Consider the following 56,651-nt stretch of genomic DNA (forward strand, 5'->3'; position numbering starts at 1 on the left):
GGCGTCACACCACCGGGTCGACGGCGCCCCGCAGCCGCCGCACTCCAGTGGCAGGATCACGTCGAGCACGGCAACAGTGTCGCGCACCGGGCCGACAGCTCCGACCACAATTCAGCCCGGCAGCACCGGCGTTGCTCCGGGGACCGTCAACCCCGGCACCTCCGACCAGCCCTGTTGGCCTTCGCCAACCGATGCCGAATACTGCAACACCCCTTGGGGTCCGGCGACGTACACCGTCGACGGGTTGGCCGCGACCGTCATCACCGGAAGCTGCAGACCACGGGCAGGCGCGTCGGAGTTCACCCCGTCGAGGTTCACGTAGGACACCGGATGACCGGCGTCGGTGCGGGTGACCACGATGTCATCACCGGTCCGCCAGGACAACGACACCACCGAGGTGCCCAGCCCGAAACCCAGCCGACGCGGGTAGGTCAGCGCGTACTGGCCGGCCTGAGTCTGCTCGACGCCGGCCAGGATCACCTGGCCGCCGATCACCATCGCGGCGCGGGTGCCGTCCCGGGACAGCTGCAGGTCGGTGATCGGTCCCGGAAAATGGCTCGCGACAGCCGCGGAATCCACCGGAATGCGTGCGGGCTGCCCGGACGCAGGTTCCTGGATGGCGCGCAGCACGTTGTTGCCGTCCACGACCACCCAGACCGCGTCGTCGAGCGACCAACTGGGCCGCGAGAGGGTGTGCCCGTCGGCGGACTGGACCGCCTCGGCACCGAGGTCCCCGATCCACAGCGACGCCTCCTGGTCCGGGGCGCCGCCGCGCAGCGTCACGACGGAGGCGACCTGCCGCCCGTTGCGCGACAGCGCGGCCCCGGTCTGGTCCGGCATCCGCCCGAAGGCCCCGGGCACTGTCGTGGTGTGCTGGCCGTCCAGGCCCACCAGCGCGCCGTTGACCAGCGCATGCAGGCCCGCTCCGGCACCGTCGGCCACGCCCGGGTCGGTGGCGGCGACGTCGGAGGTGGTCCACCCCTCGGCGAAGCGGTCGTCCAGCGGTGCGCCGTCGGCGTTGATCACGTACGGCCCGCGGATGTCCGCCCTGGCCAGCGTCCAGATGATCTGCGCGGCGAGCAGTTGCCTGCTGTGCGGATCGGTGGTGGACAGCTTTTCCAGGTCGATGCGCGCGCCGCCGTAACCGCGACCGATCCCGTTCTTGCCGCCGTCGGCGCGGGTGACCGGCCCACGCAGCCGCAACGGCGGGGCGAGCAGGTTGCGAACCGTGTGGGCCATCTCGGGGCGAGGTCCGGCGATCAGCTTGGAGATCAGCTCGGTGGCCAGCTGGTCGTGATCGGGCACCGCGACGTAGCGGGGGTCGGGAACCATCGTCTTACCGGTCGGGTCGGCGAAGTAGAGCGTGTTGCGCTTGTAGGTCGCCTGGAACTGCTGCCAGTCCAAAAAGACTCCGTTGGGCAGGCGGTCGATCCGCCAGCCGCCCGACGTCTTGACCAGCTCGATCGGCCCCGGGTCGGGCAGCACGCCCTCGGCGGTCTCGAACACACCCATATCGGACAGCGAACCCAGGATGTCAGCCCGCATGGTCGCCGAAACACGTTCAGCAGCACGGGTTTCCACGAAAACGACATGGTCGATCAGCAACGCGCTGCCGGCATCGTCCCACGCGTTGGACGCGGACTGGGTGAGGAACTGCCGCGCGGCCAGATGCCGGTTCGCCGGGTCCGCCGTGGCCTTGAGGAATTCCCGCAGTAACACGTCGGGATCCATTCCCGGGGTCGGCTTGGGCAGGTTGGAGGGGGCCGGCCGCTCGACGGTGCCGATGGCCTGCGGCGCCGACGTGCTGGGCACCCCCGCGCAGCCGCCGAGCAGCGCCGCCGCGAACAGCAGGCCCAGCAGGCGGCGCATCAGCCGCTCCTCTCCGCTGGCTCACGCTGGCGCTGAAGGTCATTGCGGTGTTGCGGGCCGGTGCCGTCGACCTGCGGCATCGGCTGCGAATTCGCGTGCGGGACCGGTTTGATCGGCAGCGGGCTGGTGGTGACCTTGTGGCCGCGCACCAGGGGCAGCGTCAGTCTGAAGCACGAGCCCTCGCCGGGCTCGCCCCACGCTTCCAGCCGGCCCTGGTGCAGTCGCGCGTCCTCGATGCTGATCGCCAGGCCCAGCCCGGTGCCGCCGGAGCGCCGCACCCGCGACGGGTCCGCCCGCCAGAACCGACTGAACACCAGCTTCTCCTCACCGGGGCGCAACCCGACCCCGTGGTCGCGCACGGTGACGGCGACGGTGTCCTCGTCGGCGACCATCCGGATCTCCACGGGCTTGTGCTCGGCGTGGTCGATCGCATTGGCGATCAGGTTGCGCAGGATGCGCTCCACCCGGCGGGTGTCCACCTCGGCGATCACCTCGTGGGGCGGCAGGTCCACCTGCAGGTCGACGCCCGCGTCTTCGGCCAGGTGACCCACGTTGCTCAGCGCGCTGCGCACGGTGGCGCGCAGATCCACCGCGTCCACGGACAACTCGGCCACACCCGCGTCGTGCCGAGAGATCTCCAGCAAGTCGTTGAGCAGGGTCTCGAACCGGTCCAGTTCGCTGACCATCAGCTCGGTGGAGCGCGCCAGCGTGGGATCGAGGTCGGAACTGTGGTCATAGATCAGGTCCGCCGCCATCCGCACCGTGGTCAGTGGGGTACGCAATTCGTGGCTGACGTCGGAGGTGAAACGGCGCTGCAGGTTGCCGAACTCCTCGAGCTGGGTGATCTGCCGGGACAGGCTCTCGGCCATGTCGTTGAACGACATGGCCAGTCGGGCCATGTCGTCCTCCCCGCGCACCGGCATCCGCTCGGACAGGTGACCCTCGGCGAACCGCTCGGCGATCCGCGACGCCTGCCGCACCGGGACCACCACCTGGCGGGACACCAGCACCGCGATCCCGGCCAGCAGCACCAGCAGCACCGCGCCACCGGTGATCATCGTGCCGCGCACCAGCATGATCGTGGCCTGCTCGTTTTTCAGCGGGAAGATCAGGTAGAGCTCGAGGTTGGCCACCTGCGACGAGGCCGGCGAACCGATGACCAGGGCCGGCCCGGAGAATCCGTCTGTGCGCACCGTGGCGTACTGGTAGGCCGCCTGCCCGGCCTTGACGAAACCGCGAAGGGTGTCCGGCACCTGGTTGACGGGCCCGGCCGTGGTGGCGGCGCGGGGGCCGTCACCGGGAACCATCAGCACCACGTCGAACACGCCGGCGAGCCCCGCGCCCGAGGCGGGCTCGGTCTTGGACGTCAGCGTGTTGCGGGCCAGCTGCAGGCTGCTGTCCAGCGAGCGAGTCTCCTCGCCGCTGACGATCCCGCCGACCGTCGTGCGCGCCCGCTCGATCTGCTCGGTGGCGGCCCGGACCTTGACGTCGAGCACCCGATTGGTCAGCTGGCTGGTCAGCACGAAACCGAGCGCCAGGATCACTCCCAGCGACAACCCGAGCGTCAGTGTCACAACGCGCAGCTGCAGCGACCGGCGCCACGCGACGGACACCGCCCGGCTCACCGCGCCCATGCCGCGCGGAAGGGGACCCGAGCGGCCCCAACGACTACGAGTGCGTCGGCGTGAGCCGAAGATCACCTGCGCCGCTCCTCACCGCCGCCGCGCTCGGCGCGGATCATGGAGGTCCGGCCTTGTATCCCACTCCTCGAACGGTCAACACCACGGTCGGGTTCTCAGGATCCTTCTCGACCTTGGCCCGCAGGCGCTGGACGTGCACGTTTACCAGGCGGGTGTCCGCCGGGTGCCGGTATCCCCACACCTTTTCGAGCAGCACATCACGAGTAAACACCTGCCGCGGCTTGCGTGCCAGCGCGACCAGCAGGTCGAACTCCAGCGGAGTCAGAGAGATCTGCTCGCCGTTGCGGGTGACCTTGTGCGCCGGCACGTCGATGTCGATGTCGGCGATGGAGAGCATCTCGGCCGGTTCGTCGTCGTTGCGCCGCAACCGGGCCCGCACCCGCGCAACCAGCTCCTTGGGCTTGAACGGCTTCATGATGTAGTCGTCGGCGCCGGACTCCAAGCCCAGCACCACGTCCACGGTGTCGGTCTTGGCGGTCAGCATGACGATGGGAATACCGGAGTCGGCACGCAGCACCCGGCACACGTCGATGCCGTTCATGCCGGGCAGCATCAGGTCGAGCAGCACCAGGTCGGGCCGCAGCTCGCGCACCGCGGCCAGGGCCTGGGTACCGTCGCCGATGACCGCGGTGTCGAAGCCCTCCCCGCGCAACACGATGGTGAGCATCTCGGCCAGCGAAGCGTCGTCGTCGACGACGAGAATCCTTTGCCTCATGGACTCCATGGTGTCACCAGATCGGGACAAAACAGGGGCGCCACACGGGCGTTTCTCGCCCGAGAAGGCCAATTGGCGACAAATCACGTCGAAATGTGCGCGTCGCGGTGCCTAGCGGCCCTGCACAACGGCCCCGGGGACGCCCCCGGACCCCGTCAGTGTCGCGGCGAGCCGCACCGGATCGACCTCGGCGTCCACCACCAGCCATCGCCCACCCCAGGCGGTGGCGGCGAGCTCGGCGAACACCGTACTGGTGCGCTGCTGCAGCCCGACGTCGCGCTCGTAACTGTCTCGGGCGCGGCCCGGCTCGGCGGCGGCCCGGGCCCGTGCCCGCCGCCCGGCGAGTTCTGCGGGCACGGCAAGCAGCACCTGCCAGTCAGGCGCGGGCAGCCGCAACCGCTGGAATTCGAGCCGGTATACCCAAGCCACGGCCTCTCCGGCCACGCCCTGATGCAGGCGGGCGGCGCTGTAGGCCGCGTTGGAGGCCACGTAGCGGTCCAGGATCACCACGTCGTGGTCGCCGCGCAGCCGATCGATCTCCCCGACCGCCCCCGCGCGGTCGAGCGCGAACAGCGTCGCCATCGCGTACACCGATTCCGCGAGGTCACCGTGCTGGCCGTGCAACGACTCCGCGGCGAGGTCGGCGGTCACCGATCTGCCGTAGCGCGGGAAGTCCAGCGTGGCCACCGAAAGGCCGGCGGCCTGAAATGCCTTACCCAGCCCGTCGGTCAGCGTCCGCTTGCCCGCGCCATCGACTCCTTCGACCGCAATCAGCACGGCGCTGACCCGAGCGCGCGGCTCAATGCCCGAACGTGAAGCTGGCCGCACACTCGGCGCAAGCGTCTCAGTAGCGGTAGTGGTCGGGCTTGTAGGGGCCCTCGACGTCGATGCCGAGGTACTCGGCCTGATCCTTGGTCAGCTTGGTCAGCCGGCCGCCGAGTGCCTCGACGTGGATACGGGCCACCTTCTCGTCGAGGTGCTTGGGCAGCCGGTACACCTCGTTGTCGTACTCGTCGTTCTTCGTCCACAGCTCGATCTGGGCGATCACCTGGTTGGAGAAGCTGTTGCTCATCACGAACGACGGGTGGCCGGTGGCGTTACCCAGGTTCAGCAGCCGGCCCTCGGAGAGAAGAATGATCGACTTGCCGCTGTCGGGGAACGTCCACACGTCGACCTGCGGCCGGATGTTCACCTTGGTGGCGCCGGAGCGCTCCAGTTGGGCGACCTGGATCTCGTTGTCGAAGTGCCCGATGTTGCCCAGCACGGCGTGGTCCTTCATCGCCTTCATGTGCTCCAGGGTGATGATGTCCTTGTTGCCGGTGGCGGTGACGACGATGTCGGCCTGGCCGATCGCCTCGTCGACCGTCACCACGTCGTACCCCTCCATCAACGCCTGCAGCGCGTTGATCGGGTCGATCTCGGTGACGACGACGCGGGCGCCCTGGCCCTTCACCGATTCCGCGCAGCCCTTGCCCACGTCGCCGTAGCCGCAGACCAGCACCTTCTTGCCGCCGATCAGCACGTCGGTGCCGCGGTTGATCCCGTCGATCAGGGAGTGCCGGCAACCGTACTTGTTGTCGAACTTGGATTTGGTCACCGAGTCGTTGACGTTGATCGCCGGGAACGCCAGGTCCCCGGCCGCGGCGAACTGGTAGAGACGCAGCACCCCGGTGGTGGTCTCCTCGGTGACGCCCTTGACCGACGCGGCGACCTTGGTCCACTTGTCCTTGTCGGTCTCGAAGCGGTTGCGCAGCAGGTTCAGGAAGATCTTCCACTCGGTGGGGTCGTCGTCCTCGGCGGGCGGCACCACGCCGGCCTTCTCGTACTGGGCACCGCGCAGCACCAGCATGGTGGCGTCACCGCCGTCGTCGAGGATCATGTTGGCCGGCTGGTCAGGCCACGTCAGCATCTGCTCGGCGGCCCACCAGTACTCCTCCAACGTCTCGCCCTTCCAGGCGAACACCGGAACGCCCCTGGGCTCCTCGGGGGTGCCGTACGGGCCGACGACGACGGCCGCGGCCGCGTGGTCCTGCGTGGAGAAGATGTTGCACGACGCCCAACGCACCTCGGCGCCCAGCGAGACGAGGGTCTCGATGAGGACCGCGGTCTGCACCGTCATGTGCAGCGAGCCCGAGATCCGCGCGCCCTTGAGCGGCTGCACCTCGGCGTATTCGCGGCGCAGCGACATCAGGCCCGGCATCTCCTGCTCGGAGAGCTCGATGTCGCGACGCCCGTAATCCGCCAGCGACAGATCGGCAACCTTGAAGTCGATGCCGTTCCGGACGTCGGCATTCAGGGATTTTTCGGTCGTCGTCATAGCGTCTCTCATCCTTACTCGTGGCTCACCGGCACTAGCGGTACTTAGCTTCAGTATGTTCTTGCGCCACTGTAGTAGGACGACCTCACGGCCCCTCGATCAGGGAGAGTCGGACCGAGGTCGGCCCTGCTTTCAGGGCCGGATCTCAGGGCCGGATCTCAGGACCGGCTTTCAGGGCCGGATCTCAGGGCCGGTGGGCGACGCCGTGCCGCTCCGCGAACGGCGTCATCAACCGGGCCAGGTCCGCCGCGACATCATGGTTCGCCTCGGGTGGCATGGACACGTAACTCAGCGCCAGCCGCACGATGGCGCGGGCCAGCACGCCGGCATCCTCGTCGCTGGCGGCCACCCAACTCTGGGTCAGAGCCGTCGTCAGGCTCGTCGATGCGCGGGTGATGATCGGGGCGCTGTCGGTGGTGATGATCTGCAGCAGGTCGGGCTTGGCCACCCCCGTCAGCAACGAAATCACCAGCGGGTCGGCCGCCGACTCGGCGAAGAATTCGCGGAATCCATACAGGAACGCCTCGTAGACGTCGCCGACGTGGGCGTCGAGGGCGGCGTGCACAGTGTCGACGAGCCGGTCGGCCAGGCGCAGGGCGTAACCCTGCGCCAGTCCCTGACGCGAGCCGAACTCGTTGTAGATGGTCTGCCGGCTGACGCCGGCGGCGCGGGCCACGTCGGACAGCGTGATGGCGGACCAGTCGCGGGCCAACAGCAGGTCCCGCATCGCGTCGAGAACCGAGTCCCGCAGCAGCATCCGCGACGCCTCGGCGTATGGCATCCGCTTCACCGGCTCGGCGGCATCTGCTTTCATGGCATCTGTTTTGAGGGCGTCGTTCGCGGCGGCGGTCGTGGCGATCACGACCGCGCCACCTCCACCATCTCGAAGTCTGCTTTCGCCGCACCGCAATCCGGGCAGCTCCAGTCCTCGGGGATGTCGTCCCAGCGGGTGCCGGGGGCGATGCCATCCTCGGGCCAGCCAAGCGCCTCGTCATACTCGAAGCCGCACTGCAGGCAACGGAATCGTTTGTAGTCGCTCACGTGTTCGCTCCCATCTGTATGAAGTCGACCTTCTCGCGCACCGCGCAGTCCGGGCAGCACCACTCTTCGGGGATCCGATCCCACGCCGTGCCGGCCGGAAAGCCCTCCCGCGCATTCCCCTGGGCCTCGTCGTAGACGTAGCCGCAGCCCGGGCACCGGTAGGCGGTCATGCTGCCCGCTCCTGGTCGGAAGCGCCGTACCTGGCCAGCACCTTGGCCCGTAGGCGCGGCTGCACGTTGACCTTGGTGATGTCGCCGCCGTAGTGCTCGAGCACCCGATGGTCCATCACCTTGCGCCACAGCGGCGGGAAGTAGGTCAGCGAGATCATCGACGCATACCCGCTGGGCAGGTTGGGGGCGCCGTCCATGCTGCGCAGCGTCTGGTAGCGGCGGGTGGGGTTGGCGTGATGGTCGCTGTGCCGCTGCAGGTGGTACAGGAACAGGTTGGTGACGATGTGGTCGGAGTTCCAGCTGTGCACCGGGGCGCAGCGCTCGTAGCGGCTTTGTCCGGAAGCGGTGACGGTCTGCTGGCGCAGCAGGCCATAGTGCTCGAGGTAGTTGACGCCCTCCAGCAGGGAGAAGCCGAAAACGGCCTGAATGAGCACGAACGGGATGAGCGCCGGGCCGAAGACCGCGATCAGCGCGCCCCACAGCACCACCGACATCAGCCATGCGTTGAGCACGTCGTTGGATAAGTAGGTCCTAGGGTCCCAGGGGCTTTTGCCGAGCCGGCGCAGTCGCTGGGCTTCCAGCCGCAGCGCCGAACGCAGGCTGCCGAACACGCTACGCGGCAGGAACTCCCAGAACGTCTCGCCAAAACGGGCCGAGGCCGGGTCCTCGGGGGTGGCGACCCGCACGTGGTGGCCGCGGTTGTGCTCGATGTAAAAGTGCCCGTAGCAGGTCTGGGCCAAGGTGATCTTGGACAGCCAGCGCTCCAGCGATTCCTTCTTGTGGCCCATCTCGTGGGCGGTGTTGATGCCGACACCGCCCAGCACACCGACCGACAGCGCCAAGCCCAGCTTGCCGGCCCAGCCCAGCCCGCCGGCATAGCCCAGCCAGCTCAGGTCGGAGGCGGTGAACAGGTAGGCGCCCAGTACCACGCTCAGGTACTGGAACGGGACGTAGAGGTAGGTGCAGTAGCGGTAGTACCTGTCTTTGTCCAGCTGTTCCATCACCTCGTCGGGCGGGTTCTGCCCGTCCGGCCCGAAACGCAGGTCCAGGATCGGCACCAGGACGTAGACCAGGATCGGTCCGACCCACAGCAGCGCCTGCGAGCCCGACTGCCACCCGAGACGGTTGAGCGCCCAGATCAAGGGCAGCACCACGAACAGCGCCGTCGGGACGATGAGCCCCATCAGCCACAGCCGGCGCTTCCTGTCTCGCCAGACGGGCACCTCGACTCGATCGACGTGCTGGTCGGTCGCCCGGTTCACCGGGGGCCTCCGTGTGGACATGTGCCAAACCTCCTCGTGATTCACGTGACAGCGATTTAGACAATACGACCACTTCCGTCTCGTGTCTAGACATTTGATGGTGTTTTGTAAACTTCGTGTCAGGTCCGGGTCGGTTCAGTCCTCGGCTGCGGGGTGGCCCGCTCCGACTCGCGCCGACCCTGCACCGAGTGCCGGTAGCCGTAGCCGAGATAGATGGCGATTCCCACCAGCAGCCAGACCCCGAAGCGGATCCAGGTCAGCGCGGTGAGGTTCAACATCAGCCACACGCAGGCGCAGATCGAGGCGATCGGCAGTAGCGGCACCCACGGAGCCCGGAAACCACGCTCGAGGTCGGGACGCGTCCGGCGCAGCACCATGACGCCGGCGGAGACCAGGACGAACGCGAACAACGTCCCGACGTTGACCATCTCCTCGAGCTTGGCGATCGGGAACACCGAGGCCGTCATGGCCACCAACACCGCGACCAGCACGGTGATACGCACGGGCGTCCCCCGCGCCCCGGTCTTGGCCAGCGAACGCGGCAGCAGCCCGTCGCGTGCCATCGCGAACAAGATTCGGCACTGACCGAGAAGCAGCACCATCACCACGGTGGTCAGCCCGGCCAGCGCCCCGAGGGCGATGACCTTGCTGGCCCAGTGCACGCCGTTCACGGTGAACGCCGTGGCGAGGTTGGCCTGACCCCGGCCCGGAACGGTTTTGAGCTCGGTGTAGGGCACCATGCCCGACAACACGACCGCCACCGCGACGTAGAGGACCGTGACGATCGCCAGCGACACCAGAATGCCTCTGGGTACGTCGCGCTGGGGCCGCTTGGTCTCCTCGGCCATGGTGGCCACGATGTCGAACCCGATGAACGCGAAGAACACGATCGACGCCCCTGCCAGCACGCCGTACCAGCCGTAGTGGCTGCCGGGTGCCCCGGTCAGCAGCGACAGCACCGACTGGTTGATGCCTGTCGCCTCGCGTCCCGCCTCGGGCGCCGGGACGAACGGCGAGTAGTTCGAGCCCTTGACGTAGAAGGCGCCGACCACCACGACCAGCACCACGACCGCCACCTTGACGCCGGTGACCAACGCCGAGAACCGCGACGACAACTTCGTGCCCAGCGCGATCAGGGTCGCCACCACCGCGACGATCAGCACCGCGGCCCAGTCGAGCCGGACCGCTCCGAGCTGCAACCGGCTGCCGGCGAAGCCGGCCACCGTCCCCAGATAGGTCGACCACCCCTTGGACACCACGGCGGCGCCGATGGCCAGTTCCAGCAGCAGGTTCCACCCGATGATCCAGGCGAGGAACTCGCCGAAGGTTGCATAGGAGAAGGTGTAGGCGCTGCCCGCCACCGGTAGCGTCGACGCGAACTCGGCGTAGCACAGCGCCGCCAGCGCGCAGGTGACCGCGGCGATCACGAACGACACCCAGATGGCCGGGCCGGTGATGTCACCGGCGGTCGAGGCGGTCACCGTGAAGATGCCTGCACCGATCACCACCGCGACACCGAACACCACCAGGTCCCACCAGTTGAGGTCCTTGCGCAGCCGGGTGTCCGGCTCATCGGTGTCGGCGATCGATTGCTCCACGGACTTCATGCGCCACCGATTCGCCATCCACCCTCCCGTTGGTCACCTCTTGGACGGCACAGTACTGGGTGGCCCCGTACTGGACGGCCCCGTACTGGACGGCCCCGCACTGGGTGGCCCCGTACTGGACGGCCCCGGAAGGCGTCCGGGGGCGAACGAGCAGTCGCCGGGGCTGGACAGGCTGTGCCACCAGGACGGGACCCGGGCGCTCACCGCCTTGGGGAGGACCGGCGGGGCGTCACAGCCCGACGGTCACCCTGAACAGCGTGGCGGACTCGCGCGCGACGAGCCGGATCGGGCCGTCGTCGGCGGCCACCCAGGCGGCCATCCCGCGCCGCAAGGTGAGTGAGCCGGACTTGCCGTGCACCGTCGTGGACCCCTCGGTGCACAGTAGGACCTGCGGTCCCTCGTGGCTGCACGGCGCGTCGACCTCGTGCCCCAGGTATTCGCCTTCCAGCGTCAGCAGTGCAACCGCGAACTCCTCGGCGGGGGTCTCGTACACCATCCCGAGCCCCTCGCGGCGGACATGCGAGCGCAGGCATTCCTCGGCGGTGGGGCGAAAGTCCAGCACCCGCAGCAGTTCAGGCACGTCGACATGCTTGGGAGTCAGGCCGCCGCGCAGCACGTTGTCGGAGTTGGCCATCACCTCGACGGCGAAACCCCGCAGATAGGTGTGCAGGTTGCCGGCCGGCACGAAGATCGCCTCACCCGGTGCCAGGCTGATGCGGTTCAACAGCAGCGACGCCAGCACCCCGGCGTCGCCCGGATAGCGTTCGCCGAGCTCGAGCACCGTCTTGATCTCCTCCGCGAACTCGGTCGCGCCGGAACTCACGTAGGCGATCGCGCCGTCCAGCACGGCCGCGACCAGCGCGTCGAGGTCGGGCTGGGGCGCAGTGATCCAGGTCGTGAACAGGGCACGCAGGCCGTCGGCGTCGGACTGGTCGTTGAGCAGCTCGATGTAAGGGTCCAGCTCGGCGGTCGCCAGCGCCCGCAGCAGCTCCGCGGTGCGCGCGGCCCGACGGAACCCGGCCAGCGCCTCGAAAGGCTGCAGCGCGACCAACAACTCGGGCTTGTGGGAGGTGTCGCGGTAGTTGCGGACCGGGGAGTTGACCGGGATGCCCTGTCGCTCCTCGCGCAGGTAACCCTCGACCGCCTGCTCGGCACTGGGATGGGCCTGGAGCGACAGCGGCTCGTCGGCCGCCAGCACCTTCACCAAAAACGGCAGCACATCACCGAACCGGGCGCGCGAGCCGGGCCCGAGCTGCCCGTCCGGATCGGCGACCAGCGCGTCCAGCAACGAGACCTCGCCGTCCTCGGTTTCCAGCCAGGCCGGATCGCCGGGGTGCGCGCCGAACCAGAGCTCGGCCTCTGGGTGGGCCGCCGGCACCGTCCGGCCGGTGAACTCGGCGATGGTGGTACGCGACCCCCATGCGTACGTCCTCAAAGCCCCGCGTAGCAGTTCCACGTGTGTATCTATCCCCGCACCAGTCGCAGGTAAACCGCGGCCATCTCCAGCCGGACGGCTAATACTGCCAGTTGCTGCCAGTCGCTCCCAGCGCCGGCCGACTTGCGCTCACCACCGGCGGCGCCGCCTGGTGCGGCCTGGGTGCCGGGCGCATCCGGCACGTCCTCGGCGCAGACCAGGTGGACGTCCCCGCCAACGGCGACGCGCGCCGCCACCACCGTGCGTTCGGCGGCCAGGGTGAGCGCGAGCACCCGGAGCCGCTCGGGCAGCGGGCCGTCGATCTGTTCGTCGTGAAAGAGCGCGTCCACCGGGGGGTGGGCGCCACCGAAACGGTCGGAGCCTTGGCCGCTGGGGGCGCGCAGCGCCGTCACAGCGTCGGCGAGCCCGGCGGCGGCGACCACCTCGTGCGCGATCCGCAACAGGATCGAACTGCCGTGTCGCGCCACGGCGAGCGTGGCGGCGCAGTCACCGGCCAACGCGACCCGGTGACCGGATATCCGCGCGGCGATGGTCTTGGCCGGGTTGGTGAACAGGTCGCGACCGGCGCTGTTTCGCAGGGCCTCGGCGTCCAGTTCGTCGGCGAGCCGCCCCAGCTGGATACCGGCTCTGGGGTCCACGGTGCGCAGCGCGGCCAGGCCGGCGGCCAGATAGCGGCACAGCCCGAACTCGTCGGGAACCCGCAGGCGCGGGGCGAGCACGGCGACCCGCCCGGCGGTGGAGTCGCGCAGCGGACCCTCGTACGGTGCCGCCACGGCGACCCGCGCCCCGCGGCGCACCCCGATCGCCGCGGACGTGACCAGCGCCGGGTCGCCGGGATCGTCACCGGCGACGATGAGCACGTCAAGCGGACCGACCCACGGCGGCGCCTCGCCGACAACCGCGATCGGGGCGCAGACCTGCCCGCCCAGCGTCGCGGCCAGGATCGCTCCGGCGGTCTCGGCGGCCCCGCGGCCGGCCACCCAGATCACGCTGCGCGGAGGGTGGTCGACGCGCAGCGGGTCCAGCGCGCCCTCCTCGGCGGCGGCGTCGATGGCACGCACCTGCGCGCCGGCCGACGACGCGGCACGCAGCAGGCCGTCCCGGTCGGCGGTCAGCAGACCCTCGGCGTCTTCGAGATCAATCGCCCGGGTCGCGCTCACGGTCCGGCGCCTCCCGGTACCGCCGCGATCACCGCGTCGATCTCCGCCCGGACCTGATCGACGACGGCGGCCACATCCTCGACGCTGCGGGCCTCGACGTTGAGCCGCAGCAGCGGCTCGGTGTTCGAACTGCGCAGGTTGAACCAGCTGCCGTCGCCCAAGTCGACCGTCACCCCGTCGAGGTGATCGAGAGAGTGGATCCGGGGGCCGAACGACTTCAGCACGGCCTCCACGCACCGCGGCGCGTCGGCCACCGTGAAGTTGATCTCGCCGGAGGACTCGTAGCGCCGGTAGTCGGCGGTCAGCTCCGACAGCGGCCGCTCCTGCTCGCCGAGGGCGGTCAGCACGTACAGCGCGGCCAGCATCCCCGAGTCGGCACCCCAGAAGTCGCGGAAGTAGTAGTGGGCCGAGTGCTCGCCGCCGAAGATCGCGCCGGTGTCGGCCATCAGCGCCTTGATGTAGGAGTGGCCGACCCGCGAGCGCAGCGGTGTGCCGCCCCGTTCGGTGACCAGTTCGGGCACCGCGCGCGAGGTGATCACGTTGTGGATGACGGTCGCGCCGATCTCCCGCTTCAGCTCGCGCGCGGCCACCAGGCCGGTCACCGTCGACGGCGCCACCGGCTCGCCGCGCTCGTCGACCACGAAGCAGCGGTCGGCGTCTCCGTCGAATGCCAGCCCGATATCGGCGCCGGTGTCGCGTACATACGCCTGCAGGTCCACCAGGTTGGCGGGGTCGAGTGGGTTGGCCTCGTGATGGGGGAACGAGCCGTCGAGTTCGAAGTACAACGGCAACAACGTGATCGACTCGACCGCCCCGAACACCGCGGGCGCGGTGTGGCCGGCCATCCCGTTGCCGGCGTCCACGGCCACCCGCAGCGGTCGCAGCCCGGAGGTGTTCACCAGGGAACGCAGGTAGGCGCCATAGTCGGCGAGGACGTCGCGATCGGCGACTGAGCCCGGGCTCCCACCATGGGCTGCGACCCCGGCGATCACCTCGGCGCCGATGACGTCCAGCCCGGTGTCGGCGCCGACGGGTTTCGCCCCGGCGCGGCACAGCTTGATGCCGTTGTAGGCCGCGGGGTTGTGGCTGGCGGTGAACATCGCGCCGGGACAGTCCAGCAGCCCCGAGGCGAAATACAGCTGGTCGGTGGATGCCAAACCGATACGGACCACGTCCAGGCCCTGCCCGGTGGCGCCGCCGGCGAACGCCGCCGCCAGCGCCGGTGAGCTCTCCCGCATGTCGTGGCCGATCACCACCTGGTGCGCGCCCTCAGCACGCACCAGCCTGGCGAACGCCGCCCCCAGGTCGGTGACCAGTGGTTCGTCGAGTTCATCACCGACCAGCCCACGCACGTCGTAGGCCTTGACGACACGGTGAACAGTCGCGGCGGGCCGAGACATGCCGGGCCTCCTGACGCCATGGATTGCTTCGCCTCTTGGCCGTCAGCCTATAACCCCCCGGGGACAAGGGCTGCCACGGTGCACGGGCCCCGACGCCACCCGCAGACGCGGCCGGTGCGCCTAGTCGGTGGGATCGGGCAGCACGCGCAGGTGCCCGCGGCGGCGCCCGGACCGGTGCTCGGGAGGGGCCAGCACACCGCCACTGGGCGCGGTGGCGTGGACACCGGCGTGATGGACCTGGGGCTCGGAGAAGCCGCGCTGCGGAACACCGGGCAGGCATGCCTGGCCGGGCCCACCCTCACGCACCGCGTCGGCCAGGGCGACCAGGTCGTCCTCCTCGGGATGGGTGGGCTCGGCAGACAGGGGTCCGGCGTGGCGCACCAGATCCCACCCGCGGGGAGCGGTGATCCGGCCGGCGTGGCCGACGCACAGATCCCACGAATGCGGCTCCCGCGCGGTGGCGAGTGGACCCACCACGGCCGTGGAATCCGAATAGACGAACGTCAGAGTCGCCACGGCGTAGTGCGGACACCCGGGCCGGCAACAGCGACGGGGAACGTTCACGCCGAAAGGTTATCGTGGACAAACGCCGCCGAAGCGCCGGACACGCGCAACCGTTCGGCCCGCGATGTCCAACCGTTACCATCTGCCCGATGAGTGATTCCCGCGGCGACCCGCGCAGCTTCGGCCGCAACGACCGGTCGAGGAACCGGGCCGGTGCAACCCGGGCCTCTCGGCGGGGCCGGGACATGCGCGGGCCGCTGCTGCCGCCGACGGTGCCGGGGTGGCGCAGCCGGGCCGAGCGGTTCGACATGACGGTCCTGGAAACCTACGAGCCCATCGAACGGCGCTGGCAGGACCGGCTGACCGACCTCGACGTCGCCGTCGACGAAATCCCCCGCATCGCGGCCAAGGATCCGCAGAGCGTGCAGTGGCCGCCCGAAGTCGTCGCCGACGGCCCGATCGCACTGGCCCGCTTGATCCCGGCCGGGGTGGACGTCCGGGGCAACGCCACACGGGCACGAATTGTGTTGTTCCGCAAGCCGATCGAGCGACGGGCAAAAGACACCGTCGAACTCACCGAGTTGCTGCACGAGATCCTGGTGGCTCAGGTGGCCGTCTATCTTGACGTCGAGCCCTCGGTCATCGACCCCATGATCGATGACGGCTGACCGCGAATTGCGCTGGCCGCGAATTGCACTGCGCTTCAGATGACGCCGCGCTTGAGGCGGCGACGCTCCCGTTCGGAGAGACCGCCCCAGATACCGAAACGCTCGTCGTGCGCCAGCGCGTAGTCGAGGCACTCGCTACGCACCTCGCAGCCCAGGCAGATCTTCTTGGCCTCACGGGTGGAGCCCCCCTTCTCGGGGAAGAACGCCTCGGGATCGGTCTGCGCACACAGCGCCCGGTCCTGCCATTGGTCCGGCGTCAGCGGCACGGACTCGGTTTCGAATGCGATCGGCGCATCGGAAACCGGAGCATCAGGAACCACAGTCAGGTGTGGCCGCACGAGAACCGCCGGAGCCGAACCGAACGTGGTGTGCGGTGTGCTTGCCATAACGCCCCGAAGGTGTTCGTAGGACATGCGTTTCCGCCTCCTCAGGCTGATTGACCTTAACGTGATCGATAAGGGTGAAGGTTTCCCACTGTTCTGATGTACAGACTGTTCTGATGTACAGAGTGTCCTGATGTACAGACAATTCGAACATTCGAACAAGTGATCGAATCTCGGTCTGCGACACCGGGAACGGCCGGCCAACCGGGAAATGACACTGTTGTGATTAGACACGGGTTGATGTGCCCGGTCAAGCGTTGGACGGCGTTTCCATATCATCTCGTGACGAAATTTCGGCGTTTCTGTTGCCTTGGGCTCTCGGCGTGTCGATCACAACTGTCGCAACCGTTTCCGAACTCCGGTTCCCGGAGGCCCTCATGGGCCCGCCACGTGGGCCCATGAGGGCCCGCAACCGTGCCGTGGACGGCCGGTACTGTCGTGCCCTGTGAAGATCAAGTGAAGCTCACCGTTCTGGTCGGCGGGGTCGGCGGCGCTCGCTTTCTGCTGGGGGCCCGGCAGCTGCTGGGGCTGGGCCGTTCCGAGGCGCAGGGGGAGTCGGCGGCCGACCACGAACTGACCGCAGTCGTCAACATCGGCGACGACGCCTGGATCCACGGGGTGCGCGTGTGCCCGGATCTGGACACCTGCATGTACACCTTAGGCGGTGGTGTGGACCCGGAGCGCGGGTGGGGTCACCGCGACGAAACCTGGCACGCCAAAGAGGAATTGGCACGCTACGGCGTGCAGCCGGACTGGTTCATGCTGGGCGACCGCGACCTGGGCACCCATTTGGTGCGCACCCAGATGCTCAACGCCGGCTACCCACTGACGCAGATCACCACGGCGCTGTGCGATCGCTGGCAACCGGGCGCTCGGCTGCTGCCGGCCAGCAACGACCGGTGCGAGACTCACGTCGTGATCACCGACCCGGCCGACGAGAGCCGGCGCGCAATCCACTTCCAGGAGTGGTGGGTGCGCTACCGGGCCCAGGTGCCCACGCACAGCTTCGCGTTCGTCGGCGCCGAAAAGGCCAGCGCCACAGATGAAGCCGTGGCGGCCATCACCGAAGCCGACGTCATCCTGCTGGCTCCGTCCAACCCGGTGGTCAGCGTCGGCGCCATCCTGGCGGTCCCCGGCATCCGGGGTGCGCTGCGCGCCGCCACCGCCCCGGTCGTCGGCTACTCGCCGATCATCGGCGGAAAGCCGCTGCGCGGCATGGCCGATACCTGCCTGTCCGTGCTGGGGGTCGAATCCACCGCGGAGGCCGTCGGCCGCCACTACGGGGCGCGTTCGGGCACCGGGATCCTGGACGGCTGGCTGGTGCACGAGGGTGACGTGGCCGACTTCAAGGCCGACATCGAGGGCGTGACGGTGCGTTCGGCTCCGCTGTTGATGACCGACCCACAGGCCACGGCCGACATGGTCGCCGCCGGGCTCGACCTCGCGGGCGTCAGCACGTGACCGGCCCGGGCTCGACAGCGCCCCGGTCCGGCGAGCACGGCACCGCGGCGGCGGTCGAGATCCTTCCGGTGACCGGGCTCCCCGAGTTCCGGCCCGGCGACGACCTGACCGCGGCCGTCGCCACGGCCGCACCCTGGTTGCGCGATGGCGACGTCGTGGTGGTGACCAGCAAGGCGGTGTCCAAGTGTGAGGGTCGGCTGGTGGCGGCACCGCAGGACGCCGAGGAGCGGGACCGACTGCGGCGCCGGCTGGTCAATGACGAAGCGGTGCGCGTGCTGGCGCGCAAGGGCCGCACCCTGATCACCGAGAGCCGGCTGGGCCTGGTCCAGGCCGCCGCAGGCGTGGACGGATCCAATGTCGGCCGCAACGAGCTGGCGCTGCTGCCCATCGACCCCGACGCCAGCGCGGCGGCCCTGCGCGCGGGGCTGCGGCGGGGCCTGGGCGTCGATGTCGCGGTGGTCATCACCGACACGATGGGGCGGGCCTGGCGCAACGGCCAGACCGACGCGGCGATCGGCGCCGCCGGCCTGGCCGTGCTGCACAACTATTCGGGGGCAGTCGACCGGCACGGCAACGAGCTGGTGGTCACTGAGGTCGCGGTCGCCGACGAGATCGCGGCCGCCGCCGACCTGGTCAAAGGCAAACTGACCGCGATGCCGGTGGCCGTCGTGCGCGGCCTGCACGTCACCGACGACGGCTCGACAGCCCGGCGGCTGCTGCGGCCGGGCACCGAAGATCTGTTCTGGCTGGGTACCGCCGAGGCCCTCGACATGGGCCGCCGGCAGGCCCAGCTGGTGCGCCGGTCGGTGCGCCGATTCGACGATCGGGCGGTGCCGCCCGACCTCGTCGAGTCCGCCGTCGCCGAGGCCCTCACCGCGCCCGCCCCCCACCACACGCGGCCGGTGCGGTTCGTGTGGCTGTGTGCCCCGGCCATCCGGCTGCGGCTGCTGGACCGGATGAAGGACCGCTGGCGCACCGACCTCGCCCGTGACGGCAGGCCCGCCGACGCCATAGAGCGTCGGGTGGCGCGCGGCCAGATCCTCTACGACGCACCGGAAGTCGTCATCCCGTTCCTGGTTCCCGACGGCGCCCACACCTATCCCGACGCCGCCCGCACCGACGCCGAGCACACCATGTTCACGGTCGCGGCCGGGGCGGCCGTGCAGGCTCTGCTGGTGGCGCTGGCGGTGCGGGGCCTGGGCAGCTGCTGGATCGGCTCCACGATCTTCGCCCCCGGCCTGGTCCGCGCCGAGCTCGACCTGCCCGGCGACTGGGAGCCGCTGGGCGCGGTCGCGATCGGCTACGCCGAGCAGCCTGCCTCCCCGCGCGAGCCGGGCCCGGTCGCGGACCTGCTGATCAGGAAATGACCCCGATGACCGGGTTCGCGGACAAGCCGGCGGCGGTCGACGACGTTGGCGGCGGCTACCCCGTGGCGGAAGCGGTGGCGCGGTCGGCGGCCCGCGCGCCGTGGTCGGCGCTGCGCGATCGGCGGAGGAGGCGGGTGTCGAGGTGAGCGTTCGCGACTCGGCGATCTCGGTGCTCGCCGACTGGGCCGCGCCCGACCCGGCCCAGGATTCGCTGCGGCACGCCGTCCTGGCCTTCCTGCACGCGCGCCCCGACGCCTGCCGCCGCGACTGCGAGCCCGGCCACGTGACCGCGTCGGCGCTGGTACTCGACGACACCGGCGGCCGGGTGCTGCTGACACTGCACCACCGACTGCGCCGCTGGGTGCAGATGGGCGGGCACTGCGACGAGGGGAAAGACGGAGACCCCGACGTCGTCGCCGCGGCACTGCGAGAGGCCACTGAGGAATCCGGCATCGCCGGCCTGCGCATCGAGCCGGAGCTGGCCGCCGTGCACGTCCACCCGGTCACCTGCTCGTTGGGTGTGCCGACCCGACACCTCGACCTGCAGTTCGTGGCGCACGCGCCGCCCGGCGCGCAGATCGCCATCAGCGAGGAATCGCTGGACCTTCGGTGGTTCCCGGCCGGAGAGCTACCCGAGGGCACCGATCACGCGCTGGCCTACTTGGTGGCTCGAGCGCTGGGCCGCCAGGCCGAGACTCACACGTCCGAGGAGTAGCGGATCCCGCCGTCGGGAATGGCCACGCCGGGCCACACTCGGGCACCGCGCAGCAGCTCGCAGCGCGCGCCGATGTCGGCGCCGTCGCCGATCACCCCGTCGCGGATCAGCGCCCGCGGACCGATGCGCACCCCGAAGCCGACGATCGACCGTTCGATCACGCTTCCTGCCTCGACCTTGACGCCGTCGAAGATCACCGCGCCGTCCAGCCGCACCCCCGGGCCGATCTCGGCGCCTCTCCCGACGACCGTGCCGCCGATGAGTACGGCGCCGGGCGACACCGCAGCGCCGTCGTGCACCAACTGCTCGCCGCGGTGGCCGTGCAGCGCCGGCGACGGGGCGATGCCGCGCACCAGATCCGCCGACCCGCGCACGAAGTCCTCCGGAGTGCCCATGTCGCGCCAGTAGGTGGCGTCGACGTAACCGCAGACCTTGAGGTCGTCGTCGAGCAATGCCGGGAACACCTCACGTTCCACCGACACCTCGCGGCCACGGGGAATACGGTCGATCACCTCACGCCGGAAGACGTAGCAGCCTGCGTTGATCTGGTCGGTGGGTGGGTCCTCCGTCTTCTCCAGGAACGCCGCGACGCGGTCATCCTCGTCGGTGGGCACACACCCGAACGCCCGCGGGTCACCGACCCGCACCAGGTGCAGCGTGACGTCGGCCTGCTTGGTGTGGTGGAACTCGAGCAGCTCGCCCAGGTCGGCGCCGGACAGCACGTCGCCGTTGAACACCATCACGGTGTCGTGGCGCAGCCTCGGCGCGACGTTGGCGATCCCGCCGCCGGTCCCCAGCGGGTTCGACTCGGCCACGTACTCGATCTGCAGGCCCAGCTTGGACCCGTCGCCGAACTCGGCCTCGAACACCTCGGCCCGGTACGACGTGCCCAGGATCACGTGCTCGATCCCGGCCGCGGCGATCCGCGACAGCAGATGGGTGAGGAAGGGCAGCCCGGCGGTCGGCAGCATCGGCTTGGGCGCCGACAGGGTCAGCGGCCGCAGCCGAGTGCCCTTGCCGCCCACCAGGATCACCGCGTCAACCGAGCGTTGTGCCACCTCTAGCGCCTTTCCAGGTCACGTCTTCTGCGGCGCAGGGAGTTGCGCACCATCAGGCGGGCGCGCACCTCCAGCGACCCGCGCAGCGTCCAGCGCAGCGGCGCCTGCCACCATCCGGGATGCCGGTCGGCCAGGAAGATGTAGGTGCTCTTGTGATGAGCGCTCAGGTGGCGCGCCGGGTCGTGCCCGGTGGAGTGGCCCCGGTGGTGGAGCACCTCGGCCGAGGGCACGTAGACGCTGCACCAGCCGGCCCGGCCCAGGCGGTCCCCGAGGTCGACGTCCTCCATGTACATGAAGTAGCGCTCGTCGAACCCCCCGACCTGACGAAACGCCGACCGGCGCAGCAGCAGACACGACCCCGACAGCCAGCCCACCGGCCGCTCGCTGGGCTCGAGCCGGTCCTGGCGGTAGGCCGCCGTCCAGGGGTTGCGCTTCCAGAAGGGTCCCACCACGGCGTGCATCCCGCCGCGGACCAGGCTGGGCAGATGACGTGCCGACGGGTACACCGACCCGTCGGGATCCCGGATCAGTGGGCCCAGCGCGCCCGCCCGTGGCCACCGGTTGGCGGCATCGAGCAGTGCGTCGATGCTGCCCGGACCCCACTGCACGTCCGGGTTGGCCACGATCACCCAGTCGTCGGCCGCCCCGTTCTCCCCCAGCCGGTCGACGGCGAGGTTGACCGCGCTGCCGTACCCGAGGTTGGCCCCCGTCTCGATCAGCCGCGCGTTCGGGTAGCGCTCGAGCGCCGCCTGTGGCGTCCCGTCGACCGACCCGTTGTCGGCCAGCAGGACTTCGACGGGACGCTCGGTGGCCAGCGCCAACGACGCCAGGAAGCGCTCCAGGTGCGGGCCCGGCGAATAGGTCACCGTGACCACGGGCACGACGTCAGTCACGCGTCGAGGGTAACGGTCGGTCGCCCGCGGCGACGCCGGCCGCCGACAGCGCCGCGATCAGCGCCTCGCGCCAGGGTCGCAGCGGCCGCAGGCCCGCCGCCCGGGACTGCTCGGCGCCGAGCGCGGAATAGACCGGCCGCGGCGCCGGCCGCGGAAACTGCGCGGTGCTGACCGGGCGCACCCGCGACGGGTCGGCGCCGCACTGCTCGAATACGGCCCGGGCCTGCCCGAACCGGGACACCGCTCCCTCGTTGGCGGCGTGCAGGACCGGGCCGGGCACGCCGTCGTCGGCGATCTGCAGCAGCGCGGCGGCCAGGTCCCCGACGTAGGTCGGCGAGCCGGTCTGGTCGTCGACCACGTCGACGGGACCGTCCCCGGCGGCCAGCCGGCGCATGACGGCGACGAAGTCCTTGCCGGTGCCACCGGTGTAGACCCAGGAGGTGCGCACGACGACGCCTTGCCGGGCGTCCGGCAGGACCGCGAGCACCGCGTGTTCGCCGGCGAGTTTGGTGCGGCCGTACACGCCTGCCGCCGCGGTGGGGTCGCCGGGCTCGTAGGGGCGGGAGGCCGGGACGCCGGCCCCGCCACCCACGGCCCCGCCACCCACGGCCCCGCCACCGAATACGTAGTCGGTGGAGACGTGGATCAGCCGGGCGCCGGCCCGCGCGCAGGCCTTGGCCAGGTGCTCGGGACCGGTGGCGTTGACCGCGTGGGCACGGGCCTGGTCGCTCTCGGCGCCGTCGACGTCGGTGTACGCCGCGCAGTTGAGCACGATGTCGCCGCCGCCGATGAAATCTTCGGCCGCCGCCGGGTCGGTGATGTCCCACTGCGATGACGTGTACGCCCGCATCCGGCGGCCCTGGTCGGCCGCCAACGCCGCCACGGTGCTGCCCAGTTGCCCCCCCGCCCCGCTGATCACAATCCTGCCCGACATGGCACGAGTGTGGCACGCCCCGAAACGCGCGGGTCACGCCCGGGTCACGCCGGAGGCACGCGGGCGCCCGCTACCCGCGAAGCAGCTGTGTCGCAAGTAACCTAGAGGGATGGGAGTGCAACGTGTGGTTCGTGTGGCTGCCACCGCGCTGACGGTCCTGGTCGTTCTCGGCACCGGGATCGCGTGGACCAATGTGCGGTCTTTCCAAGACGGCATCTTCCACATGTCGGCCGCCTCGCTGGGCAACGGCGGCGACGACGGCGCGATCGACATCCTGCTGGTGGGCCTGGACAGCCGCACCGACGCTCACGGCAACCCCCTGTCGGCCGAGGAGCTCGAGACATTGCGGGCCGGCGACGAGGAGGCGACCAACACCGACACCATCATCCTCATCCGGATCCCCAACACCGGGAAGTCGGCGACCGCGATATCGATTCCGCGCGACTCCTACGTCGCCGCCCCGGGCCTGGGCAAGACGAAGATCAACGGCGTCTACGGCCAGACCCGGGAGACCAGGCGTGCCAACCTGGTCCAGGCAGGCGACTCCGCCGAGCACGCGGCGGCCCAGGGCACCGAGGCCGGCCGGGAGGCGCTGATCAAGACCGTCGCCGACCTCACCGGGGTCACCGTCGACCACTACGCCGAGATCGGACTGCTCGGTTTCGCCTTGATCACCGACGCCCTCGGCGGCGTGGATGTCTGCCTCAACGAGCCCGTCTTCGAGCCGCTCTCGGGCGCAGACTTCCCCGCCGGCCAGCAGCGCCTGTCCGGCCCGGAGGCGCTCAGCTTCGTTCGCCAGCGCCACGAGCTGCCGCGCGGCGACCTGGACCGCGTCGTGCGTCAGCAGGCCGTCATGGCGTCGCTCGCACACCGGGTCATCTCCGGCAAGACGCTGTCGAGCCCCACCACGCTGCGGCGCCTGGAGGCCGCCGTCCAGCGCTCGGTGGTGTTGTCCTCGGGCTGGGACGTGATGGACTTCGTGCAGCAGATGCAGAAACTGGCCGGCGGCAACGTGGCGTTCGCCACCATCCCGGTGCTCGACGGCGCCGGCTGGAGCGACGACGGCATGCAGAGCGTGGTGCGGGTGGACCCGCACCAGGTGCAGGACTGGGTCGCCGGCCTGTTGCACAACCAGGACGAGGGCAAGACCGACGAGCTGACCTACAGCCCGGCCAAGACGACGGCCAGCGTGGTCAACGACACCGACATCAACGGCCTCGCCGCGGCGGTGTCGGACGTGTTGAGCGCCAAGGGATTCACCACCGGCTCGGTCGGCAACAACACGGGCGGGCACGTCAAGGGCAGCCAGGTGCGGGCGGCCAAGAGCGACGACGTCGGAGCCCAGGCGGTCGCTCGGCAACTGGGCGGCCTTCCGGTGGTCGCCGACGCGTCGATAGCCCCGGGCACCGTCCGGGTGGTGCTGTCCGGCGATTACAGCGGCCCGGGCTCCGGGCTGAGCGGCGGCGTGAACAGCCAGGTGGCGGCCGCCCAGGTGTCCAACGCCGGCGGGTCGACCGACCCGGACGTCCCAGCGCCCTCGCCCATCCTGACCGCAGCCTCCGACAAGCCGGACTGCATCAATTGAGCATGCCTGCAACCCTTTCGGGGGCCATCCTCGAGCCGATGCTGCGGGACGACCCGGTCGGACCACGCATCACCTACTACGACGATGGCGTCCGGGCCGACGGCGAGCGCATCGAGTTGTCCGCGGCGACCCTGGCCAACTGGGCCGCCAAGACCGGCAACCTGCTGCGCGACGAGCTGGGCGCCGGGCCGGGCAGCCGGGTCGCGGTCCTGCTGCCGGCGCACTGGCAAACCGCCGCGGTGCTGTTCGGCGTGTGGTGGATCGGCGCCGAGGTCGTGCTGGAAGGCGCGGCGGACCCGCATACGGACATGGCGTTGTGCACCATCGAACGCCTCGACGAGGCCGACTCCGCCGTGAGCGCGGCGGCATCAGGCGGTGAGGTCGCGGTGCTGTCGCTGGACCCGTTCGGCCGGCCCGCCCCCGACCTGCCGATCGGCGTCACCGACTACGCCACCGCGGTGCGCGTGCATGGCGACCAGATCGTCCCCGAGCGCCACCCGGGTCCCGCGCTCGCCGGCCGCTCGGTCGGCGAGATTCTGGCGGACTGCGAAAGATCCTCGGCGGCAAGGGGTTTGACGTCGGCTGATCGAGTTCTTTCCAGCGCGTCGTGGACCGGACCGGACGAACTCGTCGACAACCTGCTGGCAGTCCTGGCCGTCGGCGCGTCGCTGGTGCAGGTGGCCGCACCAGCCGGGACCCAGGCCGATCCCGCGGCGCGACAGCGAAGGATCGAGACCGAGAAGATCACCCGCGTGCTGTGACTGCGGGATCCGGACCCGGACTTCAGACAATACATATTGATATCGCAATATTCTGATGTTAACGTCGGCAGGGTCTTGCTCGGTAGCGATTCACCAGGAGGGTGTGGAAGATGGCGTACGGAATGTTCGGCAGAGGCGTCGCCTGGTTGGCGACCGGCGTCGTCGGGGCGGCTGCCTATGACCTGGTGGTGCGGGCCGCGAAAAAGGCGCCGCTGCACCAGGCCGCGGTCTCGGCGGCCGAACTGGGCCTGCGCGGCACCCGCAAGGCCGAGGAGGCCGCGGAATCGGCGCGGCTGAAGATGTCCGACGTGATGGCCGAAGCCCGTGGGCGCATCGGCGAGGAGGCGCCCACGCCTGCCGTAGGTGACGCCCACGACCACGACCACTGATCGGTCGACATGGCCCTCGCGATCGTTGAAGAGAGCGCAACCACCGACGAGTCTGCGCTGACGGTGATCTCGGACGCGGCCGGACGCATGCGGGTCAGGGTCGACTGGGTTCGCGGCGACTCCCGGCGCGCAGTCGCGGTCGAGGAGGCCGTCGCCACGTGCCACGGCGTGCGCGCCGTGCACGCCTATCCGCGCACCGGATCCGTCGTCGTCTGGTACTCGCCGCGACGCGCCGAGCGCTCCGCGCTGCTGGCGGCGATCGGCGAGGCCGCACACGTCGCCGCCGAGCTGATCCCGGCGCGCGCACCGCATTCGGCCGAGATCCGCAACGCCGACGTGCTGCGGATGGTCATCGGCGGCGCGGCGCTGGCCCTGCTCGGGCTGCGCCGCTACGTGTTCGCGCGACCGCCGCTGCTCGGGCCGAGCGGCCAGCTGGTGGCCGGCGGTGTGGCCATCTTCACCGGCTACCCGTTCCTGCGCGGCGCACTGCGCTCGCTGCGGTCCGGGAAAGCCGGCACCGACACGCTGGTGTCGGTGGCGACCGTGGCCAGCCTGCTGCTCGGCGAGAACGTGGTCGCGCTCACCGTGCTGTGGCTGCTCAACATCGGCGAATACCTGCAGGACCTGACCCTGCGCCGGACCCGGCGGGCCATCTCCGAACTGCTGCGCGGCACCCAGGACACCGCGTGGATCCGCATGAGCGACGGGGCCGAGGTGCAAGTGGCGATCGACACCGTGCAGATCGGCGACGAGGTGGTCGTGCACGACCAGGTCGCGATCCCGGTGGACGGCGAGGTCGTCGAGGGTGAGGCCATCGTCAACCAGTCGGCGATCACCGGGGAGAACCTGCCGGTCAGCATCACAGCCGGCGCGCACGTGCACGCGGGCTCGGTCGTGGTCCGCGGGCGCCTGGTGGTGCGCGCGGAGGCCGTCGGCAACGAGACCGCGATCGGGCGCATCATCGCCCGCGTCGAGGAGGCACAGCACGACCGCGCCCCGATCCAGACCGTCGGGGAGAAATTCTCCCGCCGCTTCGTTCCCGCTTCGTTCATCGTCTCCGCCCTCACCTTGCTGGTCACCGGCGACGTCCGGCGCGCGATGACCATGCTCCTGATCGCCTGCCCCTGCGCGGTCGGGCTGTCCACCCCGACCGCGATCAGCGCGGCGATCGGCAACGGCGCGCGCCGCGGCATCCTGATCAAGGGCGGCTCTCACCTCGAGCAGGCCGGCCGCGTCGACGCGATCGTGTTCGACAAGACCGGTACGCTGACCGTCGGGCGTCCGGTGGTCACCAATATCGTTGCGATGCACTCCGATTGGGAACCCGAGCAGGTCTTGGCGTACGCGGCCAGCTCGGAGATCCACTCCCGGCACCCGTTGGCCGAGGCGGTGATCCGCTCCACCGCGGAACGCCGCATCAGCATCCCGCCGCATGAGGAGTGCGAGGTGCTCGTGGGGTTGGGCATGCGGACGCGTGCCGACGGCCGCACCCTGCTGCTGGGCAGCCCGTCGCTGTTGCGCGCCGAAAAGGTGCGGGTGTCCAAGAAGGCCACCGAGTGGGTGAACAGGCTGCGCCGCCAGGCCGAGACACCGCTGCTGCTCGCCGTGGACGGCACGCTGGTCGGGCTGGTCAGCCTGCGTGACGAAGTGCGGCCCGAGGCCGCCGAAGTGCTGACCAAGCTGCGCGCCAACGGCGTCCGCCGGGTCGTCATGCTCACCGGCGACCACCCCGACATCGCCGAGGTCGTCGCCGGCGAACTGGGGATCGACGAGTGGCGCGCCGAGGTGATGCCGGAGGACAAGCTGGAGGTGGTGCGCGCCCTGCAGGCCGAGGGTTTCGTCGTCGGCATGGTCGGCGACGGCGTCAACGACGCGCCCGCGCTGGCCGCCGCCGACATCGGGATCGCCATGGGCCTGGCCGGTACCGATGTCGCCGTCGAGACCGCCGACGTGGCGCTGGCCAACGACGACCTGACCCGCCTGCTCGACGTGCGCGAGCTGGGCGCCCGGGCGGTCGACGTGATCCGCCAGAACTACGGCATGTCGATCGCGGTCAACGCCGTCGGGCTGGCCGTCGGGGCCGGCGGCGCGCTGTCGCCCGTGCTGGCCGCGATCCTGCACAACGCCTCGTCGGTGGCGGTGGTGGCCAACAGCTCCCGACTGATCCGCTACCGGCTCGACTAGTGGCTCTGGCTGCATCGAGGGTGAATCCACGGCGCCGACACGCCGGGCGGGCACGCCATGCATTCACGCTCAAAGCCGCGGACTCACACTCAATGTCCGGCTGTGCTGATCAACAGCAGTCGTGGCCGCGCCAGGCCCGCACTCCCTGCCACACCGCGATGGCGGCGACCGCGAGCCCGACAGCGGGATCGATCCACCAGCCGTCCGGCCAGACGGCGGTGAGGGCCAGTCCGGCCAGCACCCCGGCGGCCTGCACAGCGCACAGGTAGTTCTGAATACCCTCACCTTCGGTGGCCTCCGAGCCCAGCCGGGCACCCAGCCGCTGGTTGGCCCGGCCCAGGACCGGCATCAGCAGCAGCGCGACCACTGTCAGCCCGATGCCGATCACCGAGGTCTCGGCGTGGTGGCCGTCGGTGAGGTCGCGCACGGACTCGGCGGCGATGTAGGGGGCGGTCAGCCAGAAGGAGACCGCCACGCCGCGCCGCGCGCGCGACTCGGCGGTCTCGGACAGAGTGCGGGCGCCGCTGAAGCGCCACACCACCATCGCGCTGGCCAGCGCCTCCCCGCCGCCGCCGAGCGCCCAACCGGTCAGTGCGATGGACCCGACCGCCAGGCCCTGCCACAGCCCGATGGCGCCCTCGACGAGCAGCACGGTGAGGCTGACCCAGGCCAGCCGCCGCGCCCGGCGGGCGCCGGCCTGCCAGGCCGCATCCCGCTCCGCGGCGCTTCGACGCGTTCGGGCGCTGGGAGGGCAAGAGCTGGGAGGCGAAGAGGTGGAAGGGGAAGAGGTCATTACACCCGATGGTAGAGCCGGCACGCCGGGCCCGGGCACCACGACACCCGGGGGGACGAGCACGCGTTGTCACCACCAGCGGGGGCATTTGGTCACCGCGTTCAGGCGGCATCAAGCCACGGACCCTGCCACAGGGTTCCTCGTTACGCTGTCCAACCAGTGGGGGTCCCAGTACATCGAAGAAGGGTTGTGACGAATGGCGCGTACCGAGAACGACACGTGGGACCTGGCGACCAGCGTGGGAGCCACCGCCACCATGGTCGCGGCGGGACGGGCCCGAGCAACCCGCGACAAGCTGATCGACGACCCGTTCGCCGAGCCGCTGGTGCGGGCGGTCGGCGTGGAGTTCTTCACCCGCTGGGCCGCCGGCGACCTCGACTCCGCCGACGTCGACGTCCCCGGCGCGGCCTGGGGCATGCAGCGCATGACCGACATGCTGGCCGCGCGCACCCGCTACATCGACACCTTCTTCGCCGAAGCGGCCAGCGCGGGCGTTCGCCAGGTCGTCCTGCTGGCGTCGGGCCTCGACGCGCGCGCCTACCGGCTGCCGTGGGCGGCGGGCACCACGGTGTTCGAGATCGACCAGCCCCAGGTGCTCGACTTCAAGAGCGTCACCATCGCGCAACTGGGCGCCAACCCCACCGCCGAGATGCGGCCCGTCCCGATCGACCTGCGCCACGACTGGCCGGCCGCACTGCTGGCGGCCGGTTTCGACACCGCCGCACCAGTGGCCTGGGCGGCCGAGGGCCTGCTCGGCTTCCTGCCGCCCGATGCGCAGGACCGGTTGCTGGACAACATCACCGAACTCAGCGCCGACGGCAGTCGGCTGGTCGCCGAGGTGTTCCTGAACTCCGGCGTCAACGCGCGGGCGCTCAACGCCGCCTCCGCCCGGTGGCAGGAGCACGGCCTGGACACCGCGCTCGACGACCTGGGCTTCCCCGGCGAGCGCAACGACGCGGCGGCCTACCTCGAGGACCGCGGCTGGCAGCCGGTGCGTACGCCGCTGAACCGGTTGCTGAGCGAGCACGGGCTGCCGCTGCAGCCGACCGACGGCGCCGAGGACAGCGACCAGGCGCCGTTCGCCCGCAACTACTACTGCACCGCCGTGTTGCGGAAAGCATCCTGAAGGAAGGCACGCCCCATGCCGGACAGACCCATGCCGGACAGACCCATGCCGGACAGCCCCATGCCGGACAGCCCCATGCCGGACAGCGACGCCCCCAAGCCCCTCGACGGCTATCGGGTGCTCGATTTCACCCAGAACATCGCCGGTCCCCTGGCCGGGCAGGTGCTGGCCGACCTGGGCGCCGAGGTCGTCAAGATCGAGGCGCCCGCCGGCGAGGCGGCCCGTCACATCACCGCAGTGCTGCCCGGGCGGCCGCCGCTGGCCACACTGTTCCTGCCGCACAACCGCGGCAAGAAGTCGGTGGCGCTGGACCTGGCCACCGACGAGGGCAGGCAGCAGGTGCTGCGCCTGGCCGAGACCGCCGACGTCGTGCTGGAGGGGTTTCGCCCCGGCGTGATGGAACGCATGGGCCTGGGGCCCGACGAGTTGCGTTCGCGCAACCCCAGACTGGTCTACGCCCGGCTTTCGGCCTACGGCGGCAACGGCCCGCACAGCGCCCGGCCGGGGGTTGACCTCATCGTCGCCGCCGAGTCGGGCATGACCACCGGGATGCCCACGCCCACCGGCAAACCGCAGATCATCCCGTTCCAGCTCGTCGACGCCGCCAGCGGGCACGTGCTGGCCCAGGCGGTACTGGCCGCGCTGCTGCACCGCGAACGCCACGGTGTGGCCGACGTCGTGCGGGTCGCCATGTATGACGTCGCGGTCGGCCTGCAGGCCGGCCAGCTCACGGTCCACCTGAACACGCCGAGCGCCAGGCCCGCAGGTTCGTCGCCGAAACCCAAGCGGCGCAAGGGGGTTGGCTTCGCGACCCAGCCATCGGACGCGTTCCGGGCCGCCGACGGATACCTGGTGATCAGCGCATACGTACCCAAGCACTGGGCCAAGCTGTGCGAGCTGATCGGCCGGCCCGACCTGCTCGAGGACGAACGGTTCATCGACCAGCGGGCGCGGGCCCTGCACTACCCCGAGCTGACCGAGGAACTCGAAGCGGCACTTGCCGCCAGGACAGCGGCCGAATGGGTCGAGTTGCTTCAGAAGGGCGGCCTGATGGCCTGCCACGCGCACACCTGGAAACAGGTCGTGGACACCCCGCTGTTCGCGGAGAACGAGCTCGCACTGCGGGTCGGCACCGGCGAAGACACCGTCACGGTGGTGCGCACCCCGGCCCGCTACTCCAGCTTCGACGCCGCGACCGCCGAGCCCCCGCCGGCGGTCGGCGCGCACAACGACGAGTTCCTTGCTGCGCCGGACTCCGCGTCGTGAGCAGTGGCACTCTCAGAGACCCGGCAGGCGCACCACCTGGATGAAGAACTCGTCGATCTGCCGGACCGCGTTGATGAACTGATCGAGGTCGACCGGCTTGGTGACGTAGGCGTTGGCATGCAACTGGTAGCTGCGCAGGATGTCCTCCTCCGCCGAGGAGGTCGTGAGTACGACGACCGGGATGCGCGCGAGGTCAGGATCGGACTTGACCTGCTCCAACAACTGGCGGCCGTCGTATTTCGGGAGGTTCAGATCGAGCAGGACGAGATCAGGCCGCACGGCGTCCTTGAACGGGCCGCGCCTGTAGAGGTAGTCCAAACCCTCTTCCCCGTCGTGCGCCACGTTCAGGTTGTTCTTGAGCTTGTTGTGCTCGAACGCTTCCCGGGTGATGAGCTCGTCTCCCGGATCGTCCTCGACGAGCAGGATTTCGATCGCTCTACCGTCCGAGGTCATTGCTGGGCTCCTCCTGGCTCTGTTTCGTGCGCTTGGTCTTCTCCGGTGGCCGGCTCTTCGGGAACCGGCTCTTCTTGAGCGACGTCCGCAGGCTCGGGCATGGGCAGGGTGAACTCGAACCGGGTGCCGCCGGTGTAGGTCGTGTCGATCCGGATGCTTCCGCCGTGGTACTCGACGATCTTCTTGCACAGCGCCAGCCCCACACCGGTCCCCTGGTACATGTCTCGGCCGTGCAGACGCTGGAAGATCACAAACACCTTGTCGGCGAACTCCTCCGGTATCCCGATGCCGTTGTCGGTAACGCGGAACACCCATTCACCGACGCAGTCACCGCCGCCCGGTTCGCACTCGATGGCGATGCGCGGCGGGCTGTCCTCGCGCCGGAACTTCACCGCATTGCCGATCAGGTTCTGCCACAACATCGTCAGCAGCATCGGGTCGCCGACGACCCGCGGGAGGGGATCACGCGGGCGCACGATCCGGGCGCCGGACTCCTCGATCGCCGCGGCGAGGTTGCTCAGGCCGGCGTCCAGCGGCGTGTCGAGGTCCACCTCGACCTGAAAGGCGCCGAGGCGACCGACGCGGGAGAAGGTGAGCAGGTCGTTGATCAGCACCTGCATGCGCTTGGCCCCGTCGACCGCGAAGGCGATGTACTCGGTGCCGCGCTCGTCGAGTTGGTCGCCGTAGCGCTTCTCGAGCAACTGGCAGAACGAGGCGACCTTGCGCAGCGGTTCCTGCAGATCGTGGGACGCGACGTAGGCGAACTGCTCGAGTTCGGCGTTCGAACGCCGCAGCTCCTCGGTCTGTTCATCCAACTGCTCTCGGGCAGCACGGGATACGTCGAGTTCTTCGACCATGCGCCGGCGCATGTTCTCCACGTCGATCGCCATGTCCCGGATGTCCCTGGGCCGCTTGGGAGGCCAGATGGTCTCCGCGAAGCTGCCCTCGGTGATCCGCCGGCACGCCGCCGCCAGGTTCGCCAGCGGACGGGTCACCGTGAAGCGCACCAGCGCACCCAGCACCAGCGCGGTGGCGAAGAACACGACCACCAGCGCGATCAGCACGCGGTCCCGCCAGGCGTCGATGCGGTGGAGTTGCTCCGCGGCGTGCACCCACGCCGCGGACAGGCTCGCATCCTGGGTCACGAAAAGCGCACGCAGGTGGTCGAATTGGACTTTGCCGCGCTCCGCGAGCCCACCCTTCACGACATTGGGGACGTCCGGGGTCACCCCGGCGATCAACGGCTCGGCGTAGCTCGCCCGCCACCGCGCGGCTGACTGCTCGATCTCGCCCAGGTTGGCGATGAGGTCCGCACGCCGGCCCAGACGGTGGCGGATGGCGTCGGCCGCGTCCCGTTCGGTGCGTTGTCCGTCGTAGTAGGGCCTGAGGAACTGGCGGTCGGCGGTGATCAGATAGCCGCGAACGCCGGTCTCCTGATCGCGCAGCCCGGCCTGCAGCTGGCATGCGGCCACGCGCGCCGGCTGGATGTCGTCGATCAGTTCGTGCGACATCGTGTCGGTGCGCATCAGCAACACGGTTCCCGCGCGGCGCCCGCCAGCACCAGCACGCCCATCACGAACAGCACCAGCGCGTGCCATCCCCGCGTGGTGAGCTGCGACGGGCGCAGCGACCGCACCAGCGGCGTCACGCCGTGGTCCGCTCGACGCGCAGCACTGCGATGTCGTCGGTGAGCCCGCCCTGCGGCTGGGCGAGCTTTTCGGCCTCGTCGATGAGCGCGTCGACGAACGCCGGACCGGGCTGGTTGGCGTGCAGGCGCGCCAAGGCCAGCAACCCGTCCTCGCCGAGGCGTCGGGTGCCGCGCCCCGAGTACCCCTCGAAGAGGCCGTCGGTCAGCAGCAGCAACCCGTGCCCGACGGGCAGTTCCAGGTCGTGGAGCGGCCAGTCGTCGGCCCGCAGCCCCAAGGCCGGCCCCGCGGGCGGCTCGATCCACTCCACGCCGCCGCCCCCTTGCAACAGCATCCCGGGATGACCGGCGCGGACCGTGGTGACGCGTGGGCTGTCCGGTGCGATCTCCAGGCTGAGCACCGTTGCGAAGATACCGATGCTGGTCCGTTCGGAGTGCAGCACCCGCTCCAGCTGCCGCATCATGTCGACACCGTGGACCCCGGCGAAGGTCAGCGCGCGAAACGCGATCCGCAGCGCCGCGCCCAGCGCCGCCTCGTGCGGTCCGTGCCCGGCGACGTCGCCGATCAGCACGTGCACGGTGCGGTCGGGTGTCTGCACGACATCGTAGAAGTCCCCGCACAGCAGCGCGTCCTCGCGGCTCGGGCGATACCGCGCGACGATCTCGACGCCCGAGTCGTCGTGCAGCAGCGGGGATGGCAGCAGGCCGCGTTCCAGCAGCGCGTTCTCACGCGCACGGAGCCGGCTGGCGTGCAAGTCCGCGGAAATGAGCTCGGCCCGCTTGCGCTCGATCGCATACAGCAGCGCCCGGCGCAGCATCTCCGGTTCGACCCGCCCCTTGACCAGATAGTCCTGGGCGCCGGCCGCGACCGCCGACGCCCCGAAGTTCTCGTCGTTGAGCCCGGTCAGCACCACGATCGGGACCGTGGCATCGCGCTTGGCGATGCGATCCAGGGCGTCGATGCCGTTGGCGTCCGGCAGGTGCAGGTCCAGCAGCACGCAGTCGGGACGGGCGGTGGCGAGCTCGCGCTCGGCGTCCGCCATCGACTGTGCCCACACCACCCGGATGTCGGCGACGGCGTTAGCGATCAAGTCCTCGACCAGCACCGCGTCCGCCCGGTCGTCTTCGACCAGCAACAGCGACAACGACTGCCAATGGGCCACCCGGGTACCTGGAGTACGCACTGGGATCACTTCCGGTCATCCGCGGGTGGTGAAGGGGTGAGCAACTTTTTTACTCGGCCCCCCATTGGCCGCGGTAGCCATTGGCTGTGTGGCGACGTTCCGACCGGAGAGCCGGTGCGCCCGCGGGCACTTGCATACCGGCTTACCACCCCGAATGGTTGCCGAGGGTGATCCTATGCGGTGTGCCGGCGCTTTCCCAACGAAGGCTGTACTAACGGTGGCGTCAGCGCAGCAGTGCCCGCGACATCACGACGCGCTGGATCTGGTTGGTGCCCTCGTAGATCTGGGTGATCTTGGCGTCGCGCATCATCCGCTCCACCGGGAAGTCGACGGTGTAGCCCGCACCACCGAACAGTTGCACCGCGTCGGTGGTCACCTCCATCGCGACGTCGGAGGCAAAGCACTTCGACGCGGCCGAGATGAAGCCCAGGTTCGCCTCACCGCGCTCGGCGCGCGCCGCGGCCGAGTACACCATCAACCGCGCGGCCTCGACCTTCATCGCCATGTCGGCCAGCATGAACTGGACACCCTGGTTGTCGCTGACCGGCCGGCCGAACTGCTTGCGGTCCTTGGTGTAGGCGATCGCGGCATCCAGGGCGCCTTGCGCGATCCCGACCGCCTGCGCCCCGATCGTGGGACGGGTGTGATCCAGGGTGGCCAGCGCGGTCTTGAAACCCGTACCCGGTTCCCCGATCATCCGATCACCCGGTATGCGGCAGTTCTCGAAGTACAGCTCAGTGGTCGGCGAGCCCTTGATCCCGAGCTTGCGTTCCTTGGGGCCCACGCTGAACCCCTCGTCATCGATGTGCACCATGAACGCCGAGATACCGCCCGAGCCCTTGTCCGGATCGGTCACCGCCATGACCGTGTACCAGCTGGACTTCCCGCCGTTGGTGATCCAGCACTTGGCGCCGTTGAGGATCCAGTCGTCCCCGTCGGCTTTGGCCCGGGTCCGCATCGCCGCCGCGTCGCTGCCGGCCTCGCGCTCGGACAGCGCGTAGGACGCCATCACACCGTCGGAGATCTGCGGCAGCACCTGCTTCTTGAGCTCATCAGACCCGCGCAGGATCAGCCCCATGGTGCCCAGCTTGTTCACCGCCGGGATCAGCGACGCCGACGCGTCGACGCGGGCCACCTCCTCGATCACGATGCACGCCGCCACCGAATCCGCACCCTGGCCGCCGTACTCCTCGGGAACGTGCACCGCGTTGAAGCCCGACGCGTTCAACGCCTCCAACGCTTCCTGCGGGAACCGCGACTTCTCGTCCACCTCGGCGGCGTGCGGAGCGATCTCCTTCTCCGCCAGCGCCCGGATCGCCGTCCGCAACTCCTGATGTTCCCCGGGTAGTCCGAACACATCGAACGACGGATTTCCGCCCCATCCAGCCATCTCAAGCCTCCCTGCGCTACTCCCCGGTAACTTTACCGTGCAGCCGCTGCACGGCCGCATCCTTGGCCTGCACGCTCTCGGCGAGCTCGTTCTGAAACGCCACGACCCGCGCCCGCAACACCGGGTCGGACGAGGCGAGGATGCGCACGGCCAGCAGCCCGGCGTTGCGGGCACCGCCGATGGAGACCGTCGCCACCGGGACGCCTGCGGGCATCTGCACGATCGACAGCAGCGAGTCCAGTCCATCCAGGCGTGCCAGCGGTACCGGTACCCCGATCACCGGCAGCGGCGTCGCCGCGGCGACCATCCCGGGCAGGTGGGCGGCGCCGCCCGCCCCGGCGATGATCACCTCGATGCCACGGTCGGCCGCGCCACGGGCGTAGTCGAACATCACCTGCGGCGTGCGGTGCGCCGACACCACGCGGGCCTCGACCGCGATGTCGAACTCGGCGAGCGCGTCGGCCGCGTCGGTCATCACCGGCCAGTCGCTGTCGCTGCCCATGATGACCCCGACGCGGGGGTTAGTGCTGATCATGTGGGTCCCATCCGTCCGCCCATCGACCGTGTGACAGCCAGTGCGCCGCGAGTTCGGCGCGTTCCCGCAGGCTCGCCAGATCCGCCGGGTCGGCGCCCAGGAAATTGACGTGCCCGATCTTGCGGCCGGGCCGTTCGAGCTTGCCGTACAGGTGTACCCGGGCTTCCGGCATCCGCGCGAGCAGGTGGTGCAGCCGCTCGTCCATCGACATCGCCGCCGTCGCGCGCGGCTCCGGTCCGCGCGGTGCGCCCAGCACGTTGGCCATGACCGTCACCGGCGCGATCGCGTCGGTATCGCCGAGCGGATAGTCCAGCACCGCGCGCAGATGCTGCTCGAACTGGCTGGTGCGCGACCCGTCCATGGTCCAGTGCCCGGAGTTGTGCGGCCGCATCGCCAGCTCGTTGACGAGCAGGGCACCGTCGGTCGTCTCGAACAGCTCCACCGCGAGCACCCCGACCACACCCAGTTCGGCGGCCAGCTGCAGCGCCAGCTGCTGGGCGGCGGCCGCCGACTCGCCGGTCAGGCCCGGTGCGGGCGCGATCACCTGCTCGCAGATCCCGTCACGTTGCACGGTCTGCACCACCGGCCAGGCCGCGCCCTGACCGAACGGCGAGCGCGCCACCAGCGCCGACAGCTCGCGGCGCAGCGTCACCCGCTCCTCGACCAGCACCGGCAACCCGTCGGCCAGGCATGTGCGGGCGGTCTCGCGCGCCTGCTTCAGGTCACGGGCCAGCCAGACTCCACGCCCGTCGTACCCGCCCCGCACGGCCTTGACCACCACCGGGGCGTCGTCGCCGGCGTCCAGGGTTCGCACGAACGCGTCCAGGTCGTCGAGGCCGTCCACCGGCGCGTAGCGCGGCACCGGGGCGCCGAGAGCCTCCAGCCGCCGCCGCATGACGAGCTTGTCCTGCGCGTGCGCCAGGGCGTGGGGCGGCGGCGCGACGTTGACGCCCTCGGCGACGAGCTTCTCCAGCAGGTCGGTGGGGACGTGCTCGTGGTCGAAGGTCAGCACGTCGGCCCCGGCCGCGACCCGGCGCAGGTCTTCCAGTTCGGTGTGCGAGCCGATCACCACGTCGGGCGTGACCTGCGCGGCCGACTCGTCGGCGGCGGTGGCCAGCACCCGCAACGTCTGTCCCAGTGCGATCGCGGCCTGGTGGGTCATCCGCGCGAGCTGGCCGCCGCCGACCATGGCAACGAGCGGCGCGACGCCGGGGGTGCGGGTACTCGGCACGGCCATCATGGTGTCATGGGGCCGGGCCGGCCGGTGAGCGGCGGTGAGACCCGATCGTGATGCACCACTTTGCGTCGTTTTCGTGTCCGTACGTACACTCACGTGCTGTGCCCTTCGCCGATGCCACGATGGCGCGTTTGCCGGAAGCCTTTCAGACCTACGCGCAACGCCACCACGAACTGATCAAGTTCGCGATCGTCGGCGGCACCACATTCATCATCGACTCCGTCATTTTCTACACCCTGAAGCTGACGATTCTGGAGACCAAGCCGGTCACCGCGAAGGTGATCGCCGGCATTGTCGCGGTCATCGCGTCCTATGTGCTGAACCGGGAGTGGAGCTTCCGCGACCGCGGCGGCCGTGAACGCCACCACGAGGCGCTGTTGTTCTTCGCCTTCAGCGGCGTCGGGGTGCTGCTGAGCATGGCGCCGCTGTGGTTCTCCAGCTACGTGCTGCAGCTGCGGGAGCCGATGGTGTCGCTGACGGTGGAGAACGTCGCCGACTTCGTCTCGGCCTACATCATCGGGAATTTGTTGCAGATGGCGTTCCGCTTCTGGGCGCTCCGCCGTTGGGTGTTCCCCGACGCGTTCGCGCGCAACCCCGACATGGTCGTCGGCGAGGGCAGGGTTGTCGACGAGGGCAGGGTTGTCGGCGAGGGCAGGGCTGTCGGCGAGGGCAGGGCTGTCGGCGAGGGCAGGGCCCTGGAAGAGAAGGCCCTGGAGTCTGCCCTCACCGCGGGCGGGATCGCCGAGATTTTCGAGGACACCATCGAGGGCGGGTACCACATGGGAAACGTCACCCTCTTGCGCGGTTGGCGCAGCCGCAGGGCCGCCCGCTTCGGTCAGCTCGGCGATTCGTCTGACCCCAGGGTGTCGAAGACTTCGTGATAGAGCAGCGCGTGCACCTCGCGCAGCCGCGGAACCTCGTAAAACTCCAACGGATCTTGTGACGGCGAGTCGATGATCAGCGTCCCGCACCGAAAGATCCGCTCGAAGATCCTGTCCCGGAATTCAACGCTGTTGATCCGCGCCAGCGGGATGTCGAGCCCGGTGCGGGTGAACACCCCGTGCCGGTACATCACCCGTCGGGTGGTGACGACGAAATGCGTCGTCAACCAGGCCGAGAACGGCCACAACGTCAGCCAGCCGACGACCACCAGCCAGATCCCCCAGATGACGCCGTAGATGACGTTCTTGGCGAACTGGTCCCACTGCGTCGAGTTGAGGTAACCCGACCCGAACGCCGTCAGCCCGGTCGCGGTGACGAACACCACGGCGGGCCAGATCAGCCGCTTCCAGTGCGGATGGTGGTGCAGCACCACCTGCTCGCCGGCAGCCAGGGCGTTCTCGGGATAGCGCATGGTCGCGACATTAGCGGCGGCGCTACCGCAGATGCACCACGTCGCCGGCAGAGATCACGACCGCCTCATGTCCCGTCTGGAGGCAGAGCCTGCCCTGGTCGTCGATGCCGGTGGCGGTGCCGACCAGCTCCCGGCCGCCGGGCAGGTGCGCACGCACGCGAGTGCCGATCGTCAGGCTGTGCGCCCGGTAGTCGGCGACCAGCGACCGGTCGGCACCGCGGGCGGCCCGCCACGCGACGATCCGCCTGCCGAGTTCGGTCAGCAGCGCGCGCACCAGGTCGCCGCGATCGGGTGCGGGGACCCCGAGGTCGCGAAGCGAAGTGGCGCCCTCGACGCCCTCGGGGGCGCGGGCGACGTTGAGCCCCACGCCGATCACCACCACCGGGCGCGCCACTTCGGCGAGGATGCCCGCCAGCTTGCCACGGGAGGCCGGCGGGCCCGCCAGCACGTCGTTGGGCCATTTCAGGCCGGCTCGAAGTCCGGTCACGGCCGCCACCGCGTCGACGACCGCCACCCCGGTGGCCAGCGACAGCCAGCCCCACGCCTCGACCGGCACGTCGACGGCGCCGACCCCCACCGACATCGTGATCTGGGTCCGCGGGGTGATCTGGGTCCGCGGGCCGGCCGACCAGCGGCGGCCGTGCCGTCCGCGTCCGGCGGTCTGGTGCTCGGCGATCAGCACGGCCCCGGCGACGTCGGCCTCCCCGCCCGGTGACGCCGCCCGCGCCAGGAGGTCGGCGTTGGTGGAGCCGGTCTGCTCGACGACGTCGAGCCGTCGCCAACCCAGCCCGGCGCCGATCAGCTCCGCCCGCAGCGCGGCCTCATTCAAAGGCGGGTCCACCGCGGGGTACTGGGCGCTCACCCGGCCCAGCCTAAGCAGTGCCGGGGGATCAGCCGATAACATCGACTGCCATGACTAGCGTTACCGACCGCTCGGCTCATTCCGCAGAGCCTGCGAGCGAACACACCGTCGACATCCACACCACCGCGGGCAAGCTGGCCGAGCTGCACAAGCGCCGGGAAGAGTCGCTGCACCCGGTCGGCGAGGAGGCCGTCGAGAAGGTGCACGCCAAGGGCAAGCTGACCGCCCGCGAGCGCATCTACGCCCTGCTGGACGAGGATTCCTTCGTCGAACTCGACGCCCTGGCCCGGCACCGCAGCAGCAACTTCGGTTTGGGGAGCAACCGCCCCCTGGGCGACGGGGTGGTCACCGGATACGGGACCATCGACGGCCGCGACGTGTGCATCTTCAGCCAGGACGCCACGGTGTTCGGCGGCAGCCTGGGCGAGGTGTACGGCGAGAAGATCGTCAAGGTGCAGGAGCTGGCGGTCAAGACCGGCCGCCCGCTGATCGGCATCAACGACGGCGCGGGTGCCCGCATCCAGGAGGGTGTGGTCTCGCTGGGCCTGTACAGCCGCATCTTCCGCAACAACATCGTGGCCTCGGGTGTCATCCCGCAGATCTCACTGATCATGGGCGCCGCGGCCGGCGGGCACGTCTACTCCCCCGCCCTGACCGATTTCGTGGTGATGGTCGACCAGACCAGCCAGATGTTCATCACCGGCCCCGACGTCATCAAAACCGTCACCGGCGAGGACGTCACCATGGAGGAACTCGGCGGCGCCCACACCCACATGGCCAAGTCGGGAACCGCGCACTACGTGGCCTCGGGTGAGCAGGACGCCTTCGACTGGGTGCGCGAGCTGCTGGGCTACCTGCCGCCCAACAACGCCACCGACGCGCCGCGCTACGCCGAGCCGGTGCCCGAGGGCGCGATCGAGGACAACCTCACCGCCGAGGACATCGAGCTGGACACGCTGATCCCGGATTCGCCCAACCAGCCCTACGACATGCACGAGGTGATCACCCGCATCCTCGACGAGGACGAATTCCTCGAGGTCCAGAACGGCTACGCGCAGAACATCGTCGTCGGGTTCGGCCGCATCGACGGCCGGCCGGTCGGCATCGTGGCCAACCAGCCCACCCATTTCGCCGGATGCCTGGACATCAACGCCTCGGAGAAGGCGGCCCGCTTCGTGCGGACCTGCGACTGCTTCAACATCCCGATCGTCATGCTGGTCGACGTTCCCGGGTTCCTGCCTGGCACCGGCCAGGAGTACAACGGCATCATCCGTCGCGGCGCCAAGCTGCTCTACGCGTACGGCGAGGCCACCGTCCCCAAGATCACCGTCATCACCCGCAAGGCCTACGGCGGCGCCTACTGCGTGATGGGTTCCAAGGACATGGGCTGCGATGTCAACATCGCCTGGCCGACCGCCCAGATCGCCGTCATGGGCGCATCCGGCGCTGTCGGGTTCGTCTACCGCCAGCAGCTCAAGGAGGCCGCCCGCGACGGCGCTGATGTCGACGAGTTGCGGCTGCATCTGCAGCAGGAGTACGAGGACACGCTCGTCAACCCCTACGTCGCCGCCGAGCGCGGCTACGTCGACGCGGTGATCCCGCCGTCGCACACCCGCGGCTACATCGGCACGGCGCTGCGCCTGCTGGAACGCAAGATCTCCCATCTGCCCCCCAAGAAGCACGGGAACATCCCGCTATGAGTCGAGTGAGCGACACGGGCGAGGTTGTGACGACACCCGACGCCCACCCGGTGCACGAGCCGCACATCCAGGTCCTGCGCGGCACGCCGACCGCCGCGGAGCTGGCCGCACTGGTCGCCGTGCTCGGCAGCTCGGGTGCCGCGCCCACACCGCCGGTCCCCGAGCGCACCCGCTGGGGCCTGCCGGCCGACAACCTGCGGTACGCGATGACGAACTTCCAGCGCCTGACCATGCAGCAGAAACTCCATATGCAGCGCTTGCAGCAGTGACCCGTCTGGTGCTCGCGTCGGCGTCGGGGGGCCGGCTCAAAGCGCTGCGCCAAGCCGGTGTGGATCCGCTGGTCAGGGTCTCAGGAGTCGACGAGGACGCGGTCGTCGCCGGTCTGCGCGCCGACTCCCCGCCCGGGGAGGTGGTGTGCGCCCTGGCCCGGGCGAAAGCGCAACGGGTGGCCGGCACGCTCGAACCGGCAGTCGCCGCGGATTGCGTTGTCATCGGCTGTGATTCGATGCTCTACCTGGACGGCCGGCTCTGCGGCAAGCCGGCGTCGACGGCCGCCGCGCGCGACCTGTGGCAGGCCATGGCGGGCCGCGCCGGCCAGCTCCACACCGGGCACGCCCTGATTCGGTTGCTGGACAATATGATTGCTTACGAAACATCCGAAAATTCGGTCACCATAGTGCGTTTCGGCACACCTTGCCCCGAAGACCTGGATGCGTACTTGTCCTCGGGTGAATCCTTGCGCGTGGCAGGGGGGTTCACTCTCGACGGCCTGGGTGGTTGGTTCATCGAAGGCGTCGACGGCGACCCGTCAGCGGTGGTGGGGATCGGGCTGCCGCTGACCCGGTCGCTGCTGGATCGCGCGGGGCTGTCGGTCGCCTCGGTGTGGGCGGCCAATCCGGTAGGCGGTCCGGTAGGCGGCGCCGCCACGGCGGCCCGCGAAACATAAACGGCTGCGCCCCGGCGCGGCATGTCGTCGCAGCCGCTTATGTGTCGCGGTCCGTGCCGCCACGGCGGCCCACTCGCGTCCCTGGCGGTAGGCTCGGTTTGTGTCGCTGCCCCCCGATCCCAGCCCCGCGCTTGCGGCCTACGCCCACCCCGAACGCCTGGTCACCGCCGACTGGCTGTCCGCCAACCTGGGCACGCCCGGCCTGGCGATCGTCGAGTCCGACGAGGACGTGCTGCTCTACGACGTCGGGCACATCCCCGGCGCGGTCAAGATCGACTGGCACACCGACCTCAACGACGCGCCGGTGCGCGACTACATCAACGGCGAGCAGTTCGCCGCGCTGATGGACCGCAAGGGCATCGCCCGCGACGACACCGTGGTGATCTACGGCGACAAGAGCAACTGGTGGGCGGCCTACGCGCTGTGGGTGTTCACGCTGTTCGGCCACCCCGACGTGCGACTGCTCAACGGCGGCCGGAACCTGTGGCTCTCCGAGGGGCGGGAGACCAGCCTCGACGTCCCGGACCGGACCTCCGAGGGCTATCCGGTCGTGCAGCGCAACGACGAGCCCATCCGGGTCTACAAGGACGACGTGCTGGCGGCGCTGGGCTCCGGGCCGCTGATCGACGTGCGCTCCCCGCAGGAGTACACCGGCGAGCGCACCCACATGCCCGACTACCCCGAGGAGGGGGTGCTGCGGGCCGGCCACATCCCCACCGCCCGGTCGATCCCGTGGAGCAGGGCCGTCGACGACAGCGGGCGGTTCCGCAGCCGCGAAGAGCTCGAGGAGCTTTACGGGTTCCTCGGTCCCGACGACAAGACCATCGTCTACTGCCGCATCGGCGAGCGGTCCAGCCACACCTGGTTCGTGCTCACGCATCTGCTGGGCAAGCCCGGGGTGCGCAACTACGACGGGTCATGGACCGAGTGGGGCAACATGGTGCGCGTCCCCGTCGTCGTGGGCCCTGAACCGGGACAGGCGCCGGGAGCCGCACCGGCCCGATGAGCCTACCCGCGCCGCTTGCCGAGGTGGTGTCCGACTTCGCCGAAGTTCGGGGCCAGGACAAGCTGACACTTCTGCTGGAGTTCGCCGACGACCTGCCCGCGTTGCCCGCCGAGCTGGCCGAGGCGGCGATGGAGCCGGTCCCCGAATGTCAGACCCCGTTGTTCCTGCACGTCGACGCCGGCGACCCGGACCGGGTGCGGCTGTACTTCAGCGCGCCCGCCGAGGCACCGACCACGCGCGGTTTCGCCGCGATCCTGGCGGCCGGCCTCGACGGGCAACCCGCCGCCGACATCCTGGCGGTGCCCGAGGATTTCTACACCGATCTCGGCCTGGCGGCTCTGATCAGCCCGCTGCGGTTGCGCGGCATGTCGGCGATGCTGGCCCGGATCAAGCGGCGGCTGCGTGAGTCCGCCCCACAAGCCCGGCAATCGGGGAATTACGACACCGGCTGATGGCGCCGACGGCGCGCCGCTTAGACTTCCCGGTCAGAGTAAGAAACTCTCTTAAAGACCTTGCAGCTAAAGACCTTGCAGCAGAAGTCTGCAGACATGCCAAACAGGAGGCGCAGTGGCTAGTCACGCCGGCTCGAGGATCTCCAAAGTGCTCGTCGCCAACCGCGGCGAGATCGCTGTCCGGGTGATCCGGGCGGCCCGCGACGCGGGCCTGCCCAGCGTGGCGGTGTACGCCGAGCCCGACGCGGACGCACCGCACGTGCGACTGGCCGACGAGGCGTTCGCCCTGGGCGGTCAGACGTCGGCGGAGTCCTACCTGGATTTCGGCAAGATCCTCGACGCGGCCTCGAAGTCCGGCGCCAACGCCATCCACCCCGGCTACGGCTTCCTGTCCGAGAACGCCGACTTCGCCCAGGCGGTGATCGACGCCGGCTTGATCTGGATCGGGCCCAGCCCGCAGTCGATCCGCGACCTCGGCGACAAGGTCACCGCCCGTCACATCGCCGCGCGAGCCCAGGCCCCGCTGGTGCCCGGCACGCCAGACCCTGTCAAGAACGCCGACGAGGTGGTGGCCTTCGCCCAGGAGTACGGCGTGCCGATCGCGATCAAGGCCGCCTTCGGCGGCGGGGGCAAGGGCATGAAGGTCGCCCGCACCATCGAGGAGATCCCCGAGCTGTACGAGTCGGCGGTCCGCGAGGCCACGGCCGCGTTCGGCCGCGGGGAGTGCTTCGTCGAGCGTTACCTGGACAAGCCCCGCCACGTCGAAGCGCAGGTGATCGCAGACCAGCACGGCAACGTCGTCGTCGCCGGCACCCGCGACTGCTCGCTGCAACGCCGCTTCCAGAAGCTCGTCGAGGAGGCCCCGGCGCCGTTTTTGACCGACGCACAGCGCAAGGAGATTCACGAGTCGGCGAAGCGGATCTGCAAGGAGGCCCACTACTACGGCGCGGGAACCGTCGAGTACCTGGTCGGCCAGGACGGGCTGATCTCGTTCCTCGAGGTCAACACCCGCCTGCAGGTCGAACACCCGGTCACCGAGGAGACCGCCGGTATCGACCTGGTGCGCGAGCAGTTCCGCATCGCCAACGGCGAGCGGCTGGATCTGACCGAGGACCCGACGCCGCGCGGCCACGCCTTCGAGTTCCGGATCAACGGCGAGGACGCGGGCCGCGGCTTCCTGCCCGCGCCCGGGCCGGTGACCCGATTCGACCCGCCCGCGGGCCCCGGGGTGCGGCTGGACTCCGGCGTGGAGACCGGCTCGGTGATCGGCGGGCAGTTCGACTCGATGCTGGCCAAGCTGATCGTGTACGGCGCCAGCCGCACCGAGGCCCTCGAACGCGCCCGGCGTGCCTTCGACGAGTTCCACGTCGAAGGTCTGTCCACCGTCATCCCGTTCCATCGGGCCGTGGTGTCCGACCCGGCGTTCATCGGCGACGAGAACGGCTTCTCGGTGCACACCCGCTGGATCGAGACCGAGTGGAACAACACCGTCGAACCCTTCACCGCCGGCGATCCCCTCGATGACGAGGACACCCGACCCCGGCAGAAGGTGGTCGTCGAGGTCGACGGCCGCCGTCTGGAAGTCTCGCTCCCCGCTGACCTCGCGTTCTCCGGCGGCGCCGGCGACCCGGCGGGTGTCGTACGCAAGAAGCCCAAGCCGCGCAAGCGCGGGGCGCACGCAGGTGCGATGGCCTCCGGTGACGCGGTGACCGCACCGATGCAGGGCACCGTGGTCAAAGTTGCGGTCGAGGAGGGCCAGGAGGTCGCCGTCGGCGATCTGGTGGTCGTGCTCGAGGCGATGAAGATGGAGAACCCGGTCACCGCACACAAGGACGGCGTCATCACCGGGCTCGCCGTCGAGGCCGGGGCGGCGATCACACAAGGCACGGTGCTCGCCGAGATCAAATGATCCTGGACGGACCGCTGCTGAGGCCAACGGGCCGCCGGCGAACCGGGCAACCGCGCCCGCTACTGCAGCTGGTCCCGCAACCGCGCCAGCGATTTGGCCAGCAACCGGGACACGTGCATCTGCGAGATTCCGACCCGCTCGGCGATCTGCGTCTGCGTCATCGACTCGAAGAACCTGAGCACCAACACCATTCGCTCACGCTCGGGTAGCGCCTCGAGCAGTGGGCGCAGCGCCTCGCGGTCCTCGATGCGGTCCAGGCCGGCGTCCACGTCGCCCAGGGTGTCGACGATGGCACGGACCTCGTCGTCCTCGCTGCCACCACCGGTGTCGATGGACAAGGTGTTGTAGGAGCTGCCTGCCACCAGGCCCTCGACGACCTCCTGGCGTTCCATCCCGAGTTCCGAGGCGAGCTCGGTGGCCGTGGGTGCCCGACCGAGCCGCTGGGACAGATCCGCGGTGGCACTGCCCAGCCGCAGGTGCAACTCCTTGAGCCGCCGCGGGACCTTCACCGACCAGCTGTTGTCCCGGAAGTGACGCCGCACCTCCCCCATGATCGTGGGTACCGCGAACGACACGAAGTCCGAACCGGTCTCGACGTCGAACCGGATCACCGCGTTGACCAGGCCGACGCGCGCCACCTGGACCAGGTCGTCGCGCGGCTCGCCCCGGCCGTCGAACCGCCGGGCGATGTGGTCGGCCAGGGGCAGACAGCGCTCGACGATCTTGTCCCGGTGGCGCTGGAAATCCGTCGAGTCGGCGGGGAAGGTCGCCAGCTCGCGGAACATCTCCGGCACATCGGCGTATTCGTTTGGGCGCGAAGCCGAACCGCCGGCACTCCGCGCCCTCACCTGCTCGAGGCCGCCCGCCGGGCCGTCAATGTGATTCCGAACAGACTGCCGGATTCATCGGGTGCGCGGCCGTCGTGGAAGGTCTTGACGTCGTCGGCCAACGACGTCAGCACGTGCCAGCTGAAGCTGCCGGGCGCCACCACGTCGTGAGTGATACACGCGGCGGTGGCCTCCACGACCAGAACTTCGTCCTGCGGGTCCACCACGACAACCAGCGTCGCATCCGGAGTGGCCGAACGGATCAACCGCGTACACACCTCATCCACCGCGAGCCGCAGATCCGCCACGGCGTCGAAGTCCAGGTCTTCGAAGGTGCCGATCGCGCCGACCAGCGTGCGTAGCATCGCCAGGTTCTCCAGCCGTGCCGCGACGCGCAATTCGACGGCGCGGTGGCCGCGGTCGCGAGCGTTGACGAGCGGGCCCGCATCGTTCATATGGTCTCCCGGCATTGTCCGACTGACATTACTACTGCCCTGCAGCCCCCTGAGACCATACTTTTCAACGGATCAACCATCGTCGCCGCCGGGTGGCCGCCCCCGGAATTGCCGGACTCGAACCGAACACGGCGCCCCTGCTCCGGCGGATCGCGGCGCCATGGTCAGCGCAATTGTCTGCGCAATTGTCTGCGCAATAATCCGTGCAATCGTCGCGGAAACTGATCATGGTCGGCGTGGTGATACCCCGGGGGCGCCGCGAGGAAACCCGGGAGCCCGGTATGTTCTCGGATGTTCGCCCGACGCCTCAGAGCGCCGCCATCGGGCCCGCTATCGGCGACACCCCCAACGACACCGTCACCGCCGTCAGCGTCAGCAAGAACCAGCCTGCGCCGTGCCATCCCCACCAGGTGCCCTCGCGACACCACACCCGGTAGGTGCGCACGAACGCCCGCAGCCCGGCGGACAGCAGGATCAGCGGACCCCCGAAAGCCAGCATCGTCCGCTGCGGCGCGCCGCAGGCCACCGTGTCGACGCTCACGCCCGGGCAGGTGCTGACCCACAGCGCCGCCATGACCAGGAAGCCCAGTCCGGCGACCGTGGCCAGCGCCGCGAAGCGGATGGCGGCGTGCACCTCACCGTCTTCGCGACCGTCATCTCGCCCCACGCGGTCTCCCGGGGACCACTCGTCCGCCTTCTGCATCCTTCTTCCTCACGTAGGGCCCGGCTCCTCCTGTGTCATCGCTTGCGACGCCGAATCGGTTACGCAGTCGCGAGGATTCCTGCTGGCAGCGCATGCCGACCCCACCCCGAGACCCCAGACGCACAGTCACCTAGCCGGTCTGAGGCCTCGGCAAACCGCCGTTGTCGGCCCCGAAAAGGAGGCCCCGGGGCAGGGGTCGCGGAAGGATACCGCAAGATTGAGCGGGCGCTCGAGATGAAGGGAGGGTGCATGGACCTCGCGGTGCGCAGCACGAAGCCGGAAATCCTGGACGACGAAAGCATCGCCCTGGCCGACTACCGGCGTTGCCTGGCCGACCTCGCCGTCGTCAACCGCATGACGCTCACCCATCGCCCGACGTTGCGCTGGCTGGCGCGCGCGACGAGGACCTTGCCCGCCGGTACGGAAATCTCCGTGCTGGACGTCGGCTACGGCGACGGCGATCTGCTGCGGGCCATCGCGCGCTGGGCGGATGGTCGCGGGCTCAAGACACGATTGTCGGGAATCGACCTGAACCCACGCAGCGCCGCCGCCGCCCGCGACGCCACCCCGGCGGAACTGGCCATCGACTACCGGATCGGCGACGTGTTCGCCTACACCCCGGACGAGCCGCCGCACTTCATCGTCAGCTCGCAGTTCACCCACCACCTCAGCGACCAGGACGTCGTGGAATTCCTGACGTGGCTTCACGAGAACTCCGCCCGCGGCTGGCACATCGCGGATCTGCACCGCAGTACTTTCGCCTATCGCACCTTTCCGCTGCTGGCACACGTGATGCGCTGGCACCCCATCGTGCGCTCCGACGGCAGAACATCCATCAGCCGAAGTTTCCGCCGTGCCGACTGGCAGGCGTATCTGGACAAGGCCGCCGTGCAGGCGGAGATCTCCTGGTACGCACTTCGATTGTGCGTGCACACGACCGTCTTCGACGAGCGGGCTTGGAGTCCATGAACGCAAGTTCGGGCGGCAACCCGGGCTGCCTCGGTACTATTTGACGCATGCCGAGCGCGAGGAGGCGGTTGTCCCCCGAGGACCGCCGAGCTGAGCTGCTTGCTCTGGGGGCGGAGGTTTTCGGTCAGCGGCCCTACGACGAGGTCCGCATCGACGAGATCGCCGAGCGGGCCGGGGTGTCCCGGGCATTGATGTATCACTACTTCCCGGACAAACGGGCTTTCTTCGCCGCGGTCGTACAGGACGAGACCGACCGGCTCTACGAGGTCACCAACGCGTTGCGTCCGGCCGGCCTGACGATGTTCGAGGAGATCAAAGCCGGTGTGCTGGCCTACATGGACTACCAGCATCACCATCCGCAGTCGGCGTGGGCGGCCTATGTCGGCCTCGGCCGGTCCGACCCGGTGCTCGTGGGCGTCAGCGACGAAGCCAAGAACCGCCAGTTGGAACACATCATGAGCCGGGTCGCCGAACTGGTGGGCACAATCCCCGCGGAGAAGCTGAAAACCGAGGTCGAGCAGCACCTGGAGGTGATCATCAACGGCTGGCTGGCGCTCACCTTCGAGATCTGCCGGCAGCGGATCATCGACCCCACCACCGAAGCCGAACAGCTCGCCGACTCCTGCGCGCACGCGCTGCTGGACGCCATCGCCCGGGTGCCGGGCATTCCGGACGAACTCGCCCATCTGATGGCCACCTCCAGGTTGTGAACTCCTGTCGGTCCACGTTGGCACCATGGTCAGGTGAGCACTCGCGCCGGTCCGCAGCGGCCTGAACATCCCCGCGACCCGCTGGGCCGGTTCAGCGCGGTCACCCGCGAATGGTTCGCCGGCACGTTCGCCGCGCCGACCACTGCGCAGGTCGCCGCCTGGGACGCCATCGCCGACGGCGACAACACCCTGGTGATCGCACCGACGGGGTCCGGAAAAACTCTGGCGGCGTTCCTGTGGGCGATCGACCGTCTCGCCGCCGGCCCCGAGCGCCACGCCGGGACCCGCGTGTTGTACGTCTCCCCGCTCAAGGCACTGGCTGTCGACGTCGAGCGCAACCTGCGCACCCCGCTGGCGGGGCTCACCCGGATCGCCGAACGCCGGGAGGTGCCGGTTCCCGGCATCAGTGTGGGGGTGCGATCCGGCGACACCGCGCCCGCGCAGCGTCGGCACCTGCTCAACCATCCGCCCGACGTGCTGATCACCACACCGGAGTCGCTGTTCTTGATGCTCACTTCGGCTGCGCGGCAGACCCTGACCGGCGTGCAGACCGTGATCGTCGACGAGATCCACGCCATCGCCGCCGGCAAGCGCGGCGCACACCTGGCCCTGTCGCTGGAACGGCTGGACGCCCTGCGCCAGGCGCCGCCCGCCCAGCGCATCGGGTTGTCGGCGACGGTGCGCCCGCCCGAGGAGCTGGCCCGGTTCCTGTCCGGCGCAGGCCCGACGACTCGGACAAAGGTGGTGGCCCCGCCGTCGGGCAAGACCGTCGAGCTCACCGTGCAGGTACCCGTGCCCGACATGGCGAACCTGGCCAACACTGCCCCGCAAGCAGGTGGTACCCCCAGCATCTGGCCGGACGTCGAGGCGCGCCTGGTCGACCTGATCGAGGCGCACGGCTCGACCATCGTGTTCACCAACTCGCGACGGCTGGCCGAACGGCTCACCGCACGGCTCAACGAGATACACGCCGAACGCCGCGGCGTGGCTCTCCTCGAGGTGCCGGCCGAGTCTGCCGGAACCAATCGGGCGGTGCCCGGCGGTGCGCCGGCGCACATCATGGGAAGCGGCCAGACCTACGGCGCCGACGCGTTGCTGGCCCGTGCCCACCACGGCTCGGTCAGCAAGGAGCAGCGCGCACTGGTGGAAGAGGACCTCAAGCGTGGTCTGCTCAAGGCGGTGGTGGCCACCTCCAGCCTGGAGCTGGGAATCGACATGGGCGCGGTCGACCTGGTGATCCAGGTGGAGGCACCGCCGTCGGTGGCCAGCGGCCTGCAACGCATCGGCCGGGCCGGCCATCAGGTGGGCGAGGTCTCCCGGGGCGTGCTTTTCCCCAAGCACCGCACCGACCTGATCAGCTGCGCGGTGAGTGTGCAGCGCATGCGGGCCGGTCAGATCGAGACGTTGCGGGTGCCGACCAACCCCCTCGACGTCCTGGCCCAGCACACCGTGGCAGCGGCTGCCCTCGAGCCGCTGGACGCCGACCACTGGTTTGACACCGTGCGCCGGGCCGCGCCATTCGCGACGCTGCCGCGAAGCCTGTTCGAGGCCACCCTGGACCTGTTGAGCGGCAAGTACCCGTCGACGGAGTTCGCCGAATTGCGACCGCGCCTGGTCTACGACCGCGATACCGGGACGCTGACCGCCCGGCCCGGCGCCCAGCGGCTGGCCGTCACCTCCGGCGGCACCATCCCCGACCGTGGGCTGTTCACGGTCTATTTGGCCGGCGACTCCGAAAAGCCCTCGCGGGTCGGCGAACTCGAAGAGGAGATGGTCTACGAGTCCCGCCCCGGCGATGTGATCTCGCTCGGGGCCACCAGCTGGCGCATCGTCGAGATCACCCACGACCGGGTGCTGGTGGTCCCCGCCCCGGGGCAGCCGGCCCGGCTGCCGTTCTGGCGCGGCGACGGCGTGGGCCGCCCGGCCGAGCTGGGTGCCGCGCTGGGGGCGTTCACCGGCGAGATGGCCGGCATGGACCGGGAAGAATTCGAGACACGTTGCACCGTTTTGGGGTTCGACGCCTACGCGACAGAAAACCTATGGGTGCTGCTCGACGAGCAGCGCGCCGCGGCCGGGACGGTGCCCACCGACACCACCTTGCTGGTCGAGCGCTTCCGCGATGAGCTCGGCGACTGGCGGGTGATCCTGCACTCGCCGTACGGGCTGCGGGTGAACGGTCCGCTGGCGCTGGCGGTCGGCCGGCGGCTGCGCGAACGCTACGGCATCGACGAGAAACCGACCGCCTCCGACGACGGCATCGTGGTGCGCTTGCCGGACACGCTTTCCGACACCGGCGATACCGCTGCGGGCGCCGATCTCTTCGTCTTCGACGCCGACGAGATCGATCCGATCGTCACCGCCGAAGTGGGCGGTTCGGCGTTGTTCGCGTCGCGGTTCCGGGAGTGCGCGGCCCGGGCCTTGCTGCTGCCGCGCCGCCATCCCGGCCGCCGCTCGCCGCTGTGGCAGCAGCGCCAGCGCGCAGCCCAGCTGCTGGAGGTCGCGCGGAAATACCCCGACTTCCCGGTGGTGCTGGAGACCGTCCGCGAATGCCTGCAGGACGTCTACGACGTCCCGGCCCTGGTCGAGCTGATGAGCGGCATCGCCTCGCGCCGGGTGCGGGTGCTCGAGACGCAGACCGCCAAACCGTCCCCCTTCGCGGCGTCCCTGCTGTTCGGCTACGTCGGGGCCTTCATGTACGAGGGCGACAGGCCGCTCGCCGAGCGCCGGGCCGCAGCGCTGTCGCTGGATGCCACGCTGCTTGCCGAGCTGCTCGGCCGGGTGGAGCTGCGCGAGTTGCTCGACCCGGAGGTCATCGCCGCCACCAGCCTGCAGTTGCAGCACCTCGCCCCGGACCGAGCCGCCCGTGACGCCGAGGCGGTCGCGGACCTGCTGCGGCTGCTGGGCCCGCTGACCGGAGCGGAGGTGGCCGCCCGGTCCGCGACGGCCGACGTCGGCGGCTGGCTGGACGGTCTGCTCGCCGCCCGGCGCGCGCTGACGGTCTCGTTTGCCGGCCGCAGCTGGTGGGCGGCCATCGAGGACATCGGCCGGCTGCGCGACGGGATCGGGGTCGCGGTTCCGTTGGGCGTGCCGGCCACCTTCACCGCGGAGGTGGCCGATCCGCTGGGTGAACTGCTGGGCCGTTATGCCCGCACCCGTACCCCGTTCACCACGGCCGAGGCGGCCGCCCGCTTCGGGCTGGGACTGCGGGTGACGGCCGACGTGCTGAGCCGGCTGGCCGCGGACGGGCGGTTGGTGCGCGGTGAGTTCGTCGCCGCTCCCGAGGGGCCGGGCGGCCAACAGTGGTGCGACGCCGAGGTGTTACGCATCCTGCGGCGCCGCTCACTGGCGGCGCTACGTGCCCAGGTCGAGCCGGTGAGCACCGCCGCCTACGGGCGCTTCCTGCCCGCCTGGCACCGCGTCTCGTCGAACCTGTCCGGCCCGGAGGGCCTGCTGACGGTGATCGACCAGCTGGCCGGAGTCCGGTTGCCGGCCTCGGCGATCGAACCGTTGGTGCTGGGACCGCGCGTGGCCGGCTACTGTCCGGCACTGCTCGACGAACTGCTGGCAACCGGCGAGGTAACCTGGTCGGGCGCCGGGTCCATCTCGGGCAGCGACGGCTGGATCGTGCTGCACCACAGCGATTCGGCGCCTCTGACCCTGGCACCGCCGGCCGAGATCGACCTGACCGAAGCCCACCGCGCGATCCTGGACACGCTGTCCGGGGGAGGCGCATATTTCTTCCGCCAGCTCGCGCAGGACCAACGGCCCGGCGAAATCGACTCGGCGGACCTCAAAGCCGCGCTGTGGGAACTGATCTGGGCCGGCTGGGTCACCGGCGACACCTTCGCTCCGGTACGCGCCCAGCTCAGCGGATTGGGCAGCCGCCGGCGCTCCGTGCCGGCGCACCGGACACACCGGCCACCGCGCCTGAGCCGGTACAGCGTCGCGCACGCCCAGCACCGCGCCGCCGACCCGACCGTGGCGGGGCGGTGGTCGACCCTGCCGGCCCCCGATCCGGATTCCACGGTGCGGGCCCACCACCAGGCCGAACTCCTGCTGGGCCGACACGGCGTGCTGACCAGGGGTGCGGTGACGGCCGAGGGGGTGCCGGGCGGGTTCGCCACCCTTTACAAGGTGTTGAGCTCGTTCGAGGACGCCGGTCGCTGCCAGCGTGGCTATTTCGTAGAGTCGTTGGGCGGCGCGCAGTTCGCCGTCGCGTCCACTGTCGACCGGCTGCGCGGCTACACCGACGACGTCGATGCGCAGCGGCCGGACTACCGGGCCGTTGCGCTGGCCGCCGCGGACCCGGCCAACCCCTACGGCGCCGCACTGCCCTGGCCGTCATCGAGCCCGCAAGGCCCAGCGGCACGCCCCGGCCGCAAGGCCGGGGCGCTGGTGGTACTGGTGGACGGTGAGTGCACCTGGTTCCTCGAACGCGGCGGACGGTCGTTGCTGACCTTCACCGCCGACCCCGCGGCCCACCACGCGGCCGCCGCGGCGCTGGCCGGCCTGGTGTCTGAACGGCGCGTCGCGGCGATCCTGGTGGAACGCATCGACGGTGCGCCGGCCCTGGCGCCGTCTTTCGGCGAGGAGCGCTCGGATGCGCTGGCAGGGCTGTTGGACGCCGGATTCGTCTGCACCCCAAGCGGATTGCGGCTGCGGTGATCACGCCAGAGGACCATGCCCGAGGGTGACACCGTCTGGCGCACCGCGACAATCCTGCGGGAGCACCTGGCCGGGCGCACGCTGACCCGCTGCGATGTCCGGGTGCCGCGGTTCGCCACCGTCGACCTCACCGGGCAGGTGGTGGACGAGGTGCTCAGTCGCGGCAAGCACCTGTTATTCCGGGTGGGCCCGGCCAGCATTCACTCACACCTGAAGATGGACGGCAGCTGGCGGGTCGGTGTCCGGTCGGTGCGGGTGGACCACCGCGCGCGGATCGTCCTGGAAGCCGGCACCGTGCGGGCCGTGGGCGTCGACCTCGGGGTGCTGGAAATCCTCGACCGTGACCGGGAGGCCGACGCAGTCGCCCACCTGGGACCAGACCTGCTGGGCCCCGACTGGGACGCCGCGCGCGCCGCCGCCAACCTCACCGCCCGGCCGGACCGGCCACTCGCCGAGGCACTGCTGGACCAGCGGGTCCTGGCCGGGGTCGGCAACGTGTACTGCAACGAATTGTGCTTTGTCACCGGGCATCTGCCCACTACGCCGGTCGACGCCGTCGCCGACACGCACCGGCTGGTGGCGCGCGCCCGGGACATGCTGTGGACCAACCGGTTCCGCTGGAACCGGTGTACCACCGGTGACACTCGACCGGGGCGGCAACTGTGGGTGTACGGGCGTGCCGGACAACGATGCCGTCGCTGCGGCACGCGCGTCGAATACAGCGAATCCCGCGACACCGGCGCCCGGGTGTGGTTCTGGTGCCCCGTCTGCCAGCGATGAACAGGAGACTTTTATGAAGTGCGCCGCGAACTTTCGCCAGTGCGGTCGCGACATGCGATGATCGCGGTGTCACAGGCCTGCCCGCCTTCGTGCACCGACCACCGGGAGGACCCACCGATGCCGAACAGCCGGACGCCCATGGTCCTGGCGGTCGCGCTGATCAGCGTGGTCGGGATCGCGGCGCCCGCTGCGCACGCCGACGCGATCGACAACGCCTTTCTGTCCGCGGTGACCGCCAAGGGCATCGACTTCCCGTCGCCGAAGGCCGCGATCATCGCGGCTCACGAGGTGTGCGACGAACTCGACCTCGGCAGGCAGAAGTCCGACGTCGCCTCGGAAGTGATGAGCAACAGCCAACTCGACGGTTACCACGCCGGGTTCTTCGTCGGCGCGAGCATCGCCGCGTTCTGCCCGCGGAACCACACGGCGCCCTGACGTGTCGCCCGGTTGCGAGATGGCCCCGGCTATGAGGCGGCCCCGGTTATGAGATGGCGTTGACAGCCGTCGACAACCGCGACATGAACTCCTGGGGAACGGGAATGTAGCCGTGGCCGAAAAGGCTGGCCTGGCCGGGCCCGATCGCACTCTGCAGGAACGCCTTGACAGCCGCGCCGACCTGCCCGTCGGGGTACTGCGAGCACACGATCTCGTAGGTCGCCAGCACGATCGGGTAGGAGCCGGCCTGGTTGGGCCGGTAGAACGAGATCGTGTCCAGGGCAAGGTCATTGCCCTGTCTGATGTACCAGGCTGCGGAAATGGTCTTGCCTACCGACTCGGCGCTGATCCCCACCGGGTCCGGGCCGGCCGAGGTGATGATCCTGGCCATGTTCAGCTGCTGGGCCGCGACGTAGGACCATTCGACGTAGCTGATCGACCCCTCGGTGGCCTTGACCGCCGCGGCGGATCCGTCGTTACCCTTGGCGCCCTCGCCGACCCCCCCGTTGAATGTCATACCGGCACCCTTGTCCCAGGCGCCGCCGGAGGCGGTGTCCAGATACCTCTGGAAGTTGTCGGTGGTGCCGGACTCGTCGCTGCGGAACACGACGCTGATCGGCTCGGCGGGCATGGTGGCGCCCGGGTTCAGCGCCTGGATCGCACCGTCGTCCCAGGTTTTGATGTCGCCGTTGAAGATCTGCGCTACGGTCGGGCCGTCGAGGTTCAGCGACGTCACACCGTCGACGTGGTAGATGACGGCGATGGGGCCGAACACCACCGGAAGGTTCCACGCCGGCGAGCCGCACCGCCGCTGCGCTGCGGCGTACTCGTCCTTTCTCAGCGGCGAATCGGAGCCGGCGAAATCGGTTCGGTCACCCAGGAACTCGCTGATCCCGGCGCCGGAGCCGTTGGGTGTGTAGTTCAGTGACTGGCCCGCACAGGCCTGTTCGAATGCCTTGTCGAAACGGGTCATCGCGTTGGCCTGGGCGGTGGAACCGCTGGCCCGCAATGTCGGCTTGCCGCCGCAGGCGACCCGCACCGACGACGTGCCCGTCGCCACGCGCCCTCCGGTGTCGTGACCACAGCCCGTCAGCATCGCCCCGACTGCCAGGATGCTCAGTACGGCACCAAACCGATTGATGTGCAACCTGATTCCTTTGGACGGTGGGACGAAAAGCGCGCACTTCCCGCAGGTACGAAGAATAGTAACAAGACCGCACCAGCGGGGCGCGGCGTACGGCTGTCGGCGATGACCACGCCCTCGCGTGATCGCTAAACCCGGGCGTGCGCGAGAAAGAACCGGGCGATGGCCTCCGAGCCGTCGAGGGCGCGGGTGGTGCGCCCGATGACCGCCTTGGGCAGGTACTGCCTGCCGCCGGGCCAGGTGTGGCCACCGTTGTCGATCCGGTAGAACACCACCTCGGTGGATGCCGCGCACACCGTGTAGGCGAAGCGGTGCACCGCGGTGCCGTCCCCGACGTCGGGCGACGCCTCCAGCGACGGATCGCCGTGGCAATCATCGACCGAGCGCCACCTGTCCACCATGCTCGCAACGGACACGGCATGGCTGATCCCGCCGCGACCACGCACGTCGCCCCCGCGGAACGGAACCAGCGGATCAGCGGTTCCGTGAGCCTCCCACACCGACACCGCCCGGGACGGGTTGCACGG

General features: G+C 69.9%; 53 protein-coding genes and 4 pseudogenes (1 of these 57 running past the window's edge). 24 read left to right on the forward strand and 33 right to left on the reverse strand.

Going from position 1 to position 56,651, the window contains the following annotated elements; translation table 11 throughout:
- The 15 genes and pseudogenes from AC2VOK_RS02900 to AC2VOK_RS02970 all read right to left on the reverse strand — a co-directional run.
- Positions 1–69: pseudogene (locus AC2VOK_RS02900) on the reverse strand (ComF family protein); the annotation flags it as partial.
- Between the two features lie 42 nt (positions 70–111).
- Positions 112–1,869 carry an MtrAB system accessory lipoprotein LpqB gene (lpqB, locus tag AC2VOK_RS02905; protein WP_428899147.1) on the reverse strand — a complete coding sequence of 586 codons (1,758 nt, stop codon included), beginning with the start codon at positions 1,867–1,869 and terminating at the stop codon, positions 112–114.
- Complete coding sequence (mtrB, locus tag AC2VOK_RS02910) at positions 1,869–3,569, reverse strand: MtrAB system histidine kinase MtrB (RefSeq protein ID WP_428899148.1); 1,701 nt, start codon at positions 3,567–3,569, stop codon at positions 1,869–1,871. The genes lpqB and mtrB overlap by 1 nt, the downstream gene beginning before the upstream one ends.
- Before the next feature lie 37 nt (positions 3,570–3,606).
- Positions 3,607–4,293, reverse strand: coding sequence for a two-component system response regulator MtrA (gene mtrA / locus AC2VOK_RS02915; protein WP_421529111.1), 687 nt, complete (start codon positions 4,291–4,293; stop codon positions 3,607–3,609).
- Positions 4,294–4,395: 102 nt separating this feature from the next.
- Positions 4,396–5,061: a dTMP kinase gene (locus AC2VOK_RS02920; RefSeq protein ID WP_421529112.1), complete on the reverse strand. Its 666-nt coding sequence runs from the start codon at positions 5,059–5,061 to the stop codon at positions 4,396–4,398.
- A 67-nt stretch (positions 5,062–5,128) separates the two neighbouring features.
- On the reverse strand, positions 5,129–6,601 hold the full coding sequence (ahcY, locus tag AC2VOK_RS02925; protein ID WP_428899149.1) for an adenosylhomocysteinase: 1,473 nt from the start codon (positions 6,599–6,601) through the stop codon (positions 5,129–5,131).
- 184 nt (positions 6,602–6,785) lie between these two features.
- A complete protein-coding gene (alkX, locus tag AC2VOK_RS02930; RefSeq protein WP_428899187.1) occupies positions 6,786–7,415 on the reverse strand; it encodes a TetR family transcriptional regulator AlkX in 630 nt (209 codons plus the stop codon).
- Between the two features lie 44 nt (positions 7,416–7,459).
- Complete coding sequence (locus AC2VOK_RS02935; protein WP_421529114.1) at positions 7,460–7,642, reverse strand: rubredoxin; 183 nt, start codon at positions 7,640–7,642, stop codon at positions 7,460–7,462.
- Entirely contained in the window at positions 7,639–7,812 is a 174-nt protein-coding gene (locus AC2VOK_RS02940; RefSeq protein WP_428899150.1) for a rubredoxin, read from the reverse strand. The genes AC2VOK_RS02935 and AC2VOK_RS02940 overlap by 4 nt, the downstream gene beginning before the upstream one ends.
- Complete coding sequence (locus AC2VOK_RS02945) at positions 7,809–9,074, reverse strand: alkane 1-monooxygenase (protein WP_428899151.1); 1,266 nt, start codon at positions 9,072–9,074, stop codon at positions 7,809–7,811. The genes AC2VOK_RS02940 and AC2VOK_RS02945 overlap by 4 nt, the downstream gene beginning before the upstream one ends.
- 119 nt (positions 9,075–9,193) lie before the next feature.
- Positions 9,194–10,699 carry an amino acid permease gene (locus tag AC2VOK_RS02950; RefSeq protein ID WP_428899152.1) on the reverse strand — a complete coding sequence of 502 codons (1,506 nt, stop codon included), beginning with the start codon at positions 10,697–10,699 and terminating at the stop codon, positions 9,194–9,196.
- 211 nt (positions 10,700–10,910) lie between these two features.
- Positions 10,911–12,137, reverse strand: coding sequence for a mannose-6-phosphate isomerase, class I (manA, locus tag AC2VOK_RS02955; protein WP_428899153.1), 1,227 nt, complete (start codon positions 12,135–12,137; stop codon positions 10,911–10,913).
- An 8-nt stretch (positions 12,138–12,145) separates the two neighbouring features.
- Positions 12,146–13,276 carry a TobH protein gene (locus AC2VOK_RS02960; RefSeq protein WP_428899154.1) on the reverse strand — a complete coding sequence of 377 codons (1,131 nt, stop codon included), beginning with the start codon at positions 13,274–13,276 and terminating at the stop codon, positions 12,146–12,148.
- Positions 13,273–14,676 carry a phosphomannomutase/phosphoglucomutase gene (locus AC2VOK_RS02965; protein WP_428899155.1) on the reverse strand — a complete coding sequence of 468 codons (1,404 nt, stop codon included), beginning with the start codon at positions 14,674–14,676 and terminating at the stop codon, positions 13,273–13,275. The genes AC2VOK_RS02960 and AC2VOK_RS02965 overlap by 4 nt, the downstream gene beginning before the upstream one ends.
- A gap of 120 nt (positions 14,677–14,796) precedes the next feature.
- The gene (locus AC2VOK_RS02970) at positions 14,797–15,240 is read right to left on the reverse strand and encodes a DUF3499 domain-containing protein (RefSeq protein ID WP_428899156.1); all 444 of its coding nucleotides are present in this window, start codon (positions 15,238–15,240) and stop codon (positions 14,797–14,799) included.
- Positions 15,241–15,425: 185 nt separating this feature from the next.
- Here AC2VOK_RS02970 and AC2VOK_RS02975 point away from each other — a divergent pair, with 185 nt between their 5' ends.
- Positions 15,426–15,848 (forward strand): metallopeptidase family protein, encoded by a 423-nt coding sequence (locus AC2VOK_RS02975; protein ID WP_428899188.1) that lies wholly within the window; start codon positions 15,426–15,428, stop codon positions 15,846–15,848.
- 35 nt (positions 15,849–15,883) lie between these two features.
- On the opposite strand, the gene AC2VOK_RS02980 is transcribed toward AC2VOK_RS02975, so the two are convergent.
- Entirely contained in the window at positions 15,884–16,234 is a 351-nt protein-coding gene (locus tag AC2VOK_RS02980; protein WP_421529757.1) for a WhiB family transcriptional regulator, read from the reverse strand.
- A gap of 453 nt (positions 16,235–16,687) precedes the next feature.
- On the opposite strand from AC2VOK_RS02980, the gene cofD reads away from it, so the two are divergent.
- The 4 genes from cofD to AC2VOK_RS03000 are packed head-to-tail and all read left to right on the forward strand — an operon-like array spanning position 16,688 to position 19,774.
- Positions 16,688–17,692 carry a 2-phospho-L-lactate transferase gene (gene cofD / locus AC2VOK_RS02985; RefSeq protein WP_428899157.1) on the forward strand — a complete coding sequence of 335 codons (1,005 nt, stop codon included), beginning with the start codon at positions 16,688–16,690 and terminating at the stop codon, positions 17,690–17,692.
- Positions 17,689–19,059, forward strand: coding sequence for a coenzyme F420-0:L-glutamate ligase (locus AC2VOK_RS02990; RefSeq protein WP_428899158.1), 1,371 nt, complete (start codon positions 17,689–17,691; stop codon positions 19,057–19,059). Before cofD ends, AC2VOK_RS02990 begins: the two co-directional genes overlap by 4 nt.
- 5 nt (positions 19,060–19,064) lie before the next feature.
- A complete protein-coding gene (locus AC2VOK_RS02995; RefSeq protein WP_428899159.1) occupies positions 19,065–19,205 on the forward strand; it encodes a hypothetical protein in 141 nt (46 codons plus the stop codon).
- Positions 19,202–19,774: an NUDIX hydrolase gene (locus AC2VOK_RS03000; RefSeq protein ID WP_428899160.1), complete on the forward strand. Its 573-nt coding sequence runs from the start codon at positions 19,202–19,204 to the stop codon at positions 19,772–19,774. Before AC2VOK_RS02995 ends, AC2VOK_RS03000 begins: the two co-directional genes overlap by 4 nt.
- Here the strand turns inward: AC2VOK_RS03000 and manB are convergent.
- From manB to rfbD, 3 genes are read right to left on the reverse strand one after another with little or no spacing between them, the layout of a single operon-like run.
- On the reverse strand, positions 19,756–20,832 hold the full coding sequence (manB, locus tag AC2VOK_RS03005; protein WP_428899161.1) for a mannose-1-phosphate guanylyltransferase: 1,077 nt from the start codon (positions 20,830–20,832) through the stop codon (positions 19,756–19,758). The two genes, AC2VOK_RS03000 and manB, sit on opposite strands and share 19 nt — an antisense overlap.
- 2 nt (positions 20,833–20,834) lie before the next feature.
- Entirely contained in the window at positions 20,835–21,707 is an 873-nt protein-coding gene (locus tag AC2VOK_RS03010; protein WP_428899189.1) for a glycosyltransferase family 2 protein, read from the reverse strand.
- Between the two features lie 10 nt (positions 21,708–21,717).
- Positions 21,718–22,659: a dTDP-4-dehydrorhamnose reductase gene (gene rfbD, locus AC2VOK_RS03015; protein ID WP_428899162.1), complete on the reverse strand. Its 942-nt coding sequence runs from the start codon at positions 22,657–22,659 to the stop codon at positions 21,718–21,720.
- Between the two features lie 109 nt (positions 22,660–22,768).
- Here rfbD and AC2VOK_RS03020 point away from each other — a divergent pair, with 109 nt between their 5' ends.
- The 4 genes from AC2VOK_RS03020 (at position 22,769) to ctpC (ending at position 27,578) form a co-directional block, all read left to right on the forward strand.
- Complete coding sequence (locus tag AC2VOK_RS03020; RefSeq protein ID WP_428899163.1) at positions 22,769–24,244, forward strand: LCP family protein; 1,476 nt, start codon at positions 22,769–22,771, stop codon at positions 24,242–24,244.
- Positions 24,245–24,246: 2 nt separating this feature from the next.
- On the forward strand, positions 24,247–25,005 hold the full coding sequence (locus AC2VOK_RS03025; RefSeq protein ID WP_428899164.1) for a TIGR03089 family protein: 759 nt from the start codon (positions 24,247–24,249) through the stop codon (positions 25,003–25,005).
- Positions 25,006–25,115: 110 nt separating this feature from the next.
- A complete protein-coding gene (locus tag AC2VOK_RS03030) occupies positions 25,116–25,394 on the forward strand; it encodes a DUF1490 family protein (protein ID WP_421530040.1) in 279 nt (92 codons plus the stop codon).
- Positions 25,395–25,403: 9 nt separating this feature from the next.
- On the forward strand, positions 25,404–27,578 hold the full coding sequence (gene ctpC / locus AC2VOK_RS03035) for a manganese-exporting P-type ATPase CtpC (protein ID WP_428899165.1): 2,175 nt from the start codon (positions 25,404–25,406) through the stop codon (positions 27,576–27,578).
- 109 nt (positions 27,579–27,687) lie between these two features.
- Here ctpC and AC2VOK_RS03040 read toward each other — a convergent pair whose 3' ends face one another.
- Positions 27,688–28,371, reverse strand: a complete 684-nt coding sequence (locus AC2VOK_RS03040; RefSeq protein WP_428899166.1) for a cation efflux transmembrane domain-containing protein — start codon at positions 28,369–28,371, stop codon at positions 27,688–27,690.
- A 196-nt stretch (positions 28,372–28,567) separates the two neighbouring features.
- Here AC2VOK_RS03040 and AC2VOK_RS03045 point away from each other — a divergent pair, with 196 nt between their 5' ends.
- The gene (locus tag AC2VOK_RS03045; RefSeq protein ID WP_428899167.1) at positions 28,568–29,497 is read left to right on the forward strand and encodes a class I SAM-dependent methyltransferase; all 930 of its coding nucleotides are present in this window, start codon (positions 28,568–28,570) and stop codon (positions 29,495–29,497) included.
- Positions 29,498–29,572: 75 nt separating this feature from the next.
- Positions 29,573–30,763 (forward strand): CoA transferase, encoded by a 1,191-nt coding sequence (locus tag AC2VOK_RS03050; RefSeq protein ID WP_428899190.1) that lies wholly within the window; start codon positions 29,573–29,575, stop codon positions 30,761–30,763.
- 12 nt (positions 30,764–30,775) lie between these two features.
- Here AC2VOK_RS03050 and AC2VOK_RS03055 read toward each other — a convergent pair whose 3' ends face one another.
- The 6 genes and pseudogenes from AC2VOK_RS03055 to AC2VOK_RS03080 all read right to left on the reverse strand — a co-directional run bounded on the left by AC2VOK_RS03055 (position 30,776) and on the right by AC2VOK_RS03080 (position 37,210).
- On the reverse strand, positions 30,776–31,216 hold the full coding sequence (locus tag AC2VOK_RS03055; RefSeq protein WP_421530834.1) for a response regulator: 441 nt from the start codon (positions 31,214–31,216) through the stop codon (positions 30,776–30,778).
- A pseudogene (locus tag AC2VOK_RS03060) lies at positions 31,213–32,789 on the reverse strand (sensor histidine kinase). Before AC2VOK_RS03060 ends, AC2VOK_RS03055 begins: the two are co-directional and overlap by 4 nt.
- 71 nt (positions 32,790–32,860) lie before the next feature.
- A complete protein-coding gene (locus tag AC2VOK_RS03065; protein WP_428899191.1) occupies positions 32,861–34,006 on the reverse strand; it encodes a PP2C family protein-serine/threonine phosphatase in 1,146 nt (381 codons plus the stop codon).
- Between the two features lie 262 nt (positions 34,007–34,268).
- Positions 34,269–35,435, reverse strand: coding sequence for an acyl-CoA dehydrogenase (locus tag AC2VOK_RS03070; RefSeq protein WP_428899168.1), 1,167 nt, complete (start codon positions 35,433–35,435; stop codon positions 34,269–34,271).
- A gap of 16 nt (positions 35,436–35,451) precedes the next feature.
- Entirely contained in the window at positions 35,452–35,970 is a 519-nt protein-coding gene (purE, locus tag AC2VOK_RS03075) for a 5-(carboxyamino)imidazole ribonucleotide mutase (RefSeq protein ID WP_428899169.1), read from the reverse strand.
- Positions 35,957–37,210, reverse strand: a complete 1,254-nt coding sequence (locus tag AC2VOK_RS03080; protein ID WP_428899170.1) for a 5-(carboxyamino)imidazole ribonucleotide synthase — start codon at positions 37,208–37,210, stop codon at positions 35,957–35,959. Before AC2VOK_RS03080 ends, purE begins: the two co-directional genes overlap by 14 nt.
- 98 nt (positions 37,211–37,308) lie before the next feature.
- Here AC2VOK_RS03080 and AC2VOK_RS03085 point away from each other — a divergent pair.
- Positions 37,309–37,806 (forward strand): annotated as a pseudogene (locus AC2VOK_RS03085) (GtrA family protein); the annotation flags it as partial.
- A 105-nt stretch (positions 37,807–37,911) separates the two neighbouring features.
- Positions 37,912–38,088 (forward strand): annotated as a pseudogene (locus tag AC2VOK_RS03090) (GtrA family protein); the annotation flags it as partial.
- On the opposite strand, the gene AC2VOK_RS03095 reads toward AC2VOK_RS03090, so the two are convergent.
- Together AC2VOK_RS03095 and AC2VOK_RS03100 are read right to left on the reverse strand one after the other, a co-directional pair.
- Positions 38,043–38,561: a PH domain-containing protein gene (locus tag AC2VOK_RS03095; RefSeq protein WP_428899171.1), complete on the reverse strand. Its 519-nt coding sequence runs from the start codon at positions 38,559–38,561 to the stop codon at positions 38,043–38,045. The pseudogene AC2VOK_RS03090 and the gene AC2VOK_RS03095 overlap by 46 nt on opposite strands.
- A 22-nt stretch (positions 38,562–38,583) precedes the next feature.
- Positions 38,584–39,390, reverse strand: a complete 807-nt coding sequence (locus AC2VOK_RS03100) for a biotin--[acetyl-CoA-carboxylase] ligase (protein ID WP_428899192.1) — start codon at positions 39,388–39,390, stop codon at positions 38,584–38,586.
- Between the two features lie 83 nt (positions 39,391–39,473).
- On the opposite strand from AC2VOK_RS03100, the gene AC2VOK_RS03105 reads away from it, so the two are divergent.
- From AC2VOK_RS03105 to AC2VOK_RS03130, 6 genes are all read left to right on the forward strand, one after another.
- A complete protein-coding gene (locus AC2VOK_RS03105) occupies positions 39,474–41,123 on the forward strand; it encodes an acyl-CoA carboxylase subunit beta (RefSeq protein ID WP_428899172.1) in 1,650 nt (549 codons plus the stop codon).
- Positions 41,120–41,392: an acyl-CoA carboxylase epsilon subunit gene (locus AC2VOK_RS03110; protein ID WP_428899173.1), complete on the forward strand. Its 273-nt coding sequence runs from the start codon at positions 41,120–41,122 to the stop codon at positions 41,390–41,392. The genes AC2VOK_RS03105 and AC2VOK_RS03110 overlap by 4 nt, the downstream gene beginning before the upstream one ends.
- Positions 41,389–42,069 (forward strand): Maf family protein, encoded by a 681-nt coding sequence (locus AC2VOK_RS03115; protein WP_428899174.1) that lies wholly within the window; start codon positions 41,389–41,391, stop codon positions 42,067–42,069. The genes AC2VOK_RS03110 and AC2VOK_RS03115 overlap by 4 nt, the downstream gene beginning before the upstream one ends.
- A 100-nt stretch (positions 42,070–42,169) precedes the next feature.
- On the forward strand, positions 42,170–43,075 hold the full coding sequence (locus AC2VOK_RS03120) for a sulfurtransferase (protein ID WP_428899175.1): 906 nt from the start codon (positions 42,170–42,172) through the stop codon (positions 43,073–43,075).
- The gene (locus AC2VOK_RS03125; RefSeq protein ID WP_428899176.1) at positions 43,072–43,527 is read left to right on the forward strand and encodes a SufE family protein; all 456 of its coding nucleotides are present in this window, start codon (positions 43,072–43,074) and stop codon (positions 43,525–43,527) included. Before AC2VOK_RS03120 ends, AC2VOK_RS03125 begins: the two co-directional genes overlap by 4 nt.
- A gap of 115 nt (positions 43,528–43,642) precedes the next feature.
- Complete coding sequence (locus tag AC2VOK_RS03130; protein ID WP_428899177.1) at positions 43,643–45,436, forward strand: acetyl/propionyl/methylcrotonyl-CoA carboxylase subunit alpha; 1,794 nt, start codon at positions 43,643–43,645, stop codon at positions 45,434–45,436.
- A 59-nt stretch (positions 45,437–45,495) separates the two neighbouring features.
- Here the strand turns inward: AC2VOK_RS03130 and AC2VOK_RS03135 are convergent, their stop codons facing one another.
- The 3 genes from AC2VOK_RS03135 to AC2VOK_RS03145 all read right to left on the reverse strand — a co-directional run bounded on the left by AC2VOK_RS03135 (position 45,496) and on the right by AC2VOK_RS03145 (position 47,421).
- Positions 45,496–46,284, reverse strand: a complete 789-nt coding sequence (locus AC2VOK_RS03135) for an RNA polymerase sigma factor SigF (protein ID WP_421528644.1) — start codon at positions 46,282–46,284, stop codon at positions 45,496–45,498.
- On the reverse strand, positions 46,281–46,718 hold the full coding sequence (locus tag AC2VOK_RS03140; RefSeq protein WP_428899178.1) for an anti-sigma factor: 438 nt from the start codon (positions 46,716–46,718) through the stop codon (positions 46,281–46,283). The genes AC2VOK_RS03135 and AC2VOK_RS03140 overlap by 4 nt, the downstream gene beginning before the upstream one ends.
- 307 nt (positions 46,719–47,025) lie before the next feature.
- Positions 47,026–47,421 carry a hypothetical protein gene (locus AC2VOK_RS03145; RefSeq protein ID WP_428899179.1) on the reverse strand — a complete coding sequence of 132 codons (396 nt, stop codon included), beginning with the start codon at positions 47,419–47,421 and terminating at the stop codon, positions 47,026–47,028.
- 249 nt (positions 47,422–47,670) lie between these two features.
- Here AC2VOK_RS03145 and AC2VOK_RS03150 point away from each other — a divergent pair, with 249 nt between their 5' ends.
- The 5 genes from AC2VOK_RS03150 to AC2VOK_RS03170 all read left to right on the forward strand — a co-directional run bounded on the left by AC2VOK_RS03150 (position 47,671) and on the right by AC2VOK_RS03170 (position 54,980).
- Complete coding sequence (locus tag AC2VOK_RS03150) at positions 47,671–48,390, forward strand: methyltransferase domain-containing protein (protein ID WP_428899180.1); 720 nt, start codon at positions 47,671–47,673, stop codon at positions 48,388–48,390.
- Positions 48,391–48,437: 47 nt separating this feature from the next.
- Entirely contained in the window at positions 48,438–49,100 is a 663-nt protein-coding gene (locus AC2VOK_RS03155; protein WP_428899181.1) for a TetR/AcrR family transcriptional regulator, read from the forward strand.
- Between the two features lie 33 nt (positions 49,101–49,133).
- Positions 49,134–53,765, forward strand: coding sequence for an ATP-dependent helicase (locus AC2VOK_RS03160; RefSeq protein WP_428899182.1), 4,632 nt, complete (start codon positions 49,134–49,136; stop codon positions 53,763–53,765).
- Between the two features lie 15 nt (positions 53,766–53,780).
- On the forward strand, positions 53,781–54,545 hold the full coding sequence (gene nei2 / locus AC2VOK_RS03165; RefSeq protein WP_428899183.1) for an endonuclease VIII Nei2: 765 nt from the start codon (positions 53,781–53,783) through the stop codon (positions 54,543–54,545).
- Positions 54,546–54,662: 117 nt separating this feature from the next.
- On the forward strand, positions 54,663–54,980 hold the full coding sequence (locus tag AC2VOK_RS03170) for a DUF732 domain-containing protein (protein WP_428899184.1): 318 nt from the start codon (positions 54,663–54,665) through the stop codon (positions 54,978–54,980).
- A gap of 46 nt (positions 54,981–55,026) precedes the next feature.
- Here AC2VOK_RS03170 and pstS read toward each other — a convergent pair whose 3' ends face one another.
- Both pstS and AC2VOK_RS03180 read right to left on the reverse strand, forming a co-directional pair.
- Positions 55,027–56,127: a phosphate ABC transporter substrate-binding protein PstS gene (gene pstS, locus AC2VOK_RS03175; protein WP_428899185.1), complete on the reverse strand. Its 1,101-nt coding sequence runs from the start codon at positions 56,125–56,127 to the stop codon at positions 55,027–55,029.
- A 125-nt stretch (positions 56,128–56,252) separates the two neighbouring features.
- A protein-coding gene (locus tag AC2VOK_RS03180; RefSeq protein ID WP_428899186.1) for a CE1 family esterase crosses the window boundary here: on the reverse strand, positions 56,253–56,651 show its end. It continues 543 nt past the right edge of the window; 399 of the gene's 942 nt are visible here — the last part of the coding sequence; the start codon falls outside the window, past its right edge — the gene reads right to left on this strand; the stop codon is at positions 56,253–56,255.

Source organism: Mycobacterium sp. TH-M116 (genome assembly GCF_057473685.1).

What these genes read in the sequence shown, in the direction of transcription:
- AC2VOK_RS02940 (WP_428899150.1), bottom strand. Translation starts at nt 7,812, where the DNA reads ATGACCGCCTACCGGTGCCCGGGCTGCGGCTACGTCTACGACGAGGCC.
- AC2VOK_RS03045 (WP_428899167.1), top strand. Translation starts at nt 28,568, where the DNA reads ATGGCGCGTACCGAGAACGACACGTGGGACCTGGCGACCAGCGTGGGA.
- AC2VOK_RS03025 (WP_428899164.1), top strand. Translation starts at nt 24,247, where the DNA reads ATGCCTGCAACCCTTTCGGGGGCCATCCTCGAGCCGATGCTGCGGGAC.
- AC2VOK_RS03155 (WP_428899181.1), top strand. Translation starts at nt 48,438, where the DNA reads ATGCCGAGCGCGAGGAGGCGGTTGTCCCCCGAGGACCGCCGAGCTGAG.
- alkX (WP_428899187.1), bottom strand. Translation starts at nt 7,415, where the DNA reads ATGAAAGCAGATGCCGCCGAGCCGGTGAAGCGGATGCCATACGCCGAG.
- mtrA (WP_421529111.1), bottom strand. Translation starts at nt 4,293, where the DNA reads ATGGAGTCCATGAGGCAAAGGATTCTCGTCGTCGACGACGACGCTTCG.
- ctpC (WP_428899165.1), top strand. Translation starts at nt 25,404, where the DNA reads ATGGCCCTCGCGATCGTTGAAGAGAGCGCAACCACCGACGAGTCTGCG.
- AC2VOK_RS02975 (WP_428899188.1), top strand. Translation starts at nt 15,426, where the DNA reads ATGCGCGGGCCGCTGCTGCCGCCGACGGTGCCGGGGTGGCGCAGCCGG.
- AC2VOK_RS03105 (WP_428899172.1), top strand. Translation starts at nt 39,474, where the DNA reads ATGACTAGCGTTACCGACCGCTCGGCTCATTCCGCAGAGCCTGCGAGC.
- AC2VOK_RS03125 (WP_428899176.1), top strand. Translation starts at nt 43,072, where the DNA reads ATGAGCCTACCCGCGCCGCTTGCCGAGGTGGTGTCCGACTTCGCCGAA.
- AC2VOK_RS03170 (WP_428899184.1), top strand. Translation starts at nt 54,663, where the DNA reads ATGCCGAACAGCCGGACGCCCATGGTCCTGGCGGTCGCGCTGATCAGC.
- AC2VOK_RS02995 (WP_428899159.1), top strand. Translation starts at nt 19,065, where the DNA reads ATGACCGGGTTCGCGGACAAGCCGGCGGCGGTCGACGACGTTGGCGGC.
- nei2 (WP_428899183.1), top strand. Translation starts at nt 53,781, where the DNA reads ATGCCCGAGGGTGACACCGTCTGGCGCACCGCGACAATCCTGCGGGAG.
- AC2VOK_RS03030 (WP_421530040.1), top strand. Translation starts at nt 25,116, where the DNA reads ATGGCGTACGGAATGTTCGGCAGAGGCGTCGCCTGGTTGGCGACCGGC.
- AC2VOK_RS02965 (WP_428899155.1), bottom strand. Translation starts at nt 14,676, where the DNA reads ATGTCTCGGCCCGCCGCGACTGTTCACCGTGTCGTCAAGGCCTACGAC.
- lpqB (WP_428899147.1), bottom strand. Translation starts at nt 1,869, where the DNA reads ATGCGCCGCCTGCTGGGCCTGCTGTTCGCGGCGGCGCTGCTCGGCGGC.
- AC2VOK_RS03150 (WP_428899180.1), top strand. Translation starts at nt 47,671, where the DNA reads ATGGACCTCGCGGTGCGCAGCACGAAGCCGGAAATCCTGGACGACGAA.
- AC2VOK_RS03110 (WP_428899173.1), top strand. Translation starts at nt 41,120, where the DNA reads ATGAGTCGAGTGAGCGACACGGGCGAGGTTGTGACGACACCCGACGCC.
- AC2VOK_RS03070 (WP_428899168.1), bottom strand. Translation starts at nt 35,435, where the DNA reads ATGGCTGGATGGGGCGGAAATCCGTCGTTCGATGTGTTCGGACTACCC.
- AC2VOK_RS03020 (WP_428899163.1), top strand. Translation starts at nt 22,769, where the DNA reads ATGGGAGTGCAACGTGTGGTTCGTGTGGCTGCCACCGCGCTGACGGTC.
- purE (WP_428899169.1), bottom strand. Translation starts at nt 35,970, where the DNA reads ATGATCAGCACTAACCCCCGCGTCGGGGTCATCATGGGCAGCGACAGC.
- AC2VOK_RS03040 (WP_428899166.1), bottom strand. Translation starts at nt 28,371, where the DNA reads ATGACCTCTTCCCCTTCCACCTCTTCGCCTCCCAGCTCTTGCCCTCCC.
- ahcY (WP_428899149.1), bottom strand. Translation starts at nt 6,601, where the DNA reads ATGACGACGACCGAAAAATCCCTGAATGCCGACGTCCGGAACGGCATC.
- AC2VOK_RS03145 (WP_428899179.1), bottom strand. Translation starts at nt 47,421, where the DNA reads ATGCAGAAGGCGGACGAGTGGTCCCCGGGAGACCGCGTGGGGCGAGAT.
- AC2VOK_RS03050 (WP_428899190.1), top strand. Translation starts at nt 29,573, where the DNA reads ATGCCGGACAGCGACGCCCCCAAGCCCCTCGACGGCTATCGGGTGCTC.
- AC2VOK_RS02950 (WP_428899152.1), bottom strand. Translation starts at nt 10,699, where the DNA reads ATGGCGAATCGGTGGCGCATGAAGTCCGTGGAGCAATCGATCGCCGAC.
- AC2VOK_RS03055 (WP_421530834.1), bottom strand. Translation starts at nt 31,216, where the DNA reads ATGACCTCGGACGGTAGAGCGATCGAAATCCTGCTCGTCGAGGACGAT.
- AC2VOK_RS02980 (WP_421529757.1), bottom strand. Translation starts at nt 16,234, where the DNA reads ATGGCAAGCACACCGCACACCACGTTCGGTTCGGCTCCGGCGGTTCTC.
- AC2VOK_RS03140 (WP_428899178.1), bottom strand. Translation starts at nt 46,718, where the DNA reads ATGAACGATGCGGGCCCGCTCGTCAACGCTCGCGACCGCGGCCACCGC.
- AC2VOK_RS03095 (WP_428899171.1), bottom strand. Translation starts at nt 38,561, where the DNA reads ATGCGCTATCCCGAGAACGCCCTGGCTGCCGGCGAGCAGGTGGTGCTG.
- rfbD (WP_428899162.1), bottom strand. Translation starts at nt 22,659, where the DNA reads ATGTCGGGCAGGATTGTGATCAGCGGGGCGGGGGGGCAACTGGGCAGC.
- AC2VOK_RS03080 (WP_428899170.1), bottom strand. Translation starts at nt 37,210, where the DNA reads ATGATGGCCGTGCCGAGTACCCGCACCCCCGGCGTCGCGCCGCTCGTT.